Here is a 57,671-nt window from a genome sequence, read left to right as displayed (position 1 = left end):
TATCGGCTATATTTGTATTTATGCTAGTGATAGTAGTTCATGAATTTGGACATTTTATTGTTGCCAAAATGGTAGGAATTAAAGTTCATGAATTTTCAATAGGTATGGGTCCTAAACTTTTTCACAAAAAAGGCAAGGAAACAGATTATTATTTAAGAGCTTTGCCCATTGGTGGATATGTCAGAATGGAAGGCGAAGATGAAAGTTCTGATGATCCTCGCAGTTTTAATAAAAAACCTATATGGGCTAGAATTTTAGTAATAGCTGCAGGTGCAATAATGAATTTTATATTAGCTGTAATTGTATTTACAATATTTGCTTATAATACTGGTACTCCAACGACGGTCATAGACGAAGTAATCAAAGATTCACCTGCATATGAAGTTGGTATTAAGGCGGGAGACAAGATTATAATGATAAACAATGTTCAAACAAAAAATTGGAAGTCTATAGTTAAAGAAATAAGTAATAGCGATTCAAAAAAAGATATGCATATCACCGTGATTAGAAATTCGGAAAATGTAGATTTTGTGCTAAGACCAAAATATGATGAAGAAAGTAATAAGGTTATAATTGGAATAGTACCTAAATCAGAAAAGAGTTTTATTTCTTCTGTAAAAAATGGATTCGAAACTACAGGCACTGTACTGGGTTTAATGTTTAAGTTTTTGAAGATGCTCTTTAGAGGTCAGGTAAAATCTAATGATTTATCAGGTCCTATTGGTGTTATTTATACAGTAGGGGAAGCAGCAAAATATGGTTTTATAAATGTGCTGTATTTGCTTGGATTTATCAGTGTAAATTTAGGATTTTTCAATTTATTACCTATACCAGCACTAGATGGTAGTAGAATATTTTTTTTGCTAATTGAAATGTTTAGAGGAAAACCAATGAATCCCGAAAAAGAAGGTTTTATTCATTTTATTGGATTTGTATTACTTTTAGCTTTGATGGTATTTGTTACTTATTCAGATATAGTCAGATTTAAATTACTTAGAAGGTGATAAAAAAATGGATAGAAGAAAAACTATTAAGATAAAAGTTGGAAATGTGGAAATAGGTGGAGATAGTCCTATTTCTGTTCAGTCTATGACGAATACCGATACTAGAGATGTTAAAAGTACTGTTAAACAGATAAAGGAACTTGAAGAAGCACATTGTGATATCGTACGTATAGCAGTACCTGATATGGAAGCAGCTTTAGCAATAAAGGAAATAAGAAAAAATACAAATATGCCTATTATTGCTGATATTCAGTTTGATTATAGACTGGCTATAGAATCAGTAAAAAATGGTGTGGATTGTTTGAGAATAAATCCAGGCAATATTGGTTCTGAAGGAAGAGTCAAAGAAGTTGTAAAAATATGCAAAGAAAGAGATATCCCTATACGCATAGGAGTGAATTCTGGTTCTTTGAGTAAAACAGCACTAGAAAAGTATGATGGAGTAAATGAAAACTCAATGGTTTATAGTGCTTTAGAGAATATAAAAATATTAGAAGATATGAACTTTAACAATATAAAAATTTCACTAAAAGCTACAAATGTATCTTTGACTATAAAGTCATATATGAAGATGGCAGAATATGTAGATTATCCTTTTCATTTAGGTATAACTGAAGCTGGACCTTTATGGAATGGTACAATTAAGTCTTCCGTAGGAATAGGAGCACTATTAGCCATGGGATTAGGGGATACAATAAGAGTTTCTTTGACGGGGGATCCAGTTGAAGAAGTGCGAGTAGGTAGAGAAATACTTAAATCTTTGAATTTGCTAGATGATGGAATTGAAATTATTTCATGTCCAACTTGCGGGAGAACTCAAATAGAACTAATAAAATTGGTAGAAGAAGTACAGGAAAGACTTAATAAAATAAAAATTCATAGACCGTTAAAGATTGCTATTATGGGTTGTGCTGTCAATGGGCCTGGTGAAGCTAGAGAAGCTGATATTGGGATTGCTGGAGGTAAAGGCTGCGGTCTTATATTTAAAAATGGAGAAATAATAAAAAAGGTAAAAGAAGAAGAATTAATTGAAGAGTTGATTAAGGAAATTGAAAAACTCTAAAATTTATGTTGCTATTGAAATATCCCAATAAGTATAAAGGGGGTACAAATTTTAACAAATGGCGAAAGAAATGAAGTTAGTAGATCTGATTAATAAAAAAGAAATTGATTTAGATTTGGAAAATTTACAAAATTTATATATAAGAGATGTACTTTTGGATTCAAATGCAAGGAGTTTATCGTTACAATTAGTTTCAAAATCTTTAGTTAATGAAGAAGAATTAATTAAACTTCAAGAATTATTAAAAGCAGAGTTACCTAAATTTGAAGATATTGAAGTGAATATTTTTTATGATATCAATGAAAAAGATTTGAATCTTATAATGAATAAATATTGGACAAATTTAGTTTGCTTTATAGAGAAAGAGATTCCATCTAGTAGTGGATGGATAAGAAAAATAGGATGGGAAATAGAAGACAATCGTTTTATTTTAAATTGTGATAGTGAAGTTATATTTCACACTTTAAAGAAAAACAATATTGAAAGAATGATAAGTGAAAAAATAAAAAAAGAGTTTGGAATAAATGTAGTAGTTGTTATTAATTCTATAGCTCAGAATATTGATATAGAGGAGTTTTTAATAAAAAGCATAGAAGAAGAAAAAAAATTAGCTAAAAATATTTCCATAGATGAAACTAGTAGTAACATAAATAATGACAAGGAAATATTCATTAAAAAAAATAATTATGTTTATGGGAAAAATATAGAAGGTGATTTGACTAAGTTGTGTAATATAGATTCAAATACCGGTACTGTTATAGTTCAAGGAGAACTATTTGATATAGAATCAAGGGAAATAAAAGGTGGCAAAATTCTTTTTACGTTTAATGTAACGGATTATACAAATTCCATAACTGTAAAAGCATTTATAAAGAAAAAAGATAAAGAGGAGTTTGAATGTTATATCAAAGAAGGTGTTTTTGCAAAAATTGAAGGGGATGTAGTATATGATAATTATTCTAAAAGTCTTTCAATAATATTAAAGAACTTAAATACTATAGAAAAAATTGGAAGAAAAGATAATTCTATAGATAAAAGAGTAGAACTTCATTTACATACTCAAATGAGTGCTATGGATGGAATAACTAGTTTTTCACGAATGGCCAAAAGAGCTAAAGAGTGGGGACACAGTGCAATAGCTATAACGGATCATGGAGTGGTACAAAGTTTTCCTGAAGGGATGGAAGCAAGTAAGAAATATGATTTAAAAGTAATATATGGACTAGAAGGATATTTAGTAAATGATATAAGGTCTATAGTTACAAATTGTAAAGGTAAAAATTTAGATACAGAGTATGTTGTATTTGATATAGAAACTACAGGATTTTCACCTATAAATGATAAAATAACTGAAATTGGTGCTGTCAAAATAAAAAATGGAGAAATTGTAGATAGATATAATCAATTAATCAATCCAGAAGTTTCTATACCTGAAAAAATCGTAGATTTGACTGGGATAACTGATGAACTTGTTAGGGATAAACCAACAATAGACAATATATTACCTGATTTTAACAATTTTATTGGAGATTCTGTATTGGTGGCACATAATGCTTCTTTTGATGTGGGATTTATAAGACAGAACTTATCTAAATTGGGAATGGATATCGAAAATCCAATATTAGATACTTTGGAATTAACTCGTAGTCTATTTCCAGAACTAAAAAGTCACAAGTTAAATATAGTGGCAAAACATTTAAACATAAGTTTGGAAAATCATCATAGGGCCGTAGATGATGCAGAGGCTACTGCCCAAATATTTTTAAAATGTAAAAATATTTTATTGGAAAAAGGGATCAAAAAATTAGATGAAATAAATACAAAATTAGCAAATAACAAGAATGTATATAAAGAAGAAACTTATCACGTAATAATATTGGTTAAGAATTATACAGGATTGAGAAATCTTTATGAAATAGTGTCTGATGCTCATTTAAAATATTTTTATCGAAAGCCAAGAATTCCCAAATCAACTCTTCTTAAGCGCAGAGAAGGATTAATAATTGGAAGTGCTTGTGAAGCAGGTGAACTTTACAAAGCTTTATTGAAGAATAGGGATTACAATGAAATAAGAGAAATTGTCAACTTTTATGATTATTTGGAGATACAACCAATAGGTAATAATAGACATTTAATAGCAGATGGTATGGTAAAAAACGAAGAAGAATTGAGAGATATCAATAGAAAAATTCTATCTATAGGTAAAAAATATAATAAGCCTGTTGTTGCAACTGGTGATGTTCATTTTCTAGACCCAGAAGATGAAATTTATAGAAGAATACTTATGTATGGTCAAGGATTTAAAGATGCAGATAATCAACCTCCACTTTATTTCATGACTACGGATGAAATGCTAGAAGAATTCAGCTATCTAGGAGAAAAAGAGGCAAGAAAAGTAGTTATAGATAATACTAATTATATCGCTAATTTATGTGAAGAAATAATTCCTGTCCCTGATGGTACTTTTCCTCCTGTCATTGAAGGAGCGGAGGAACAATTGAGACAAATAACTAGTAATAGAGCAGTAGAAATATATGGCGATCCACTTCCGACAATTGTTAAAGAAAGGCTTGACAAAGAATTAAACTCTATTATTAAGAATGGTTATGCCGTATTATATATAATTGCTCAAAAATTAGTTTGGAAATCATTAGAAGATGGATATTTGGTAGGATCAAGAGGTTCAGTAGGTTCTTCTTTTGTTGCAACTATGAGTGGGATTACTGAAGTAAATCCATTAGTCCCTCATTATATATGTCCAAATTGTAAATATAGTGAGTTCATAGAGGATGGTTCAATAGGTTCCGGAATTGATTTACCTGATAAAAATTGTCCTGTATGTGGTACAAAATTAAGAAAAGATGGTCATGATATACCTTTTGAGGTTTTTCTTGGATTTGAAGGAGATAAAGAACCTGACATAGATTTAAACTTTGCTGGAGAATATCAACCAGTAGCACATAAATATACTGAAGAGCTCTTTGGAAAGGGATATGTATTTAGAGCAGGAACTATTGGAACTATAGCAGAAAAAACAGCTTACGGATTTATAAAAAAATATTTTGATGAAAAGAACATATTGGTGCATCCAGCAGAAATCAACAGATTAGTTAAAGGGCTTACAGGCATAAAAAGAACTTCAGGACAACATCCAGGAGGTGTAATGATAGTACCGAAGTATAAAAGTATATATGATTTTACACCTATTCAATATCCTGCAGATGATAAAAATTCTGGGGTCATAACTACTCACTTTGATTATCATTCAATTAGTGGTAGGATATTGAAACTTGACATATTAGGACATGATGTCCCATCTATCATAAGAATGCTTGAAGATATAACTGGTGTTGATCCACAGGGAATTCCATTAGATGATGCTGAAACGATGAGGTTATTTACTAGTACAGAACCATTAGGAATTACTAGTGAGGATATAAATTCAGAAGTGGGTACATTAGGCATTCCTGAATTTGGTACAAAATTTGTAAGACAAATGCTCATAGATACTAGGCCTTCAACTTTTGCAGAATTAGTAAGAATAAGTGGACTTTCTCATGGTACCGATGTTTGGTTAAATAATGCTCAGGATTTAATAAAAAATGGAATTGCAAAATTGAGCAATGTAATTTCTACAAGAGATGATATCATGCTATTTCTCATTCATGAAGATCTTGATAAAAAAAGATCATTCAAAATAATGGAGAAGGTCAGAAAGGGCAAGGGATTACCTGAAGAGGATGAAAATTATATGAGAGAAAAAGGTATCCCGGAATGGTATATAGGGTCTTGTAAAAAAATAAAATACATGTTTCCTAAAGCTCATGCTGTGGCTTATGTAATGATGTCTTATAGAATTGCTTATTTTAAAGTTCATTATCCTGAAGCTTTCTATGCAACATATTTTACAACTAAGGCAAGTGATTTTGATGCTGAACTCATACTTAAAGGTAAAGAGACTGTAAAAAATAAGATTGCAGAATTAGAGTCTGCATCTTCAGATAAAACTGCTAAAGAAAAAAATCTTTTAACAGTATTAGAAGTGGTTTTAGAAATGTATTGTAGAGGATTTAAATTTGAAAAAGTAGATTTATATAAATCAGATAGTGATAAATTTATTATTGGAGAAAATGGGATTATACCACCTTTAAAATCGTTGCAAGGTATGGGTGAAACTGCTGCTAGAAACATTGTAGAGCAAAGGGAAAAAGGAAAGTTTATTTCTGTTGAAGACCTTATGAATAGAACTAAAGTTAGTAAGCCCGTTGTTGAAGTGTTAAGAAATCATGGTTGCCTTGATGATATACCAGATACAAATCAACTTAGCCTATTTAATATTTGATTTTTTCAACAATAAATGCTATAATGATTTTGACAAGAACTGATAAGTTTTAGCACTATAGGATAAAGAGTGGGCAGACCCACTCTTTACTTTATTTCATGAGAAGGTATAAATACGAATATTTAAGAAGAAAATAGAGTTTAGAGGTGGAGGTGATTTTATGAAAAAAAGAGATATAGAAAAAAATGTTGAGGAATTAAGTATTCCTATCATAGAAGAACTAGGATTTGAGATTGTGGATATAGAATTTGTAAAGGAAGGACCCAATAATTATTTGAGGATATTCATTGATAAACCAGGTGGAATAACAATAGATGATTGCCAAAAGGCAAGTGAAATTATAAGTGCTAAATTAGATGAGATTGATCCTATAGATTCTAGCTATTATTTAGAAGTATCTTCACCGGGACTTGATAGGCCTCTAAAGACAAATAAAGATTTAGATAGAAACTTAGGAGAGGATATAGAGATAAAATTATATCAAGGCGTTAATGGCAAGAAATCATATATAGGTAAATTTTTATCTTTTAATAATGACTGTATTGTCATATTAGATGATGATAACAGTGAAGTTGAATTGTCTAGAAAGAATATAGCTAAGATTAATCTAGCGATTAGATTTTAAGGGAGGTTTTGAGAAAAATGAAGGCCGAATTTATAGAGGCTCTTGAAGAAATAGAAAAAGATAAGGGAATTTCTAAAGATATAATATTTGAGGCGTTGGAAGCAGCACTTATATCAGGTTATAAAAAAAATTTTGGTTCATCACAAAATGTAGAGGTTGAAATAGATAAGATTACAGGAGATGTAAAAGTCTATGCAGCTAAAAATGTAGTTGAACAAGTAGAAGATGAGTTGTTAGAAATCAGTTTAGAAGAAGCAAAAAAAATTGATACTAAATATGAAGTAGATGATATAGTTAAAGTAGAAGTTACTCCTAAAGATTTTGGTAGAATTGCAGCTCAAACAGCAAAGCAAGTGGTTATGCAAAAAATAAAAGAGGCAGAAAGAGAAGTAATATTTGAGGAATTTGTTAATAGAGAAAATGAAATAGTAACTGGTCAAATACAGAGGATAAGTAAGGACATTATTTATGTAGATTTAGGCAAAACTGAAGGGGTTTTGCCACCATCAGAACAAATAGAAGGTGAAAAATATCAGCAAGGAGATAGAATAAAAGTTTATATTGTCGAAGTCAAGAAAACTACTAAAGGGCCTCAAATAGTCCTTTCTAGATCTCATCCTGGATTAGTCAAAAGACTTTTTGAATTAGAAGTTCCAGAAATACAAGAGGGAATAGTAGATATTTATGCAATTTCTAGAGAAGCAGGTTCTAGGACTAAAATTGCAGTATATTCAAAAGATAAAAATGTTGATCCAGTAGGCGCATGTGTAGGTTTTAAAGGCAGCAGAGTGAAAGCTATAGTTGATGAATTAAATGGAGAAAAAATAGATATAGTTGTATGGAGTAAAAATATAGAAGAGTTTATAGCTAATAGTTTAAGCCCTTCAAAAGTTCTAAGAGTAGAGGTAAATGAAAAAGAAAAATCTGCTCTAGTAGTTGTACCAGATTATCAATTGTCTTTAGCTATAGGGAAAGAAGGCCAAAATGCAAGACTTTCAGCCAAATTAACTAATTGGAAAATAGACATAAAAAGTGAAAGTCAATATAATGAAGGAAGATAACAATGGGGGTGATTTTTATGAAAAAGAAGAAAATACCTCTAAGAAAATGTATTGCTTGTGGTGAGAACAAGCCAAAGAAAGAATTAATAAGAATAGTAAGAAAAAATGATAGTGATATAGAAGTAGATCTGACAGGTAAAGTAAATGGAAGAGGAGCATATATTTGTGCTGATCTAAATTGTTTAAATACAATAAAAAAAACTAAGAAACTTGGTAAAGCTTTAGAATGCGAGATACCAAGTGAAGTATATGATGAACTTTTTAAAATTATTTCTTGCAATAAACAAGAATAATTTATTATGAAGTCACCTGTAAATTATATTGGGGGTGTATAGTTTGACTAGAATTAGAGTATATGAGTTAGCAAAAGAATTAGGTATGACCAGTAAAGAATTAATAGAAAAAATATCTGATTTAAATTTAGAAATAAACAGTCATATGAGTACAATTGAAGATGAAGAAGCAGAACTTATTATGGAGCTCATAGAAGAAGAAAATAAGGATAAAAAAGCTATCGAAAAAAAGAGGACAAAGAAAAAAGATGATAGCTCAAAAAATGATGAAGAAAAAAGCTTAAAAACAAAAGAAATTATTAAAGATACTGAAAGCAATGAAAAGGTAATTGAAATAGGGAATACTATAATAGTTAGAGAATTAGCTGATAAAATGTCAGTAACAGCAAGCCAAATAATTACTAAGCTTATTTCTTTGGGTGTTATGGTCAATCAAAATCAGGAGATAGACTTTGATACAGCTAGTATTATTGGCGAAGAATTTGGCTTTACAGTTAAAGAGTCAGAAACCATTGAAAATGTTGATGAATTTGAGCTTGATTTTGAAGATCCTGAAGAATCCTTAAAGCCAAGACCACCAGTTGTTACAGTAATGGGACACGTAGATCATGGTAAGACTTCATTGCTAGATGCAATAAGAAAGACTCAGGTAACTAGAAGCGAAGCTGGTGGAATTACTCAGCATATAGGTGCTTCAACTGTAAATATAAAAAATAAGAAAATTGTTTTCTTAGATACGCCAGGGCACGAAGCTTTTACTGCTATGAGGGCAAGAGGAGCTCAAGTTACCGATTTAGCTATTTTAGTAGTAGCAGCTGATGATGGAGTTATGCCTCAAACTATAGAAGCTATAAACCATGCTAAAGCTGCAGGAGTACCAATAATTGTAGCTATAAATAAAATGGATAAACCTACAGCTAATCCAGATAGAATAAAACAAGAATTGGTAGAACAAGGCTTGGTTCCAGAGGATTGGGGTGGTGATACTATATGTGTTCCTGTTTCTGCTCGAAATGGAGAAGGAATTGATGAATTATTAGAAATGATATTGTTAGTTGCTGAAATGCAAGAGTTGAAAGCTAATCCAGATAGAAGAGCTGTTGGCATAATAATTGAAGCTCAGCTTGATAAAGGTAAAGGACCGCTAGCTTCTGTATTAATTCAAAAAGGAACCTTAAATGTAGGAGATAATGTGGTATCAGGAAGTGCTTATGGTAGAGTTCGTGCTATGTTAGATGATAAAGGGAAAAGAGTTAAAAAAGCTACTCCGTCAATTCCAGTTATGATATTAGGATTGTCTGAAGTTCCAGAAGCAGGAGAATATTTGTATTCTGTTGAAGATGAAAAAACTGCTAGAATTTATGCTGAAACAAGGAAACAAAAGAAAAGAGAAGAGCAGTTGAAATTAAATCAAAAAGTATCATTAGACGACTTATTTGATCAAATTCAATCAGGAGAAGTGAAAGATTTAAATGTTATTATTAAGGCGGATGTAAGAGGTTCAATTGAGGCCATAAGACAATCACTTGTTAAATTAGAAAATGAAGAAGTTAAAGTCAATGTTATTCATGGTGGTGTAGGTGGAATTACTGAAAGTGATGTAATGTTAGCTTCAGCTTCAAATGCAATCATTATCGGATTTAATGTAAGACCAACCCTCAATGCTATGGACATAGCAAAAAGGGAAAACGTAGATATTAGAACTTATAGGATAATATATGAGGCTATAGAAGATATACAATCTGCTATAAAAGGTATGCTAGAACCAACTATAGTTGAAGAAGTTATAGGAAGAGCAGAAGTAAGAGCTACGTTTAAAGTTCCAAACATAGGCATGATTGCGGGTATATATGTTTTGCAAGGTAAATTAACCAGAAATTGCAAGGTTAGATTATTGAGGAATGATATAGTTATATTTGAAGGAAATGTTTCTTCGTTAAAGAGATTTAAAGATGATGTTAAAGAAATACAATCAGGTTATGAAGGTGGATTAGGCCTTGAAAATTATAATGATGTAAAAGAAGGAGATATAATAGAGGCATATATTTTAAAAGAAGTTGAAAGGTAGAGGTGTATTGGAATATGGATAATAAGAGAATCAATAGAATTTCCGAAGAAGTTAAAAAAGTTGTATCGGATGTAATAACAAATGAGCTTAAGGACCCTAGAATTTCACCTATGACAAGTGTGACTCATGTAGAAGTGACTAGAGATTTGAGATATGCAAAGATTTATGTTAGTGTTTTAGGAGAAGAAATAGAAAAGGAAAGTACTTTAGAAGGTCTAGAAAACTCAAAAGGATTTATTAGAAAAGAAATAGGGGATAGAATAGATTTAAGATATGTACCTGAGCCAATTTTTCATATAGATGATTCGATTGAGCATAGTATATATATTTCTAAATTGATAGAAAAAGTGAATGAACAAGATGAGAAAAAAAGAAGGGGTACTGATGAATAATAGTGAAATTAAATCACTTATGGACAAAAGCATAGAAATAGTCAAGAGCAGTAAAACTATTTATTTGTGTAGTCATGTACAGCCAGATGGAGATAATATAGGGTCATTATTAGCTCTTGGGATGGCAATTAAAAAGTTAAATAAAGATGTAAATATAATAAAAGTAGATGAAATACCAAAAGATTTCTTATTCTTACCTAATATTGATATGATCAAAGAACAGAATACTTTAGGAACTATTGATTTATTTATATCTTTAGACAATGGAGATATTGAAAGATTGGGAATAGGAAAAGAACTAGCCTTAAGAGCAAAAAAAATTATTAATATAGATCATCATATTACTAATGACAATTTTGGTGATATAAATATTGTTGTTTCATCGGCTGCAGCTACAGGTGAAATAATTTATCGTTTTATAAATGAAATGGGTGTAGAAATTGATAAAGATATTGCTACTTGTATATATGTTGCTATAAGTACTGATACTGGTAGTTTTATGTATGATAGTACTACCAGTATTACTCATTTAATTGCTGCTGATTTAATAAATAAAGGTATTGATTTAAATGAAATAATAGTTAATATATATCAAAGCAGATCTCTTTCAAGAACAAAACTTCATATAACAGCTCTCAATACATTAGAGTTGTTATATGAAGGGAAAGTAGCGGTAGTTTCTGTTTCTAGAAAAATGTTAGAAGAATGCAATGCAAATATGGAAGATGCAGAAGGAATAGTGTCTTATATTAGAGATATAGAAGGAGTAGAAATAGCTTGTATATTGAAAGAAGTAGAAGATGAGGAAATAAAGATAAGTTTAAGATCTAAAAGCAAAATCAATGTAGCAGAAATATGTTCAAAATATAATGGTGGTGGACATAAAAGGGCTGCTGGTTGCACTATAAATAAAAATATTTATGATGCAAAAGAAACAATATTAAAAGAAATTTATAATTATATTAGGTGATTAAATGAATGGTATTATCAATGTATTTAAGCCCAGAGGATTAACTTCTAATGATGTTGTAAAAAGGGTAAAGAAAATTTTAAACGTCAAAAAAGTTGGACATACTGGCACACTTGATCCTAATGCAAGCGGTGTATTGCCAATTTGTATTGGAAAAGCTACAAGAGTTAGTGAATATTTATTATATTCTAATAAAAGTTATATTGCTGAAATTACTCTAGGCTTTAGTACTGATACTCAAGATGAAGAAGGAAATATATTAAATCATTCAGAAAAAGAAGTTGCAAAAAATGAAATTTTAGAGGCATTTGCTTCTTTTAAAGGTGAGATTTATCAAATTCCACCTATGTACTCTGCATTAAAATATAGCGGAAAAAGATTATATGAATTAGCTAGAGAAGGCATTGAAGTTGAAAGAGAAAAGAGAAAAGTATATATTTATGATTTAGAAATACTTAAAATAATCGATAATAGAAAAATTTTATTTAGTGTAGAATGTTCAAGAGGCACATATATTAGAACATTATGCAATGATATAGGTGAACATTTAGGTACCTATGGATATATGTCTTTTTTAATAAGAACTAGTGTGTACCCATTTAAATTAGATAATGCTGTTAGTTTAGAAACTATAAAAAACAAATTTAACAGTGGAAAGATTCAAGATATTTTATTACCTGTTGATTATGCATTATCTAATTTAAAAAGTATATTTGTGGATAGAAAGTACTTTAAACAATTGTCTAATGGTATGTTGATAGAACTCAATAGGTTGAATTTTAAAGGCAATCTAGTTATAGGTGAAAACTTAAGAATTTATTGTGGAGATATGTTTATAGGTATAGGAAAGTTTATAGATAAAGATGGTAAATTTTTTTTAAAAATGAATAAAGTTTTTCTATAAAGGTGATAAAAATGGAAATTATCAAACATGAAAAAAACAATATAATTCATGCTAAAACAGCTGTTGCCTTAGGAAATTTTGATGGTTTGCATATAGGACATCAAAAACTAATTGAAACTATGATAAAAGAAAGTAGAATAAAAAAACTGAAAAGTTCTGTTTTGCTTTTTAACAATCATACAAAGACTGTTTTAAACAATACAAAAAAACCTGAAATACTTACAACAAATGAGCAAAAAACTAAATTGCTTGAATCTTTAGGCGTAGAACTCATATATTCAATGGATTTTAATGCCAAAATCATGAAACTGAGTCCAGAAGAATTTGTAACAAAAATATTGATAGATAAATTAAATGCAAAATTAGTAGTTGTTGGATTTGATTATAAATTTGGCTATAAAGCTACAGGAAATAGTGAAGTTCTAAAACAATTGGGAAAAAATTATGGATTCGAGGTTATAATTATTGGTCCTGTATATAGCGATAACAATATAGTAAGTAGTACCTTAATAAGAAATTTACTAAAAATGGGAAAAATCAAAGAGGCAAATGAGTTATTAGGTAGACCTTTTACCATGGATGGGAAAGTAGTTGGTGGGGAAAAAAGAGGTAAAAGTATGGGATTCCCTACAGCAAATTTAAGTATTGAATATAATTATTTGATACCAAAATTTGGCGTTTATAAAACTAAAACAGTGGTGAATAACAAGGAATACTTAAGTTTGACGAATGTTGGAACAAATCCCACATTTGATGAGGGTAAAATTCATATTGAAACTCATATATTAGATTTTAATGAGAATATATATGGTGAAAAAATTAGTATTAAATATTTAGATTTTATTAGAGAAGAGGTAAAGTTTAATACTAAAGAGCAACTTATGATTCAAGTAAAAAATGATATCAAAGCTGTAAAAATGTAATGATGGTGTTTACAATTTATTATATATATGATAGAATAAATCTAGTTTCAAACTACCTTTAGCAAAGTTTAACGCATCCTCGGCGTTATACTTAGCTAAGGGCGAAAATAAAAAAAATGAGGAGGTGTGTTTATATGGCACTAAGTAAAGAGAAAAAGGAAGAAATAATAAGAGAGTATGGATTACATGAAGGTGATACAGGTTCACCAGAAGTTCAAATTGCTATGCTTACTTATAGGATTAATTCGTTGAATGAACATCTAAAGACCCATAAAAAAGATCACCATTCAAGAAGAGGTTTATTGAAAATGGTTGGTCAAAGAAGAGGACTTCTAAATTATCTACAAAAGACTGATATTGAAAGATATCGTAATCTTATTCAAAGACTAGGTATAAGAGGATAAACTAGAGCGGGATATACCCGCTCTATTGATTTATTTAGACTTAAAAATTAAAAAGTGTTATTATAATAAATAAGGTTATAATAAATAAGAGTAAAGATATAAATCAAAGAAAAAGGAGGCAAATTATGGAAAGAGTTTTTGAATATGAAATAGCTAGTAGAAAGTTAACAGTAACTACTGGCAAAGTTGCTGAACAAGCTGGTGGAGCCTGTCTAGTCAGATATGGAGACACTGTTGTATTGGTTACAGCCACTGCTTCAAAAGAACCAAGAGAAGGCATTGATTTCTTCCCATTAAGCGTTGATTTTGAAGAAAGACTTTATTCAGTTGGTAAAATACCAGGTGGTTTTATAAAAAGAGAGGGAAAACCTAGCGAAAAGGCTATACTAACTTCAAGATTAATAGATAGACCTATAAGGCCTTTATTTCCAAAGGGGTATAGAAATGATGTACAAGTTGTTGCAACAGTTTTATCTGTTGATCAAGATTGTACTCCTGATATTGTTGCTATGATAGGTTCTTCAATTGCACTGACTATATCTGATATACCATTTTTTGGGCCTACAGGCTCAGTATCAGTAGGATTAGTTGATGGGAAATTTATAATAAATCCTACTAGTGAAGAAAGAGATAAATCAAATTTGCACTTGATTGTATCTGGAACCAAAGAAGCGGTTATGATGGTAGAAGCAGGTGCAGATGAAGTACCTGAAGATACAATGTTAGAAGCAATAATGTTTGCTCATGAGCAAATCAAAGGAATTTGTGATTTTATTGAAGAAATAGGGAAAGAGATAGGTAAGGAAAAACAAGAATATCAGGTTTTTCAGCCAGATAGCCAGATAGAGGAAGAAGTAAGAGAATTTGCTACAGAAAAAATCATTAATGCAATTCAAACTAAGGATAAACAGGAAAGAGACGAAAACATGGATATAGTTCGTCAAGAAGTATATGATTACTTTTTAGAAAAGTATCCAGAAAGTGAAAAAGACATAGAAGAAGTTATATATGATATCACTAAAGAAGAAGTAAGACGACTTATATTAGAAGAAGGTATAAGGCCAGATAATAGAAAAATTGATGAAATACGTCCAATTACCTGTGAGGTAGGATTGCTTCCTAGGACTCATGGATCAGGCCTTTTTACAAGAGGTCAAACTCAAGTTTTAACTATTGCTACATTAGGTGCATCTAGCGATGTGCAAATAATTGATGGAATAGGTGATGATGAATCCAAGAGATACATGCATCATTACAATTTTCCACCATACAGTGTAGGTGAAACAAGAGTATTAAGAGGTCCTGGAAGAAGAGAAATAGGACATGGCGCATTAGCAGAAAGAGCATTAGAGCCTGTTATACCTTCGGAAGATAAATTTCCATATACTATAAGATTAGTTTCTGAAGTATTGAGTTCTAATGGTTCCACTTCACAAGCGAGTGTTTGTGGTAGTACTTTAGCACTATTGGATGCAGGAGTACCAATAAAAGCTCCTGTAGCAGGCATAGCAATGGGACTTATGAAATCTGAAGACAAAGTAGTTATTTTAACAGATATACAAGGTATGGAAGATTTTTTAGGAGATATGGATTTTAAAGTAGCTGGGACAGAAAAAGGGATAACTGCCATTCAAATGGATATAAAAATTGCAGGTATCGATAGACCAATATTAAAAGAAGCGTTGGAAAGAGCAAGAATTGGAAGATTGTTTATATTAAATAAAATGCTAGAAGTCATTTCTGAGCCTAAAAAAGAATTATCTCCTTTTGCTCCAAGGATATTTACTATGCAAGTAGATACTGAAAAAATAAGAGATATAATAGGTCCTGGTGGCAAAATGATAAATAAAATAATTGATGAAACAGGAGTTAAAATTGATATAGATGAAGATGGCAAAGTAACAATAGCGGCTGTTGATGTTGAAATGGGAAATAAAGCTATGGATATGATAAATAAAATAGTAAAAGATGTAGAAGTTGGAGAAATATATTTAGGAAAAGTAAATCGCATCGTTCCATTTGGTGCATTTGTTGAGATCTTAAATGGCAAAGAAGGATTAGTTCATATTTCAAATATAGCAAAAGAAAGAATAAATAAAGTTGAAGATGTACTATCTATAGGTGATGAAATACTTGTAAAAGTAATAGAAATTGATAATCAAGGAAGAATAAATTTATCTAGAAAAGATGCCTTACCTCAAGAAGAAAATACAGATGAAAATAAAACAAAATAAAGGCATGAACCTAAAACTGGTTCATGTTTTTTTTTAGCATATATTATCATAAAAGATCTTATCATAAATGATAAAAATAAATTAAAATATTTTGAACAGTTTTCTAATATATTAGAAGGGGAGGGATTAAAATGAAAATTTTGTATATCAAAAAAAAGAATTTGTACGTTCTTATTACTATTTTAATAACAATAATAATAGTACTGATTATGTACAATACCTATCTAAATAGGTCTAAAGAAACATTTAAAAAGGATATATTTTATCAGGGAAACACAAATGACAAAATAATTGCTTTTACATGTAATGTAGATTGGGGAAACGAATATATACTGAAAATGTTAAAAATCTTTGAGAATGAAGAAATTAAAATAACTTTTTTTGTAACTGGTAGATGGGCAGATGAAAATAAAGATTTATTAAAAGAAATATATAGTCATGGACATGAAATAGGAAATCACGGCTATCACCATAAAGAATATGGAAAATTAAACTATGAAATGAACAAAAATGAAATTAAAAAATGTCATGAGTCTATAAATAATATATTGGGGATTGGATGTAAATTTTTTGCACCCCCTTCAGGTTCTTATAATGACAATACAATTAGAGCTGCTGAGGAATTAAACTATGATATAATCATGTGGAGTATTGACACCATAGATTGGAGAGAAGATAGCACGAAGGAAAAAATAATCAATAGAGTATTAACAAAAGCGAATAATTCTGATATAGTACTTATGCATCCAACTGAAAATACTGTAAAAGCATTGCCTGTAATTATAGAATCACTAAAAAAAGAAGGTTACACTATTGGAAAAGTTAGTGATATAATAAAATAATACTTATATTTACAAGTAAGTATGTAAAAAGATATTTTTACTGAGGTGATAAATGTGAAATTAGAAATAGTAAACAAGAGTCCTTTTCCACTACCAGATTATTTAACAGAAGGTTCAGCAGGGATAGATTTATATGCTAATATAAGTGAGCCTATATCCTTAAAACCATTGGAAAGAGTTTTGATTCCTACAGGTATATATATATCAATACCTAATGGTTATGAAGCACAAATCAGAGCTAGAAGCGGTTTAGCTTTAAAACATGGCATAACTTTGGCAAATGGTGTAGGGACTATAGATAGCGACTACAGAGGTGAAATAAAAATCATACTTATAAATTTAGGTCAAGATGAGTTTATCATAAATAGTGGAGATAGGATAGCTCAAATGGTCTTTATAAAATATGAAAAAGTTACTCTAATAGAGGTAAATAAATTAAATGATACTAAGAGAGGAGGTGGAGGATTCGGACATACAGGAATATAATGTGTCATATAAGACTTTATCATAAATGATATATCATACAAATAATTTTAACCCATATAATATATAAAAAATTCTATTAAAGTATTATGGAGGAATTTATATGAAGCTAAGCGAATTGGGTGGCAAAGAAATTGTCAATCTAAACAATGGAGAAAGATTAGGAATAATTGCTGATTCAGACATTACAATTGATGAAAAAACAGGAAAAATCATTTCTCTATTAGTTCCTGATCCAAAAGTACAATTCAAATTATTTGGGGAAAAGGAAGAAATAGAAATACCTTGGAATTCAATACGAAAAATAGGAAATGATATGATAATAGTTGAATTTGAAGAACACTAATCATTAATTTAAATTTAATCACAAATATTTTTAAATACCCATATTATAAACTAAACGATAACTTTTTAGAGGTGATAAAATACGATGAAGACAATAGTTCAAAAATTTGGAGGTACATCAGTTGCCTCAAAAAACAGTAGAGAAATGGTAATAGAAAAAATACTTGACAAAAAAAATTCAGATTTTAAAGTGGTTGTAGTAGTTTCAGCTATGGGAAGAAAAGAAAGCCCTTATTCTACAGATTCATTAATTGAATTGATAAACAAATCTACTATATCGCCTAGAGAATTAGATCTTCTTTTATCTTGTGGCGAAATTATCTCTGCAGTTGTATTGTCAAATTTACTAAATGAAAAAGGTTATAAATCTATCGTATACACTGGATATCAGGCCGGCATAAAAACCAATGACAATTTTGGATGTGCAGACATAATAGATATAGATCCTACAAATATAATTAATAGCTTAGAAAAAAATTACATTGTTATAGTAGCTGGATTTCAAGGCGCTAACAAACAAGGTGATATTACTACTTTAGGAAGAGGCGGAAGTGACATCACCGCTGTTGCATTAGGAAAAGCTTTAAAAAGTCAATATGTAGAAATATATACTGATGTTGATGGAATAATGACTGCAGATCCAAGTATTGTACCGAATGCAAAATTGTTAGATAATATGTGTTACTCTGAAGTTTATCAATTAGCAGAAGATGGAGCAAAAGTCATACATCCTAAAGCTGTAGAAATTGCTCAAAAGTGTAATATACCTATAAAAATTAAAAATACCTTTAGCAAAAGTGAAGGGACTACAATAAAAAGTGCCCAAACAATATCATCTAAAGATGTAAAAGAGATAGAAAATCAAAAAATTCTAACAGCAATAACTTACAAAAAAGGAAGGGTACAAGTCATTATTGATTTTGACAGTGAAAATGATAATACAGAAACTTTAATGGAAGAAATAACAAAGAACAACATAAGTATTGATTTAATAAATTTTTTTATTGACAAAAAAATATTCACTATTGATAAGGAAGATTTAACCATTCTAAAAAATATATTAGAAAAAGGTAGTTATAAATATAAGATAATTGATAACTGTTGTAAAATAAGTGCTACAGGCTATAAAATGCATGGAATGCCAGGAGTTATGGCTAGAATTGCAAAAACTTTATCAAAAGAAGGAATACGAATTTTACAATCTGCTGACTCGCATAATACTATTTGGTGTTTAATTGATGAAAAAAATACAGATAAAGCAATAAAAGCTCTCCATGATGAATTTAAATTATATGAATAGACCAAATCTTTTCTTATGATTTGGTCTATTATATTTAGCATATTATTATATAAAAAGTAAAAACTAAAAAAGAGCATATTTAAATATCAAAATGGAGGATATATTTCATGAAAAGATATGGTTTAAATTATCGAGGAGAAAATAATGAGGATGAAAAAAAAGATGACAAAAATTTAGATGAACTAAAAAACATTGGAACTATGGATATACCGGAGTTTCTAAATGATATACAATACCTAACTATAATAGGGGAAATTGAAGGCCATATTATGGCTCCACCTCAGAAAAAAGCTACTAAATATGAACATTTAATACCTTTACTTATTGCATCTATGGAAGATCCCAAAATTAAGGGTGTGTTCATTATTTTAAATACAATTGGTGGAGATGTTGAAGCAGGCCTTGCACTTGCAGAAATGATAAGTAGCATTGATAAACCTAAAGTATCTTTAGTTCTAGGAGGGGGACACAGCGTAGGGGTTCCTCTAGCAACATCTACAGATTATTCTTTTATAGTTCCATCAGCATCTATGACAATACATCCTATTCGTACTACTGGATTGGTTATAGGAGGTCCCCAAACTTTTAGATATTTTGAAAAAATGCAACAAAGAATCATAGATTACATTATTAGAACATCTAATATAGATAGAGATACTTTAATGAGATTGATGTATGCTACAGATGAAATAGCTAATGATGTGGGAACAATACTCATTGGACAAGAAGCTGTAGATTACGGATTAATTGATGAAGTTGGCGGATTTAGCGATGCACTATATAAACTTCGAAGTTTGATTAATAATGATAAAGAATAGTATAAGCAAAAAAATTATGCTATAATATCAGGAGTACATATTTTCACTAAAGGGGGAGATTTTTTTGACTTTTTTTCAAGCTATTATTTTAGGAATTTTTCAAGGAATAACGGAATTTTTACCAATTAGTAGTTCAGGACACCTAGTAGTATTGCAACATTTCTTTGGAATAAAAGAAGGAAATTTGTTTTTTACTGAAATGCTGCATTTTGGTACTCTAATTTCAATATTTATTGTTTATTTTAGCGATATAATTAAAATAATAGTTGAGTTTTTCAAAATGCTTGGCAACGGAATAAAAAATAGAAAATTTAAAATCACTAATTCTTATCAAAAATTAGCTCTTTTAATTATTGTAGGAAGCATACCTACTGCTATAATAGGAATATTGTTTGGCGATATCTTTGAAAAACTATACTCATCTCTAATTCCAATAAGTATTGCCTTTATAATGACTGGTTTTCTATTATGGTTTGTTGACAAAAAAGCAAAAGAAAATAAGAGAATAAAAAATGTATCTTATTTAGATGCAATAATTATAGGTGTTTTTCAAGGTATTGCTATTACACCAGGGATATCTAGATCAGGTTCAACTATAGCAGGTGGATTGTTTAGAGGATTAAACAGAAAATTAGCTACTGAATTTTCATTTTTACTTGCATTGCCAGCTACCTTTGGAGCAGCAATACTAGGAATAAGAGATGCTGTAGCCTCAGGCGGAGAAACTCAATTTACAGCTCCTTTGGTTTTGGGAGTTGCAATTTCAGCTATTGTAGGAGTTTTGGCAATGAAAATTCTAATGAACTTGCTAGAAAATAGAAAACTACACTATTTTTCATATTATTTGTGGGTTTTAGGTACTATACTATTAATTTCTCAGATATTCTAAATAAAAGAGGATTTTAGTATCATCTGTAGAAATACTTCTAGAGGTGATTATTTTGAAAAGCAAAAAAAAGAAAAAATCAGTTGATAGAGAAATAGTTGGAATTATAATTATATCCTTTGGAATACTTTTACTCTTAAGTTTATTTAGCAACAAAACTGGTGTAATTGGTAGTTTTTTGAAAAATGCACTTTTATTACTTATGGGATTTGGAGGATATATATTTCCATTGATAATATTAGCAATTGGACTGCTCTTAATCTTAAATAAATTAAATATAGAAGATGATAAAAAATCGATTTTTTTAATTATTATTTTTATATGTTTTATCACTATTATTGACATAAAAAACATTAAAGCCGATTCATTTAAAAGTAAAATTAAGCTTGTATTTGAATATTCTCAATTAGGATATGGTGGAGGTATTATTGGGGGACTTTTAGGATACGTATTCTTTAAACTATTTGGTTCTTTGGGATCTTATATAATACTATCCATTATTAGCTTTATCTTTTTTCTATTGTTAACTGAAATTAGGCTAAATGAACTCACCCCAAAGTTTAATTCAGTTAAAATTGAAAATAATAATCACAAAAGAAAAAAAATGAAAAATAAGGATACGAGGGTAGATGACAAAAAAAAATCTATAAAAATACTAGATTATTCTAGCAACGATATGAAAAATGAAAATTCAAAAATTGACAACACAGATGATAAAATAAATATAAATAAAAATAATATATTTATAGACAACTATCAACTTCCACCAATAGAACTATTGAAAGATAGAAATGAAAAAAGTGACATAGATGATAAAAAAGAAATATTGGTAAATGCAAAGAAAATCGAAGAGACAATGAAAAATTTTGGTATAGCAGCAAATATAGTTCAAATAAGCAAAGGGCCTACTATTACTTGCTATGAACTTCAACCTGCACCTGGTGTTAAAGTAAGTAGAATAGTGAATTTGTCAGATGACATAGCTTTAAATTTAGCTACATCAGATGTGCGAATAGAAGCACCTATTCCCGGAAAAGCAGCGGTAGGTATTGAAGTCCCTAATAAAACCAAATTAAATGTAGGGTTAAAAGAAATATTTTTATCAGAAGAATACAGGGAAATAAATTCAAAGATACCATTAGCATTAGGAAAAAATGTTGCAGGAAAACCTGTAGTTACAACTATGGAAAAAATGCCTCATCTTTTAATTGCAGGTGCCACAGGCTCAGGCAAAAGTGTGTGCATAAATACTATCATAATGAGTATATTATATAAATCTAATCCAGATGATGTAAAGCTCATTTTAATTGACCCAAAAGTTGTAGAATTAAGTATTTACAATGATATACCTCATTTATTGATTCCAGTAGTTACAGATGCAAAAAAAGCAAAAAGTGCACTAAATTGGGCTGTAGAAGAAATGACAAGAAGATATAAATTATTTGCTCAAAATAGTGTAAGAGATATCTACAGCTATAACAACAAAATACAAGATAATGATAAGGCTGAAAGTTTGCCACAAATTGTTATAATAATTGATGAACTAGCAGATTTGATGATGGTAGCTGCTCAAGAAATAGAAGATTATATATGTAGATTGGCACAAATGGCAAGAGCTGCAGGAATGTATTTAATTGTAGCTACTCAAAGACCATCAGTAGATATAATCACTGGAACTATAAAAGCCAATATACCATCTAGAATATCTTTTGCCGTAACTTCTCAAGTCGATTCAAGAACTATATTAGATATGAGTGGAGCTGAAAAACTACTTGGAAAAGGTGATATGCTTTTTTATCCTTCAGATATGCCCAAACCTATAAGAGTTCAAGGAGCATTTATTGATGATGAAGAAGTTGAAGAAATTGTTTCTTTCTTGAAAAAGCAAAATACTCCAACCTATGATGAAGAAATTTTAGATACAATAGAAAATGAGGATTTTACAAATGATGAGCCAAGTGATGAATTGCTTCCAAATGCAATTAACTTAGTTATTAACGAAGGACAGGCTTCTATATCATTGCTACAAAGAAAATTAAAAATAGGATATGCAAGAGCTGCAAGACTCATTGATGAAATGGAGGATAGGGGAATAGTAGGAGGATATGAAGGAAGCAAACCTAGAAAAGTACTAGTAGATAAAGAAAATTTTAATTCTTAGAAGAGGAGTGTTTACAGTTGAATGAATTAAGTGTAGCCATAGTAACATTAGGATGCTCTAAAAATGAAATAGATTCTGAAATAATGTCTGGTATATTAAAAAATTATAATTTTAATATTACAATAAATTTAGATGAAGCAGATATAATCATTGTAAATACATGTGGATTCATTGACACTGCAAAAGAAGAGTCTATAAAAGTTATATGGGAAATGACAAAATATAAAAAATATGGGAAATGCAAATATCTAATACTTTCAGGCTGTTTAGCTGAAAGGTATCCAAAAGAATTGGTTGAAGAAATAGATGAAGTAGATGGAATTTTAGGCACGGGAAATATCAAAAATATAGCCAAATTAATTAAGGAATTAGAACAAAAAAATAAAATAATTAATATTGGAAATATAAACGAAGAATATACTGAAGAAATTAAAAGAACAGAGTTTACTCATACTGCCTATATAAAAATTTCTGAAGGTTGCAATAATTATTGTACTTATTGTATAATTCCTAAGCTTCGAGGACATTACAGAAGTAGAAAAATAGAGAATATTATATCTGAAGCAAAGTATTTAGTAGATAAAGGTGTAAAAGAAATAATACTTATAGCACAAAACACAACAGATTATGGAATAGATTTATACAGAGAATACAAATTGCCCTATTTACTATATGAATTAAACAAAATAGAAGGCTTAGAATGGATTAGAATATTATATATGTACCCAGATAATTTCACAGATGAACTGATTAAAGCAATAAAAGAAAATGAAAAAGTTGTAAAATATGTAGACATACCTATTCAGCATATAAATGATAAAATACTAGGAAAAATGAACAGAAAAACAAGCAAAAAAGATATAACTAAACTAATTGAAAAATTGAGAAATGAAATACCAGAAATTATTATTAGGACAACAGTAATTGTAGGATTTCCTGGAGAAAAAAATGAAGAATTTGATGAATTATATGAATATATAAAAAAAATTAAATTTGATAGACTAGGAGCTTTTATTTATTCAAGAGAAGAAGGTACTAAAGCCTATGAATACGATGAACAAGTAGATGAAGAAACTAAAATATATAGAAAAAACAGAATAATGGAATTGCAACAAAAGATATCTTTGATGAAGAACAAAGATAAAATAGGCAAAATTTATAAGGTATTGATAGAAGAAAAATATGATGATAATAATACCTATATGGGCAGAACCTATATGGATAGTCCTGAAATTGATGGAATAGTATATTTAAAGAGTACAAAAGCAATAAATATTGGTAGTTTTGTTAATGCTAAAATAGTCGATTGTTTAGAATATGATTTAATGGGGGAGATTTTGAGTGAATACAGCGAATAAATTGACAATTTTCAGAATGATTTTAGTTCCTGTTTTTATGATTTTTTTATTCTCTGACATAAATAATGCACAATATATTGCTGCAGCGATTTTTATATTGGCCTCTATAACAGATGCATTAGATGGGCATATTGCAAGAAGTAGAAATCAGATAACTAACTTTGGAAAATTTATGGATCCACTTGCAGATAAAATACTAGTATCATCCGCTTTGATTTCTATGATAGAATTAGGTAAAATCCAAGCATGGGTAGTGGTAGTTATTATAGCTAGAGAATTTGCAATAACTGGTCTTAGAGTCATTGCAGCTAGTGAAGGTATTACTATCGCTGCAAATAAATTAGGTAAAATAAAAACCGTAACACAATTAATTGCAATAATTACTTTGCTATTTAACAACTATCCCTTTAGACTAATAAACTTTCCTTTTGATCAAATCATGATATATGTTGCTGTATTTTTTACAATACTATCTGGAATTGATTATATCTATAAAAATAGGAAAGTATTGCACAGTGGAGACAGATAATCAGGAGATGATTTGATGAAAGCAGAAATTATATGTGTTGGCACGGAATTACTTTTGGGAAATATTGTTAATGCAAACGCACAGTTTTTATCACAAAGATTAGCTGATTTGGGTATAGATGTTTATTACCATTCGGTAGTAGGAGACAATGCAGAAAGGTTAAAAGAAGTTACAAAAATAGCCCTAGATAGATCTGAATTGATAATTTATACAGGTGGACTAGGTCCTACAAATGATGATTTAACTAAAGAAGTCATTTCAAATATATTGGGTTTAGAAATGAAATTAGACAATATAAGTTTAGAAAGAATAAAAAAATGTTTCAAAAAATATGATAAAATTATGACAGAAAATAATATAAAACAAGCTATTCTACCTAAAGATTGTATTGTTTTAAAAAATGATATAGGAACTGCTCCAGGTGTTTTTTTGACTTACAATGAAAAGAAAATAGTTTTATTGCCAGGACCTCCTAAAGAAATGCATGCAATGTTTAATAACTATGTTGTTCCATTAATAAAACAAAAATACATTATAAAATCCAAAACAATAAAAACTATAGATATAGGAGAATCTCAATTAGAAGATTTAATTAAAGATTTAATAGAAAATCAAACAAATCCTACAATTGCTACTTATGCAAAAGAAGGTCAAGTAGATATTAGAATAACAGGAAAAGGTCAATATGAAGAAGAAATTGATAAATCAATAAATAAAATAGTCGAAAAAATTGATAAGGTTTTAAAAGATTATATTTATAGTTATGACAATGAAACTATTGAAGAAGTTTTTTATAATCTTCTTAAAGAAAAAAACATGAAAGTAGCTTTTTGTGAATCTTGTACTGGAGGACTTGTTTCAAGTAGGTTTACAAAAATACCAGGTACATCTTTAGTGTTTGACCGCGGCATTGTTACATATAGTAATAATGCAAAAATAAATGAACTTTATGTAAAGAAAGAGACATTAAATCTATATAGTGCAGTAAGTAGTGAAACAGCTATAGAGATGGCTAATGGGTTGCTTTCAAAAAGTGGTGTAGATATAGCATTCTCAACTACTGGTATAGCCGGGCCTAGTGGAGGAACTAAAAATACTCCAATAGGTACAGTTTTCATTGGAATAGCAACAAAACATGAATCTTTTTCAATTGAATGTCATTTCGATGGAGATCGAGAATCTATTCAATATAAAGCTGCAAGCAAAGTTTTTAATGAGGGTAGAAAATATTTACTAAAAATAAATCATTGACTATATAAACAAAATATTATATTATGTATATAAGGAACTTACGTTCGAAATGAAAGGTGGTGAATCCAGTTTTTACTGGAATAATATGGTTGATATGACTGATAAAAATAAGGCTTTAGATGCTGCCATAAGTCAAATTGAAAAGCAATTTGGCAAGGGCTCAATAATGAAATTAGGGGAAAATTCCAAAATGAATATCGAAGTAATACCTACTGGTTCTTTAGACTTAGATATTGCTTTAGGGATTGGTGGCCTACCTAGAGGAAGAATAATAGAAATTTTTGGGCCTGAATCATCAGGGAAAACTACTGTAGCTCTTCATGTAATTGCAGAAGCACAAAAAAGAAATGGAATTGCTGCTTTTATTGATGCTGAACATGCATTAGATCCATCTTATGCTAAGAGATTAGGAGTAGATATTGATAATCTAATTGTTTCTCAACCAGATACAGGAGAGCAGGCTTTAGAAATTGCTGAAGCTTTAGTTAGAAGTGGTGCAATAGATGTAATTGTTATTGACTCCGTTGCTGCATTAGTACCAAAGGCTGAAATTGAAGGCGAAATGGGAGAAAGTCATGTAGGCTTACAAGCTAGACTCATGTCTCAAGCTTTAAGAAAATTAGCTGGTTCCATAAACAAATCTCAAGCAATAGTCATATTTATAAATCAATTAAGAGAAAAAGTTGGAGTCATGTTTGGTAATCCTGAAACAACTACTGGAGGAAGAGCTTTGAAATTTTATTCTTCAGTACGATTGGATGTAAGACGAGTTGATTCTATAAAACAAGGTGATGATGTTATAGGAAATCGTACAAGGGTTAAGGTGGTAAAAAACAAAGTTGCACCTCCTTTCAAACAGGCAGAATTTGATATCATGTATGGATTAGGCATTTCTAATGAAGGAAATATAATAGATGTAGGTGTGACAGCTGAAATTATAAATAAATCAGGTGCATGGTATAGCTATGGAGAATATAAATTAGGTCAAGGAAGAGAAAATGCTAAAGACTTTTTAAAAGAAAATCCAGAAATAGCTTTAGAAATTGAAACTAAAATTAGAGAAAAATATGGATTAAATGATGAACAAATAGAAAATAATAGTGAAAACGAAAAAAAAGAGTAAAATTTAAAACCTCCTTACTTATATAAGGAGGTTTTAAAATCAAAGGGAAGTGTTAAAAATTGAAAATATTATTCTTTACTGATACTCATATAAGAGGAACTACTCCTAAAAATAGAAAAGATGATTTGTTTGACACATTAGAAAAAAAGATTAATGAAATTGTTCAAATATCAAATTCAAATAATGTTGATTTTGTTTTACATGGAGGAGATTTATTTGATAGGCCTGATGTCTCAGTATCTATTGTGAGCAGATTTGTCACCATATTAAATAAATTCAAAGCTCCTATTTACATTATATCTGGAAATCATGATGTATACGGTCATAATCCTCAGACTATTTATAGGACTATGTTAGGCTTATTTAATGCTATGGGAATTATTCACTTAATAGATGAAGGAGAAGTTATATTTCTTAAAAAAGATAATATAACTGTTCAATTAACTGGTCAACCTTATACTTATAGCATAGATGAAAAAATAAATATAAATAAATACAAAGTAGAAAAAATTGACAAAAGAGTTGACTTTTCCATACATATGGTCCATGGCATGCTATTAGACAGACCCTTCATAAAAGGTATACCCTATACTCTTATTGACGACATTAAAGATACTAAAGCTGATATAACATTGGCAGGGCATTATCACTCTGGCTTTGGTATAATCAAAAGTGATGATAAATACTTTGTCAATCCTGGAAGCATAATCAGAATAACTAATAGCCTTAGAGAAATAGAACGAATACCTCAAGTAGTAATGATTACATTAGAAGACAATATAAAAATTGAATTAATTCCTTTAAAATCTGCTCTACCTGGTGAAGAAGTATTGAATAGACAAGAAATTGAAAATTTTATATTTAAAAATGAAAGATTAACCCAGTTTAAACAATCAGTAGATTCCACTGCAAATTTTGAAAAATTAGATATTAATGAAATACTTTTAAATATTTCATTGGCTGAAGAAGTGTCTGATAAAGTAAAACAAGAAGCTTTAAGAAGAATATCCTTGTCTCAAATGAAAAATATAGGAGATGAATAGCTAGTATGAAATATATAAAAAAAGTCATATTAGAAAATTTTCAGTCCCATAAATATTCGGAAATAGAGTTTAACAATAATTTAAATGTTATAGTTGGACCTTCTGATCAAGGTAAAAGTGCAATCATTCGCGGCATTAAGTGGGCATTATTTAATGAACCCTCAGGTGATTTTTTTATAAGAGAAGGTGAAAACGAATGTAGCGTCACTATTATTTTTAGCGATAATACAAAAATCAAAAGATATAGAAGTAAAAGTAAGAATTTATATTATCTCTATGATGAAAATGGAAATGAAACTATTTTTGAAGGCTTTGGCACTAGCGTACCACAGGAGATTACAGAAAAAATTAATATTAGAAAAATATATCTAGATGGAAAACAGACTAATTCTATTAATATAAGTGATCAATTAGAGGGTCCTTTTTTGCTATCAGAAAAAACGGTCACTAGAGCTAATGCTATTGGAAGACTAGTAGGGGTTCATATTGTAGATGATGCTGTTGGAGGAACTTTAAAGGATATTAGAAATTTAAGTTTATCAAAAAAAAATTTAGAAGAACAATTAAATACTCTTAATGAAAGTTTAAAAAAATATGACTATTTAGAAGACTTGAGAATAAATATAGAAAAATTAGAAAACAAAAAAAATAAAATAAAAAAATTGGAAGCAAAGGTTGAAAAGTTAAAATCCATTTCTATTAAGCTAAAGGAACTAAATAAAAATATTGCTTATTCAAACTTTATGATTACTAAATTGGAAAACTTGAATTGCTTTGAAAGTTTAATTGGTAAACTAGAACGTGAAATAAAAGCATATATTCTTATTAAAGGTAAACAAGATACATTGTTAGATGTTAATAAAAATATTTGCTATAATAAAAATATAATAGCAAAGTTGAAAAATTTAGATACAGTTAATAATTGCATTAAAAATTCAGAATTAAAAGTTAAGAAAATAGGTGAATTGGAAAATATAAAAATTAAATACATGGTAACATCTGAAAATTTAAATTATAATAAAAATATATTGATACGATTAAAAGACATAGATGATGTAGAAGCAAAAATTTATTTAATTAATGAATATATAAAAAAAGTACTAAATCTGAAGTTTTTTCAATTAAAGGTAGCCGAAATAAATAAGAGAATTGCATATGGAAATATTTATTTTTCTAAATTTGAAAAAATAAATGTAATAGAAAGCAATTTATCAGATATCGAATATAAAACCAAAAGACTGTCAAAACTAAAAGATTTAAAAAAACAACATCATCAACTCGAAACAGAACTAAATAAAATCATTAAAACTATAAAAAATGAGGATGAAGAAATTAAAATATTTCTAGACGAATATAAAAATCTTTTGTCAAAGTTTGAAGTATGTCCGCTATGCTTCAATAAAATAGACGAAGTTACCATAGATAAAATAGTAAATAATTACAAGTAAGGAGGTTTCAAATTGACTGATTATGAAAAAGAATTAAATCTTTTAAAAGATAATCTTGAAAAAGCAAAATCATTAAAATATAAAGCAGAGGCAAGATTAGAACAATTAAATAAACAGCAAGAAGAAATTATTAAGGAACTAGAAGAATTAGGAGTGTCTCCTGATGAATTAGATAGTGAAATAGAAAAATTGACCAATGAAATCAATAATTTATTTAAAGAAGCAAATGAATTATTGCCAAAAGATATATTAGAAAAGAAGTGATCAATAATGATAGATAATTTCATTGAATTAGAAAATAAAATATCTGATTTAAAAAATTATTTGGCTAGAGAATCTGGGAAAAAAGATAAAATATTAGAACAAATTGAGGATAATATAGAGACAATTTCTGAAATTGATAAAAATATTGAACTTTTAGAAAAAGTAAATATACTATTACAAAAAACTTCTGAATACGCTAGAGAACAGGCAAAAAAACAAATAGAAATAATCGTTACAAACTGTCTTCAATATGTGTTTGATGCTGATATGGAATTCAAAGTAGAGATAGAAGAACTCTATGGAAAACCAAATGCAGAATTTTATGTTGTTTCAAAAATCAATGAAGAACTGATAAAAACCAAACCGGAATTGTCAAGGGGTGGTGGAATTGTGGATATTATTTCTTTGGCACTAAGAATGTCTTTTCTTCAAATTCATAAACCCCTTATTGAAGGGCCATTGATATTGGATGAGCCTGCAAAACACGTAAGTGAAGAATATATTTTTAATGTTGCAGATTTCTTAAAAAGAACTTCAGACATGTTCAATAGACAAATAATAATGGTCACTCACAACAATCATCTTTCATCTATAAGCACAAATGCCTATAGAATTCATTTAAGTGGCTCAGAGAGTATAATAGAAAAGGTAACACCCAATTAGGCACTTGACAGATTTATCTAAAAGTAATAAAATTAAAGCGTGTGCAATCCATATAAAATAATAGTGTAGACTCTATAAGCCGAGACTACTCGGTTTATATTTTTACTATTATCCAGAAAATGTAACATGGAACTTGAAAAGTAAATAGAAAGGGAGGTGCTTTATTATTGACATTATAAAATTAATTCTAAGTGCTATAGTAGGAATCATCATAGGATATTATATAAGAAAAACTATTGGTGAAGGAAAGATTAACAATGCTGAGGAAGTGGCTGCAAGAATAATAGAAGATGCAAAAAGAGATGCTGAAACAGAAAAAAAAGAAGTTATTCTTGAGGCAAAAGAAGAAGTTCATAAGTTGAGAAGTGATCTTGAAAGGGAAAGTAGAGAAAGAAGAAATGAACTACAAAAATTAGAAAGAAGATTAGTTCATAAAGAAGAAACTATAGATAGAAAAAGTGAATCTATAGAGAAAAAAGATGAGTTATTAATCAAAAAATCGAAAGAACTTGATGAAAGAGAAGAATTGATTAATGAACTTTATGAAAAACAAGTTCAAGAACTTGAAAGACTTTCTGGCTTAACAACAGAAGAAGCAAAAGAACTATTACTAAATGATATAAGAAAAGAAATAGTTCATGAATCAGCTATAATGATTAAAGAAATGGAAAACAAGGCAAAAGAAGAGGCTGAAAAAAAAGCTAGGGAAATTGTTGCTTGTTCAATACAAAAATGTGCAGCAGATCTTGTGGCTGAAACTACTGTTACAGTTGTTCCTCTTCCAAATGATGAAATGAAAGGTAGAATTATAGGAAGAGAAGGAAGAAATATTAGAACTTTAGAAACCTTAACTGGTATTGATTTAATCATTGATGATACTCCAGAAGCAGTAGTTCTATCTGGATTCGATCCTATAAGAAGAGAAGTAGCCAGAATAGCATTAGAAAAGCTAATTGTAGATGGCAGAATTCATCCAGCAAGAATTGAAGAAATGGTCGAAAAAGCCGAAAAAGAAGTAGAAAATATAATAAGAGAAGAAGGGGAACAGGCTGCTTTCGAAACAGGCGTTCATGGGCTTCACCCTGAAATAATAAAGCTATTAGGTAGGCTTAAATATAGAACTAGTTATGGACAAAATGTTCTAAAACATTCAATTGAAGTTGCTCATTTAGCAGGTGTAATGGCTGCAGAACTTGGAGCAGACATAAAAGTTGCAAAAAGAGCAGGTTTATTACATGATATTGGTAAGGCTGTAGATCATGAAATAGAAGGACCTCACGTAACAATAGGTGTCGATTTAGCTAAAAAATATAAAGAATCAAAAGAAGTATTACATGCTATAGCTGCTCATCATGGAGATATAGAACCAGAAACCGTTGAAGCAGTATTAGTTCAAGCTGCTGATGCCATTTCTGCTGCTAGGCCTGGAGCTAGAAGAGAAACCTTAGAAGCGTATATTAAAAGGCTAGAGAAATTAGAAGAGATTGCTAACTCTTTTGATGGGATAGAAAAGTCTTATGCAATACAGGCAGGTCGTGAAATTAGAATCATGGTGAAACCTGAATTGATTAATGACGATGAAATTGTTCATACAGCAAGAGAAATTGTTAAACAAATTGAAACTGAACTTGATTATCCTGGACAAATAAAAGTAAATGTAATAAGAGAAACTAGAGCAATAGAATATGCAAAATAGCCAGAATAGCCATAACTTAAAAATAGCAAAATGTGATTTTTATAAATTTCAAATAATAATATTTTTTTGAAAATAAAAGAGGATTTTTTTATTATTTGTAGAATTAAGAATATATATAATATAATATAAAAAAATAATATAGGTAGAGGGGGCTATTTTAATGGATGTATTAAAAGTATCAGCAAAATCAAGTCCAAATTCTGTTGCAGGAGCACTTGCTGGGGTTCTAAGAGAAAAAGGTGCTGCTGAAATTCAAGCTATTGGAGCCGGTGCTCTAAATCAAGCTGTTAAAGCAGTTGCTATCGCTAGAGGATTTGTTGCTCCAAGTGGAATTGATCTTATTTGTATACCTGCATTTACTGACATCGAGATTGATGGAGAAGAAAGAACAGCGATTAAGCTAATTGTAGAACCTAGATAGAAATAAAATGGATTATAAAAAACCTGCTTAAAACAAAGCAGGTTTTTTATTTCTTCAAAAGGAGTGATTTCATGATAGCTGATTTACACATTCACACAACTTTTTCAGATGGATTACTCACACCTGAAGAAGTTGTAGACTTAGCAGTAAAAAAAGAGCTTGATGGAATAGCCATCACTGATCATGACACCACATTAGGGATAGACAGAGCTATAGAAAGAAGTAAAATATATAAAGATATTCAAGTAATTCCAGGCATAGAATTCAGTTGCATATATAATACCGAAGAAATACATATACTAGGATACTTCATCGATTATAAATCTCCTGATTTAGTTCAATTGACAGATAATTTAATATTAGAAAGAAGAAACAGAGGATATAAAATAATAGATAGGTTAAATACATTAGGAATAAATATAACTATTGATGATGTAAAAAAATTTTCTGGTGAAAATAATATTGGAAGACCTCATATAGCTAGAGCATTAATTGAAAAAGGATGGGTCCATAATATAGATGAAGCTTTTAATAAGTATTTAGAAATGGGAAAAGCTGCATATATAGAGAGGTATAAGCTTTCTATAGAAGACTCAATAGATATCATACATAAATCTAAAGGAATTGCTGTAATAGCTCATCCTGGACTAATAAAAAATAAAGACATTATTTATCATTGTATAAAAATAGGAATAGACGGAATAGAAACTGTACATTCAAAGCATTCTAAAAAAGAAATTGAATTTTATACAAAGTTAGCTAATGAGCACAATTTAATAAATACTGGAGGTTCAGACTGTCATGGAGAACTTATTGATGGAGATTACATGTTAGGTAAATACTATATTTATTTAGATGATTTTAATCAAATGAAAGGATTGAATCAAAATGGCAAATTATAAAGGTGAAAGAAATAGGCAATTTCCATCTAAAATTAGTACAACTTCTTTTGTCAAATTATATATATTACATCTTCTTAGAGAAAAAAGTTATTATGGAAATGAAATAATAGATGAAATTAAATATAAACTTGAGAACAAATGGGAACCCAGTCCCGGTATGGTCTATCCCCTTTTGAGAGAATTGGAAAAAGAAGGTTATATAGTGGGTTGGTGGGAAGAACCTGATAAACGCTCTATAAGAAGATATAAACTTACAGATAAAGGATATGAACACTATAAAGTAATTTCCCGTATGTATAAACCAGTATTTGAAGATTCACTATTTATAGTGCAAACCGTTTTAAAAGAAATATATGGAGTAAATAGTTGACAAATATTTAACATTTAAAAGAAGGAAAAACATTTTTTTTGTAGAAGATAGATATACAATACAATTACGATTGGAGGAAAAATAATGAATACAAAATTATCAGAAAAAGGACTCAAAATATCCCCATCTGTAACCTTAGAAATCACAGCCAAAGCTAAATCAATGAAAGATCAAGGTATAGATGTTGTAAGTTTTGGAGCAGGAGAACCTGATTTTAATACACCTGAAAATATTGTTGAAGAAGGAATAAAAGCTATAAAAGAAGGAAAAACAAGATATACTCCTGCATCAGGTATATTGGAATTAAAAGAAGCTGTTTGTGAAAAATTGAAAAGAGACAATAATCTCACCTATTCACCTAAAAATATAATTATATCTAGTGGTGCTAAACATTCAATTTATAATGCCTTAATGGCCATTACAAATCCTGGAGATGAAATTATAATTTCTGTACCATATTGGGTTAGTTATCCAGAATTGATAAAATTGGCTGGAGGAAAGCCCATATTTATAAAGACAAAAGAAGAAAACGATTTTAAATATACATTAGAAGATTTAAATAATGCACTAAGCGATAAAACAAAAGCAATCATACTCAATAGTCCAAACAATCCTACTGGTACTTTTTACAACAAGAATGAATTAGAAAAAATAGCAGACTGGGCAGTAAAAAATAACATATTTGTTATTTCAGATGAAATATATGAAAAATTAGTATATGATGGAGAAAATCATGTAAGTATAGCATCTTTAGACGATAAGATTAAAGATTTGACCATTCTTATAAATGGTATGTCTAAAGCTTATGCTATGACAGGATGGAGAATTGGATATGCAGCAGCTAATGAAGAAATAACTAAAGTTATGAGCAATATTCAAAGTCATACCACATCAAATCCATGTTCAATATCTCAATATGCAAGTGTTGAAGGACTCTCAGGAGACCAAAGTAGTGTTGAAAAAATGAAAAAACATTTCGAAGAAAGAAGAAATTTCATGGTGGATACAGTAAACTCGATTGAAGGTTTAAGTTGTAGAAAACCAAAAGGCGCATTTTATGTAATGGTGAATATTACAAAAATCAAAGGTAAAACAATAAGAGGAATGAAAATTGAAGATTCCCTTGATTTTGCAAAACTTTTACTAGATGAAGGAAAAGTTGCTGTAATACCAGGTATTGGCTTTGGCGATGATGACTATATAAGATTGTCTTATGCAACATCCATGGAAAACATAGAAAAAGGATTAAGTAGAATCAAGACAATAATAGAAGATAAATAATTTAAATGTTTATTTTATAAGTATCTATTTAGTTTACATAATTAATTTATGTAAACTAAATAGATTTTTTTCTTTAATTATTTAGAAAGCGAGGAATTTAAAATGGTATTTTAAGAACAAAATAAGCTAAAATACGAAACAACTATTTTAAAACGTAATATAGGTCATTTTAGCCAGTTTTTTCTTTAGCGTATTAATTCTATTAATGTTGCAATGAAAGGCCCTTGTAGGGCAAAATAAGAAGCTGTTTTAGAGGGAATTTGCTAAAAATAAATGACACTCGTATAATTTAAGTAAGTAAGCAAGAGCGAAAAAATAAATAAGAAAAAGAAGGATTTTTTATATATTTGTCGAACATAACATTAGTCACAAAATACACATTTTGTGACTAATGTTATGTTGATTATATAGAAAGCGGTGATAAAATGGAAAATATGCCTTTGTTACTAGAAGATTATTTAAACTATATGGAAACCATCAGAGGAAAATCTCAAAACACAGTTAAAGAGTATTATTTTGATTTAAGAACTTTTTTTAGATTTTTAAAAGTCAGATATAAATTAGTCGATAATACTACCCTTTTCGAAGAAATCAATATTGACGATGTAGATATAGATTTAATCAAAAAAGTCAATATACAAGATCTTCATGCTTTTATTTCTTTTGTAGACAAAAGTAGAAACAATGGGAACTATGCAAAAGCTAGAAAAGTAGCTAGCATAAGATCTTTTTTTGATTATCTAAATACAAAAGTAAATATAATAGACAACAATCCGGCAAACAATTTAGAGTTTCCTAAAACCGATAATAGACAACCAGTATACTTAACTTTAGACGAAGCTCAAAGTTTATTAGAAATAGTTAATGAAAATAAAAATGATTTCTTTCGAAAAAGAGATTATGCAATACTGACCTTATTCCTAAATTGTGGACTCAGACTGTCTGAGCTAGTCAGTATTGATATTGATAAAATAAAAGGTGATACATTAACTGTAGTTGGTAAAGGCAATAAAGAAAGAACTATATACCTAAATGAAGCTTGTTTAGAAGCATTAACTGACTACATAAAAGTTCGCCCTAAAGATACCCTTGATGAAAAAGCACTTTTTTTAAGTAAGAGAAAAAATAGAATTAGTACTAGAGCTGTACAACATATGATAGATAAATATTTGCAGATGTCTGGATTAGACACATCCATATACTCTACACACAAATTAAGACACACTGCAGCTACTTTAATGTATAAGTATGGCAATGTAGACATTAGAGCCCTTCAGGAGATTTTAGGGCACGAAAATGTTTCTACAACTCAAATATATACTCATATTGATGATGATAGATTAAGAGAAGCTGTGAAAAGTAACCCTCTCTCTAAAAACAAAAAAAAGAGGTAGTGATTGCTACTTAGCATCACTACCTCTTTCATATATAATAGGTATTTTTATTATATCTCCGGGATATATTGTTGATTTTTTCATGTTGTTTATTTCCATTATCTCGTACACCATCTTTCTCGTATCGTATTGATTTGGCTTGTTTTCTAGTGCAATATTCCAAATTGTATCACCTTTTTTGATAGTAATCTCTTTAAATTGATTGCTATACTTAGAACTATATGCCTTATTTTTTTCTGAAAAGACAAAGAAAAATATAAATACACTCAAAGCTACTGTTAATAAAAAAGTAAAAAACCTTTTTTTATTTGCTACCTTGGTCTTATTTTTTAACATATATAAACACCCCTTTAAACATTAGTTCTCAAAACGTAAGTTCGATTAACTTTATTATAAGCAAACATTCGTTCCTTGTCAATAGTTTTTTTAACGAACTATTGTTTGCAATACTTAAACTTGTATGTTATAATTAGTGTGATTAAATAGATTTTTGATTTAAATACACCCATCTTAAAAAATATTGCTATTAAATTATTCCTATGTGAGGTGTTTAAAATGTATGAAGATTTATCTCAAAAACAAATAGAAATTTTAGAATTTATCAAAAGAGAAATTCAATTGAAAGGATATCCCCCAGCTGTAAGAGAAATATGCAGTGGCGTAAACTTAAAATCAACTTCTACTGTTCATAGCCATTTAGAAAAATTAGAAAAGAAAGGATATATAAGAAAAGATCCAACTAAACCTCGAGCTATTGAAGTACTAGATAGAGACGAAGATTATCTTTTTGCTCCTAAAAAAACTGTTGATATACCCATTATAGGCAAAGTAACTGCTGGTCAACCCATATTAGCTGTAGAAAATATTGAAGATACTTTCCCAATACCATTAGATATTGCTGAAAGAGGACCTCTTTTTATGCTAAAAGTTCAAGGAGAAAGTATGATTGAAGCTGGCATATTTAACGGGGATTATGTACTAGTCAGACAAAAAAATGATGCTGAAAATGGGGATATTGTTGTAGCACTTTTAGAAGATGAAGCTACTGTTAAAAGGTTCTACAAAGAAGATAATTATATAAGATTGCAACCTGAAAACAATACTATGTCTCCTATTTTGACAAGAGATGTAAAAATACTAGGAAAAGTAATAGGATTATTTAGGAAATTATAAAAAGCTGACTACATAGTCAGCTTTTTATAATCGATTAAGTTATTTTTGTATAAATTATTTAAAGATATCAAAACTCCCAATTTGCAATGCTCATACGTAAGTCCTCCCTGATAATAGGCAAAATAAGGTTCTCTTAATGGTCCATCTGCACTCAATTCAATAGAAGACCCTTGTACAAAACCTCCTGCAGCCATAATTACTTCGTCTTCATATCCTGGCATGTCTGAAGGCTCTGGAGAAAAATATGAATCTACTGCTGATGCCTCTTGAATTCCTTTACAAAATTCAATCAATTTTTTAGGCTCATTAAATTGTATTCCTTGAATTATATCACTTCTTCTATCATCAACTTTTGGTATGATTCTAAACCCTAAATCACCATAAACTATCGCCATAAGTAGTGCACCCTTAACTGCTTCAGAGACAACATGAGGTGCTAAAAATAAGCCTTGTAGTATATTCCTTGTCATTCCAAAAGTCAACCCACAATCTTTGCCTATTCCTGGAGCTGTACTTCTATTAGCAATAAGTTCAATTAATTCCTCTTTGCCTACAATATATCCACCAGATAATGCTATTCCACCACCAGGATTTTTAATTAAAGAACCAGCCATAATGTCAGCTCCTACATCTGTTGGCTCTTCTACTTCTAAAAACTCACCATAACAATTATCTACCATTATAACAATGTCTTTCCTGAAATCTTTAATTTCAGCTATAGCTCTTTTTATTTCATCTATGCTAAGAGCTTTTCTATCACTATATCCAGTAGATCTTTGTATCAATAAAAGCTTTGTACCATCGTTTGCCCTGTTTAAAACTTGCTCCACATTAATATGACCATTTAAATCTAAGGGGACTTCATCATATAATATTCCATAATCCTTAAACGTTCCTTTTTCACTGCCTTTTACTCCAATAACCTTTTGAAGCGTATCGTAAGGACTACCAGTAATACATAGAAACTCATCTCCCGGACGCAATAATCCAGACAATGTCAAAGTAATAGCATGAGTTCCGGAGGCTATAGTTGGTCTAACTAAAGCATCTTCTGTATTGAAAACATAAGAATATATCTCTTCTACCTTTTTTCTTCCTATATCATCATATCCATAACCTGTAGTCCAATAAAAATCTGTAGAACTTAATTTAGCTTTCTGCATTGCATTTATAACCTTGTATTGATTATATTCTGCTATTTCATCAATATACTCAAATTTATTTTTAATTATCATTTCTTTTTTATTTACATATTTAATGACTTCTCCATCAATACCATATTGTTTACATAATATATTTATTGTATTCTCTATCATTCTATCCACCTTTTCTACTATATTTAAACATAAAAGCCTCTGAATAAATCAGAGACATTTATGTTTAACTCTTATTCTTCTTCATTGCTTTTATTTACATAGTTTATTGGCTTAGTAGGAACTATTGTAGATATAGCATGCTTATAAATTAATTGCTGCTTTCCATCACTTTCTAAAATTAAAGTGTAATTGTCAAATCCCTTGACATTTCCCTTTAATTGATATCCGTTGATCAGATACACAGTGATTACTATATTATCCTTTCTTGCTCTGTTTAAGAAAACATCTTGTAAGTTTAATGTTGTCTTCAATGCTTTCCCTCCTTTAGTTATTTATAATTTGTTCTTTTACATGTTTTAAAATATATTCCACCACTTCATCTTTATTGCTAAAACTATTTGTATCAATCCATTTAATTCTATTATCTCTTCTAAACCATGTCAATTGCCTTTTTGCATATTTTCTAGAATTTCTTTTAATTAGTTCTATAGCTTCATCCAATGATATCTCTCCATATAAATATGAGATAATTTCTTTATATCCAAGTGCTTGCATAGAATTTAATTGTCTATTGTACCCAATTTTCATTAATTCTTCTACTTCATTTATTAATCCTTCTTCTATCATATTGTCTACTCTTACATTTATTCTTTCATATAACATATTCCTCTCCATAGTCAATCCAATTAAGATAATATGATAATCATCATTATATTTTCTAAAGTCTTTGTTGTATTCTGACATTGGCTTTCCAGTTTCATGGTATATTTCTAAAGCTCTAATTATTCTTTTCCTATCATTTATATTTATTCTATTTGCAGAAATTGGGTCTATTTTTTTTAATTCTTCATATATTTTAGCGTTGCCGTATTCATCTGCTATTTTATTATACACTTCCCTAAATTCAGTATTTGGCGCTACTTGAGTGAAACTTAATTTATAAACTAACGAGTTTATATATAAGCCAGTTCCACCTACAACTATAGGCAATTTACTCCTGCTATTTATATCCTTAATATGCTCATTTGCCAAATCTTTATAATTTGAAACTGTAAAATCTTCATCAGGATATACTATATCAATTAAATAATGAGGAATGCCTTGCTTTTCACCTTCTTTCACTTTAGCAGTTCCAATATCCATATATTTATAAATCTGCATTGAATCAGCTGAAATTATCTCTCCATTAAGTTTTTTCGCTAATTTTATAGAAATATCCGTTTTCCCAACAGCTGTTGGACCCACTAAAACAATTAGAGGTATTTTTTTATTCATATTTTATCATCCTTTAAATAATTCTTTTGAATCTTTTTTCTAATTCTTGTCTACTTATATCAATGATAGTTGGCCTTCCATGTGGACAAGTATAAGGGTTTTCAGTCTTCACTAATTGAGCTAGCAATTCTTCTATTTCAATATTTGCTATTCTATCTCCACCTTTTATAGCATTTGTACAAGCAATTTTCATTATCTTTTCAAGTTTTACATCATAACTACTTTTTATATTCGATTTTATATTGTCTAATATATCAAAGAAAAGTTCTTTTGGCTTAGGTACTCCAAATATCAAAGGAACACCTCTTATCGCTAAAGAATTAATCCCAAATTCTTCAATTTCAAAACCTAATCGATAAAACAAATCTTTATTTTCTTTTACAAGCTCCCTTTCATCATTTGTTAAATCAATGACTTCTGGCAATATCAATTTTTGTGTTACAACTTTTTCATCTTCATATTCTTTTTTATATTGTTCATACATAATTCTTTCATGAGCAGCATGCTGATCTAATATATAAAAATTGTCATTAGAAGTATTTTCTAAAATTATATAAGTATTAAACAATACTCCAACAATTTTTACATCATTTAAAATTTGAGTCAGTTTTAAATTAGAATCACATTCATATAAATCGTTTTTGCATAAATCATTTTGAACTGCTAAATATTCCTGATTGCTTTCTTCCCTTGACATAATTTTCATTTCTTTGAATTCATCATTTACATTTGAAAATTTATCTGTATCATCTTCTAAATAATTTTTATCCAAAAAATTTATTGGCTGAACATTTGGCATCTTTAATGGTATTATTTCAACCTTAGGAATAGTTACTACTTTATCGATATTTTCTCTAACTAAAATATTGATTAATTCATTTATTCTAAATTGATCTACAAATTTAACTTCTTCTTTAGTAGGATGAATGTTTACATCTATATTACTGGGATCTATATCAATGAACAATATAAATATAGGAAATTTGTTGATTGGTATCATTGATTTATAACAATCTTCAATAGTCTTTGTTATTTCATAATTTTTTACCCATCTCTTATTTACAAATATATATTGATGTCTTCTATTTCCTCTATAAAAACTATTTTTCGAAATATATCCTTTGATTTTTAAATTGCTATCTTTATAGTTTAACTCAAGTAAATTATCAATAAATTCTTTTCCTAAAATTGAATAAATATTTGAAACTATATCATTGGTCCCAGGAGTTTTTAAAATTAATTTATCATCTTTTATATATTTAAAAGAAATATTAGGATTTCCTAGAGCTAATTTATATAAAATATCACTAACATAGTTAGCTTCAGCTGTTTCTTGTTTCAAAAACTTTCTTCTTACAGGAACATTGTAAAAAAGTTCTCTTAAAATCATTGAAGTTCCTATTGGACAACCAATTACTTGTTTATCTACTATTTTGCCATTATCAATAAAAACTCTAATTCCCTTAGTGCTATTTCTAGTCCTTGTAATAGTTTCAACCTTACTTACCATTGAAATACTTGCCAGAGCTTCACCTCTAAAGCCTAAAGAATATATATTATTTAGATCATCAATGTTTGATATTTTACTTGTAGAATGTCTAATAAAAGCTAATTCAACTTGATTTTCATCTATGCCAGTACCATCATCTGTCACTCTAATATAATCTTTCCCTCCACCTTTGATTTCTACAATTATATTTTGAGAACTTGCATCTATGGAATTTTCTACTAGCTCTTTTACAACAGAAGCTGGTCTTTCAATTATTTCTCCTGCAGCTATTTTAGTAATAGTTTCCTCATCTAAAATTTTAATTTTATCTGACATTTACATCTCTCCTTAGAGATTTTTAACACTTTCCACAATCTCATAAAGTATATTTATAGCTTCCATTGGAGTTAATTTAATTACATCTATATTTTTAATTCTATCAATAATTTTACTTGTATTGTACTCAAACATATTGAGCTGTTCTGTTTCTTTAGCTTTTATTTCTTTGTTATCTTCCAAATTGCTATTAAGACTTTGACTTTTTTCAATTTGGTTTAGAATTTCATTTGCTCTATTTATAATATTTTCATCAATTCCAGCTAATCGTGCAACTTCAATTCCATAACTTTTATTTGTACTTCCTTTTACTATTTTTCTTAAAAATATGATTTCTTGACCTTTTTCTTCTACCAATATTGTATAATTTTTAATTCCTTCAATTTTCCCTTCTAATTCTGTCAACTCATGATAATGAGTTGCAAACAATGTTTTAGCCTTTATATTTATAGCAATATATTCAATAACAGACCAAGCAATACTAAGTCCATCAAAGGTACTAGTACCTCTTCCAACTTCATCTAAGATAATTAAACTATTTTCCGTTGCATTTTGTAGAATATTAGAGACCTCGTTCATTTCCACCATAAATGTACTTTCACCTTGAGATAAATTATCTGAAGCCCCAATTCTAGTAAATATTCTATCTACAATACTAATATTTGCATATTCAGCTGGAACAAAACTACCAATCTGAGCCATCAGAGTTATAATAGCTACTTGTCTCATGTAAGTAGATTTCCCTGCCATATTGGGCCCTGTTAGAATAATAGTCCTATTATCTCTATTGTCAAGATGTGTATCGTTTGGAACAAATAATATACCTTTTAGCATTTTTTCAACTACAGGATGTCTGCCATTTTTTATTTCTATTTTTCCATCATTATTTAACTCTGGTCTTACATAGTTATTATTATAGGCTACTTCCGAAAGAGAAAGCAAAGCATCTAAATTTGCAATGATTTTACTTACACTTTGAATTCTTCTAGTTTCACCTTTAATATCTTCTCTAACTTTTATAAATACATTATACTCTAAATCAATTAGTTTTTCTTCTGCCCCTAGTATTTTAGCTTCCATTTCTTTTAATTCTGGTATTATAAATCTTTCAGAATTAGAAAGAGTTTGTTTTCTAATATAGTATTCTGGTATCATATTTAAATATGATTTTGTAACTTCTATATAATAGCCAAATAATCTATTGTATCCTACTTTTAATGTCTTGATTCCAGTTTTTTCTTTTTCTTTTTCCTCTAGTTTAGCTAACCACTCTTTGCCCTTTGTAGACATTTCTCTTAACTCTTTTATTTCTCCATTAAAATCAGTTCTAATTACTCCCCCTTCTTTAATTGAAACAGGAGGATCATTTACAATGGCATTGTTAATTAAATCATATATATCACTTAATGTATCAATATTTTTGCCTATTTCATTTAAATTTGCATCTTCTGAATCAAGCAATAATTGTTTCAATTTTGGAAGAACATATAAAGAACTTTTCAATGAAATTAAATCTCTACCATTACAATTGCCATAAACAATCTTTCCTAGTATGCGTTCCAAATCATATATTTCTTTTAGACAATCTTTCACATTATCCATAAAAATAATATCTTTAGTAAATTTTTCTATGATATCTAATCTATATTCAATTTCTCCCTTGTCAAGCAAGGGTTGTTCAATCCAATTTTTTAAAAGTCTTCCACCCATGGCAGTAGATGTTTTATCTAAAAGCCAAATTAAAGAGCCTTTCTTTTCTTTTCCTCTAATAGTTTCATTTATTTCTAAATTTATTCTCGTATTTATATCCAATACCATATATTTATTGGACAAATAAAATGAAATTTCATTTATATGTTCCATAGTTATCTTTTGAGTATCTTGCAAATAATTTAAGAGAATGCCAGTTGCAATAATAGAATATCTTTTATCTTCTAGTCTTGAATTTTTTATATAATCTCGACCAAAATGTTTTGCTATTGTTTCCTGACAATTTTCAATATTAGTTAATTCTTCATCATAAACATCTATATATGGATTAATAGCTAACTGTATGGCTTTTGACACTTTTTCATCTTCCAAAACCATAGAATTGGTTATGATTTCAGATGGTACAATTTTACCCAACTCATCTAGTAGAAAACTCATATTATCTTTCTTAACCCCATAGAATTCAGTGGTATATAGCTCTCCCGTAGAAATATCTACAAAAGCTATCCCTACTCCATGTTCATCTGCAAATATAGCAGAAAGAAAATTGTTAGATTTTTCATCTAATGCGTTCAAATCCGTTATAGTACCAGGAGTTATAACTCTGATTACATCCCTCTCCACAATTCCTTTTGCAAAAGCTGGATCTTCCAGCTGCTCACAAATGGCAACCTTATAACCTTTATCTATTAATTTAGATATATATGAATCTGCTGCATGATAAGGTATACCACACATAGGAGCTTTTTCTTCTCTTCCGCAATCTCTTTTAGTTAGAGTTATTTCAAGTTCCTTTGAAGCTAAAATAGCATCCTCAAAGAACATTTCATAAAAATCCCCTAATCTAAAAAACAAAATGCAATCCTTATATTTAGCTTTTATATTCATATATTGTTTCATCATTGGTGTCAAATCATCCAAATGCAATCCCTCCAATAAACATAAGAAAGCATTAAACTATATGTCCTTCTAGTGTAAAAGTTTTTGGTTCAGTGATTTTTACATTAACGAAATTCCCAATTAAATCACTATCTCCTTCAAAATGAACTAATTTATTTGTTCTAGTTCTTCCAGTCAATATTCTATCATCAGTCTTACTAATTTCTTCAACTAGCACTTCTACAACTTCATCTTTATATTTTAAATTTTTATCATAAAATATGGGATATAGCGTATCTAATAGTCGTTGAAATCTTTCATGCTTAATATCTTCTGGTATTTGGTTCTCCATCTTTGCAGCAATCGTACCTTCTCTTATTGAATAAAGGAAAGTAAAAGCTGAATCATATCCTACTTCTTTAACCAAATCTAATGTCCTTTCAAAATCTTCTTCTGTTTCTCCTGGAAATCCCACTATTATATCCGTAGTTATAGCTATATTTGGTATTTCTTGCTTTACTTTATTGACAATTTGCAAATATTTTTCACGAGTGTATTTTCTGTTCATCTTTTCTAATATTGAATTACTACCTGACTGAACCGGCAAATGAAGATGTTCACATACTTTATCGCAATCCCTCATTGCATAAATAAGTTCATCTGATAAATCTTTAGGATGAGAAGTCATAAATCTAATTCTTTCAATTCCATCTATTTTATTGATTTCCCTTAAAAGCTCTGCAAAGCTAAAAGGTTTTTTAAGAGTCTTTCCATAAGAGTTTACATTCTGCCCCAACAAAGTTATTTCTTTATAGCCTTCTTTTGCAAGTTTCTCTATTTCCAAAATAATATTTTCAGGTTCTCTACTAGTTTCTCTGCCTCTAGTATAAGGGACTATACAATATGTGCAAAAATTGTTGCAACCATACATTATATTTACAAAAGATTTATAATTATATTTTCTATTAAAATTTATATCTTCTACAATTTCCCTGCTATCTTCAACTATATCAATAATCATTTCATTTGTCTTAAAATGTGCATCAATTAATTGAGGAAGTTTATGAATATTGTTAGGACCAAAAATAATATCTACATGCTTAAATTTTTTAGATATATAATTTCTTATATCTTCTCTTTGGGTCATACATCCACAAATACCTATAATTAAATCTGTTTTTTTTCTCTTTAGTCCTTTTAATTCACCCAATTGTCCATACACTTTGACTTCTGCATTTTCTCTAACCAAACATGTATTATATATTATTAAATCACATTCTTCTTTATTGTCACAAGGAATATAGCCCATATTTTCTAGAATCCATGAAATTTTTTCTGAATCATGTTCATTCATTTGACATCCATGAGTCACTATCATGTACTTCTTGTTTTTAATACTATTCATGCAAATACCTCCATCTGTTATTATCTACACTATTATATCATAATTTATATTTTATTTAAAAATTTATTCATTATAAAACACATTTAACTATACTACCATTTGTTCTAGATTTATGATATCATATTCATGAATGTAAAATTATAACTTAAAGTCAGAAGGAGGAATTTTTATGAATTTTTCTCAAAGGATAACTTCCATGCAACAATCACCTATTAGAAAATTAGTACCATATGCTGAAGCGGCAAAGAAAAATGGCAAAAAAGTCTATCATTTGAATATTGGACAGCCAGACATTAAGACACCAGTAGAATTCTTTGATGCAGTTAAAAACTTTAATGAAAACGTTTTAGCTTATTCTCTTTCTCAAGGTATGCCAGAATTAATCGATAGTTTTAGAAAATATTATGAAAAATATGACATTCATTTCGATCAAGATGAGATATTAATAACCAATGGAGGCAGTGAAGCATTAATATTTTCACTTATTGCTGTATGCGATTATCAAGATGAAGTATTAATACCTGAACCATTCTATACCAACTACAATGGTTTTAGCAATATGGCAGGAGTTAAAGTAGTTCCAATAACTACAAAAGCTGAAAATGGTTTTCATCTGCCAGAAAAAACTGAACTTGAAAAACTAATTACACCTAGAACAAAAGCTATACTATTATCAAACCCAGGAAATCCTACAGGAACTATATACACAAAAGATGAAATCTACATGTTAAGAGATATAGCTAAAGAATATAATTTATTCATAATCGCTGATGAAGTATATAGAGAATTTGTATATGATGGTTTAGAATTTACAAGTTTTGCTCATTTAGATGATATAAAAGATAGAGTTATAATAACTGATAGTATATCTAAAAGATACAGTGCATGCGGTGCTAGAATAGGATGTATTGCATCTAAAAATAAAGATTTGATGAAACAAATTTTAAAACTATGTCAAGGAAGACTTTGTGTTCCAACCATTGAACAAGTAGGAGCAGCAAATTTAATAAATGTAAAAGATGAATATTTTGAAGAGACCAATAGAGAATACTCAAAAAGAAGAGATGTAGTATATGAAGCACTTAAAAATATGGAAGGCGTTGTTTGTGAAAAACCTCATGGAGCTTTCTATGTAATTGCAAAATTGCCAGTAAAAAATGCTGAAGATTTTGTTGTCTGGATGCTAACAGATTTTGATGTAAATAATGAAACTGTAATGATGGCTCCGGCAGAAGGTTTTTATGGAACCGAAGGATTAGGCAAAGACGAAGTACGAATTTCATATTGCTTAAATGTAGAAGATTTAAAAAATGCTATGAAAATCCTTGATGAAGCATTAAAAGTTTATCCAGATAGAAAATAATATACTTAGAGCAGGACATTTGTCCTGCTCTGTTAAATTAATTTTTAGATTTAAACAATTTTTTAAAAAATCCCTTATTAGCATTTTCTTTTCTTTTAAGTTCTTCTCTCAATTCTGCAGTCTCATAGGATTTTTCTTTTATTTTCATTTTTAATTTTGCATTTTCACAAATTAATACATCTCTCTCTTTACTGCTAATTTCCTTTCTCAAATTTTCAATTTCTTCTTTTAACTCTAATATTATTTGTTCATTGCTATTATATTTTGAATCTATTAAAGGTTTTAATTCCTCATTGAGGATGTTGTGCAAATTATCGCTTATTTCTTGAGATAAATGATTAATGTCTAATTTCTCCATAGGCATAATTGTTGTAATAGCAGTTTCTTCATTGTCATCAACAATAAGTTCCGGAGATTTAATTATTAGCTTTATTTGTTTATTGCTAAATCCTTTATTTTGCAAAGATTTTATATATTGAATTAGTTCTATTTCCTTATAGGTGTAGTATCTGTGGTTTGATTCATTTCTAGGAATATCAAGCTCAAACTCTTTTTCATAGTATCTTAGTACGTGGGGAGGATAATCCGTTAATTCAGATACTTCAGAAATAGTGTATTGTCTTTGCATGTCTATCATAAATTTTACCCCCTTAATAATAACTACTAATAGTAATATTCTTTATGAACTTGCATTTTCCTTTTTATATCATAAATGTTTTTAATTAATATTATTACATATATAAACATATTTAGCATAGAAAAAAATATTTATGTCAAATAAAATAAAAATTAAGGGCTGATACATATCAGCCCTTAAAAATCGATTTCTTTATTCAATATTTTTATCAACAATTCGACAGAATATAATACATCCTTTTTAGATACCATTTCTACAGTAGAATGAACATATCTTGAAGGAATAGAAATAACACCTGAAGGCACGCCTTCTTTTGTTAAATGAATTGCCCCTGAATCAGTTCCCCCAAATTCTAATACTTCCATCTGATATTTAATATTATTTTCTTCTGCTGTTTTTATCATTAATTCTCTAACTTTTGGATGAGTAAATATTGAATTGTCTTTGACCTTAATAGCTGTTCCCTTATTTAATCCTACAGCAAATCTTTTAGCTTTAGGAGTATCTCCGCTGCCTGTCACATCCAATGCAATACCCATGTCAGGATCTATGCTATAAGCAGCTGTTCTGGCACCCCTTAATCCCACTTCTTCTTGTACAGTAAATACAAAATACAAATCATTATCAGTCTCTTTTAAATTTTTAATTGTTTCAATTGCTACAAAGCAGCCTATCCTATCATCTAAACATTTAGAAAATACCACATTCTCATTTTCAAAATACTCAGCTTCATACACACATATATCTCCAATTTTAATTTTACTTTCTGCTTCTTTTTTATCGCAAACCCCAATGTCTATATACATGTTCTCAAGTTTTATTTTACCTACATCATCCATTGGTTCGCTAAAAACAATTCCAACTGTTCCGTTTTCAAAAATAACTTTTTGGCTAAATGATACTAAAGGAGATATTCCTCCAACATTAGTAAATCTCAAAAAACCATTATCATCTATATCTGTGATCATTAAACCTATTTGATCCATGTGTGCAGCTATCATGATTTTTTTGCCATTTCCTTTTTTTCTAGCAATTAAATTGCCCAAGGCATCTGTTCTTATTTCATCTACATAATCTCTTATTTCTTCACTAATAAACTCTCTTATATTTTTTTCATTTCCTGATGGTGAATATATACTAACTAAATTTTTCAACAATTCACTATTAAAATTCATTAAAATTCCTCCCTTTCCATATCATCAATAATAGATTTCAGTAACCTGAAAGTATTGTCATAATCATCCTTAGACATAACAGAAACTAGAGAATGTATATATCTACATGGAACTGAAATAGTTGAAGTAATTGATCCTTCCTTTGTTTGGTGAATTGGTCCTGAATCATTTCCTCCAAAAGTTGTCTTTCTAAATTGGTAAGGTATCTTATTTTTTTCAGCAATATCTACAATCTTATTTCTAAAATTTATATCAAAAAGTGTAGTTCTATCCATCAATGAAATTGCTGGACCATTTCCTAATTTTGTAGGAATCATATGCTTTTCCATGTCTGGAGTATCTGCACAAAGTGTACCTTCTAACACTATGCTAATATCTGGCTGAACAGTATATGCTGCAGGCCCTGCTCCTACAAGTCCTACTTCTTCCATGACTGTGAATACTCCATAAAAGCTCGTATTAGTCTTTTCTTTGAGCAAATCTATAAGTAAACTGCAACCTACTCTATTATCAAGTGCTTTAGCTTTTACTAAATTATTCCCAAATTCAATATATTCACTATCAAACATTACATAGTCTCCAATTGAAACCAATTTTAAAGCCTCTTCTTTACTATCAACACCTATATCTATATATAGATTATTTATATCTAATGCTTTAGACCACTCATCTTTTTTCTGCAAATGAATTGGTTTAGAACCTATAACACCAGGAATACGCTTTTCTCCAATTTTTACACATTTAGAAACTAAAATTCTCTTGTCTATACCACCAACAGTAGTGAATTTTAAAAGTCCTGATTTATCTATTCCAGTAATCATTAAACCAACTTCATCCATATGTGCAGTTATCATAAGTTTTGGCAAATCAATCTTACCTTTTTTATAAGCTATTATATTACCTATCTTATCAACCTTTAACTCATCCACATAATCTTTTATTTCATCAATTATGACACTTCTTACTTCCCCTTCATTTCCTGAAACCCCAAAAGCTTCTGTTAATTCTTTTAATAGCATAACAATCCCTCCAAATTTTCATTTGAAATTGCTGCAATAAAGAAAGCTAACAATTTAGCAGTATTTTTTACATCATTTAAATCTATAACTTCTACGGATGTATGCATGTATCTTAATGGAATAGAAATACATAGTGTTGGGATACCTGATCTTGTAATTTGAATAGACCTAGCATCAGTTCCTGTAGGTCCTGGACACACTTCATACTGCATAGGTATATTGTATTCATTGCCAATATCAACCAATTTTTTTCTAAGCCCTGGATGAATATTTCCTCCTATAGTTATTCCAGGGCCCTTGCCCATATCTAAAACATCCTCTTCTGGAAGTTCAGGAGTTGAACCAAAACCAACATCAATTGCTATACCAATATCAGGATTTATCTTATAAGTGCTAATTATAGCACCTCTAGTTCCAACTTCTTCTTGTACAGTAGATACAAAATACACATCTGCCTCATGTTTTAAATTAAATAATTCTTTTGCACATTCGTACATAGCTGCTACTCCAGTTTTATCATCTAATGCCTTCCCAGTTACTCTACTCCCTTGTAAATGCTTAAAAGTCCTTTTTATAGTGATCGAATCACCTATAGTCACCAATTTTTCAACTTCTTCTTTGCTATAGCCTACATCTATAGACATATCTTCCATTTTTACAGCATTATTTCTTTCTGACTCGTCTTGCAAGTGAGGCGGCTTAGCCCCTATAACACCAAATATATCTTTTTTACCATGTATTATAACTTCTTGTCCTAAAAGGGTTCTTGGATCAATTCCACCAATCTTAGAAAATCTTAAAAAACCATCATCTTCAATATTAGTAACAATCAATCCAATTTCGTCCATATGACCTGCAATCATGATCTTTAATCTTTTCTTTTCATCTTTTGGAATTCCCTTTTTAATAGCTATAATATTTCCAAGCTTGTCCAATTGTATCTCATCAGTATATGCTTTAAAAGCTTCAACAATACTGTCCTTTAAATTATATTCATATCCAGATACGCCATGGGAATTGCTTAAAATTTCAATAAATTGACTCGTCTCCATTTTCTAACCTCCTTCGTATAATAAAGTCATAATTTAAAAACTATATTTTCTTTTCTATCCCACTAATCTTGTGAGATAATATTTGTACAGATAGGGGTCGTAGTTAACCTCCTTGAAGCCTAGTCTTCCTTAAAAAGGGTTACGCCTCTTCTTTACATCTATATGCGAATGAGCTGGATAGTACAAAAGTTACTGAATATCTAACGGGGTTGTATTGTTGTAAAGCAGAGAGGTCCTAGACTTTATCTGTAAATATATTAAAAGCTGGTGATTTTATGTTTTATGTTGGTATTGATATTGCTAAACAAAACCACGAAGCTTCTATTATTGATTCTAATGGTAAGCTTCTTGATAAAAGTATATCCTTTTCAAATTCTCAAGTAGGTTGCAATAAATTAATTGCCTTGCTTGAAAGATTTGGAGCTGATACTTCCAATACCGTTATTGGTATGGAAGCTACTGGTCATTATTGGGTTAGCCTTTATTCTTATCTATTGAATCTAGGATTTACTGTTTATGTTATTAACCCTATTCAATCTGATGCATTTAGAAAGATGTATATTAGACAAACCAAGAATGACTCTAAGGATTCTTTTATCATAGCTCAAATTATGCGTTTCGGTGAATTTTCTACTACTTCTTTGGCTGATGAAGATATCATGGCTTTACGCCAATTGTCTAGATACCGTCTCGCTTTAGTGGATGAATGTTCTGATTGGAAACGCAAGTGTATTGCTCTTTTAGATCAAGTTTTTCCTGAATACTCTAAGCTTTTTTCTGATACTTTTGGAGTAACTTCAAGGGAACTACTTTCTAAATATCCTACTCCTGAAGATATGTTATCCATCGATACAGAGACTCTTTCCAAGCTTCTATCCGAAGCTAGTAGAGGACGTTTTGGTATTTCAAAAGCTTCTGAAATACAAGAGTCTGCTACTAATACTTTTGGTGTTAACTTTGCAAAAGATGCATTTGCATTTCAAATTAAACAAATTATTGCCCAGATTAATTTTATCGAAGAACAGCTGAAAGAACTTGAAACTGAAATTTCTACACTTCTTCACCAAACCAATTCAGTTATTACTACTATTACAGGTATTGGTGATGTTCTTGGTGCTATTATTATTGGGGAAATTGGTGATATTTCTCGTTTTGAATCTGCACCCCAACTTGTTGCCTATGCTGGTCTTGATGTAGCAGTAAAGCAATCTGGTGATTTTGTAGGAACACAGACTAAAATTTCTAAACGTGGTTCTCCATATCTTCGTAGAGCAATTTGGTTAGCTGCTACTGTTGCAGCTTTTAAAGATCCAGCCTTATCAGTCTATTATCAATCACTTAGGGCAAGAGGAAAACATCATTTAACTGCAATTGGAGCCGTTGCTAGAAAAATGTGCAATATTATCTTTGCAGTCCTTCGTGATAACAAACCTTACGTGCCTCACGTAAAGTAACTTACATAATTTAACTTAATTCTAGCCTAAATTTTTCTCCCTATATTTAGGTCTATTTGTTTTGCCTAATTTTACATAAGAATTTGTGGCAGGTTCTGTCAAGGGATGCTTTTACCCTTGACGGGTTCTGACAGAAATTCTATAATCACAAAGGCAAAACAAATAAAATTATCTCTTGACTTTTAATAGCTGGTCTTTTTACTTATAATAATATTATTATAACATAAACATAAGAATAATTAGACCCTCTAAACATTTTTGTTATATAATATTTTATCTTCTCTATGAATTCTTTTTATAAAAAAATGTTTTTACAGGTTTAAATTTATATCTATCAGGCAATATTATTTGTTCCGTACTCCCTACGAACAATATCCCATCATTTGATAGACTATCATAAAATTTTTTATATAATAATTCTTTGGCCTCTTCTGTAAAATATATCATTACATTTCTACAAATTATTAAATCTAAATTACTAGGAAATACATCTTTTAGCAAATCTATTTTTTTAAATTCAACACATTTTTTTATCTCATCTTTGATTTTATAAGAACTTTCTATAGGTTCAAAATACTTATTCTTAAACTCTTTAGGTAAATTATCAAGAGATTTACTATTATAAATCCCTAATTTAGCCTTATTAATAGCTTCTATATCTATATCAGAAGCTAAAATTCTAATGTCTTTTAAATCAAAAAATTTCGTTAAAAGCATAACCAAAGAATAAGGTTCTTCTCCTGTAGAACAAGCGCTACTCCATATTTTTATATTTTTATTTTTTTTCTTTATAAGATCAGGCAATATTTCTTTTTCTAAAATTTCCCATTGAGAAGGATTTCTGTAAAATTCAGAAACATTTATAGTTAAATAATTTACAAATTCGTTTAAAAGCATCTTGTCACTTTTTAAACCTTGAAAATAATCGTCAAAATCATTAAAATTGTGTCTTTTTAAAAGCGAAGTAATTCTACGTTTCATTTGTTTTTCTTTGTAATAATCAAGATCAATATGTATAAGATCGTTTATTTGTTTTTTAAAAACCTCATACTTGTCCATTTATTAACTCCTTTACATTTTATATTATAAAGTTATATCTTGAAATTTAAAATAAAATAAAAACTTTATTATAGACTATAAAAAAAGGCTGTGGCAAAAAGCCACAGAACAATGTAAAGGGGGTCTTGATATTTTGTGAGGTCAATAACTATTCTTAACAAAAAATATTTTTTTATACATAGAACCCCCAAATTATTTTTACTTATCTTTAATCATATCTCCAACAGTTACATCCATTTCTTTATTTTCAACATCAATGTTATCTTTATTGTCTACACCTTCCATGACTTCTTTCATACTTAAACTGATTTTTCTTTCGTCTTCTTTTATATCCATAATCTTTACAGTAACTTTTTCACCCAAACTCAATTTATCTGCAGGTTTATTTACGTGTTCATTAGATATCTGTGAAACATGAACCAATCCATCTACACCAAAATCTAATCTTATAAAAGCACCAAAATCTAGTATATTCACAACAGTCCCTTCAACTATGTCACCAACTTTATATTCTTTAATAAATACTTCCCAAGGCTCTGGCATCGTCTGTTTTAAACCTAAAGAAACTCTTCCTTTTTTTCTATCAAAATTTAATATCTGTACTTTTACATTTTCACCTTCATGTACTACTTCCGATGGATGTTTTATCCTATTCCAAGACATATCAGATATATGAACAAGGCCATCAATGCCACCAATATCTACAAAGGCACCAAAGTCAGTTATTCTCATGACCTTACCATCAATTATTTTGCCGATTTCAAGACTATTCCAAACTTCATTTTGTTTCTTTTCAATTTCTTCTTTTTCTAATTCCTTTCTTGAAAGTATAATTCTCTTTTTGCTTCGATCGAAATCTATTATTTTTACATAAAAACTTTTACCTTTAAATACATTTAAATCTTCAACATAATTCATTGATATAAGGGAAGCTGGAATAAATCCATTTAAACCTTTTACTATTGCTATAACGCCACCTTTTACTACATCAATAACTTTACAGCTTACTTTATCTTTTTTGTTGTAAATTTCCTCCAACTCATCCCAGCCTTTTATTGATTCCAATATTTTGGTTGATAATAAAACATTTCCTTCGCCATCATCTAAATTCACTACATAAACCTCTATTTCTTCTCCTTCTTTATATAAATCTTGTGGAGAAACATTAGGATCATTAGAAAGTTCTTCTCTTGGTATAATACCATCAGATTTATATCCTAAGTTTACCATTACTTCATCGTCATTTAATGCTATTACTTTCCCTTTAACAACATCACCACGATGCAGCCTAACTAATGAATCCTCTATAGCTTTTATCATTTCTTCGTTATTCATATTTTCCATTTTATCTATAACCTCCTTAATTATCCAATCAGGTGTAGAAGCACCTGCTGTTATTCCTATTGTTTGAAATTTAGATATATTATCAACAGGTAAATCATTTAAAGTTTCTATATGAAATACATTATTGCAATACTTCCTACTTATTTCCACTAATTTATTAGTATTTGAACTATGATATCCTCCAATTACAATCATTGCTTCGACTGTTTTAGCTAATTTTTTACAGGATTCTTGTCTTAAATAAGTAGCATTACATATTGTATTATATATCTTCACCTCATCTGCTTTTTTAGATATTATTTCAGATAAAACTTTAAACTTTTCTTGTCTATTAGTAGTTTGAGATACAATACAAATTTTATCCAAACGAGGCAACGTTTTAGCTTCTTTTTCATCATTTATAACAATTCCCTCATTATTGCACCAACCATTTATTCCAATTACTTCAGGATGGTTTTTATCACCAATTATAATAATCTTGTATCCTTTTTGGAGATATTCTTTAACTTTATCATGAATACTTTTTACATAAGGACAGGTACAATCAATTATATCTATGTTGTTTTTTGACAATTTATCATAAGTTTCATATGGTACTCCATGTGCTCGTATTATGACCTTTCCAAATTTTATCTCATCCGGATTTTCTATAACTTTCAATCCTTGTCTATTAAACTTTTCAACAACTTGTTTATTATGAACTAATGGCCCTAAGGAATAAATATTTTCATTGCTGTCCATTAAAGTTTCAGTAGCTTTATCTACAGCTCTTTTTACTCCGAAACAAAAGCCTGCATTTTCAGCTAACACAATTTTCAATTTTGTTCCTCCTAAATTTATTATTTCAAAGAATAAATAGCTTTAAGTATTTCTTGACTAATCATTTTATAATCTTCCTTGGTTAATTTTTGATTGTAATATTCTTCAAAATTTATAGGTTCTCCTATAGTTATATTTACCTTACTAAAAGGTTTATATTTAGAACTCATAAAAACTGGAAAAACAGGTGCTTTCCCTTTAATAGCTATAAGTGCAACTCCTGGCTTAGCTAGCTCTAAATTTTCTTCATATACTCTAGTTCCTTCAGGAAAAATACCTAGCATCTCTTCATTCTGTAAAATTTTCATAGAGGTTCTAATTGCTGATAAATCTGCCGCTTCTCTGTCAACAGGAAAAGCTCCTAGTGAAATAAGCAACCACTTTAAAAAAGCATTACTAAAAAGCTCTTTTTTAGCCATATAATGTACCTGTCTAGGAAGTGCCAATGCTAATATTAAAGGGTCAAAATTGCTAGTATGATTTGAACAAATCACTACTCTTCCTTCTTTAGGTATATTATTTTTCCCAGTTACTTTAAATCTAAAAATGACTCTAAAAATAATATTCCCAATAACATAGCATATTTTGTAGAAAAGCATTTTCTACCTCCCTTCAATTATTTTTAAAATCGTATCTACACTCTCTTCTATTGTTTGATTTGTAGTATCTACTTTTATAGCATCTTCAGCTTTAATTAAGGGAGCTATTTCTCGTGTACTATCAATATTATCTCTTTTTTCTAATTCTTCCTTGACTTGCTCTAATGTTATAGTCGTTTCACCCTTTTCTAGTAGATCCTTATATCTTCGCCTAGCTCGTTCTTCGATGGAAGCAACTATGAAAAATTTGTAATCTGCATTCGGCAATACTACAGTTCCTATATCTCTTCCATCCATTACAATACTTTTGTCTTGTGCAATATTCCTTTGTATTCTAACCATTCCATCTCTTATTTCTTTGATTTTAGCTATATATGAAACATTTTGATTAATTATATTATCTCTTATCTGCTTGTCTACAATTTTACCATCTAAATAAATATGATTTTCTCTAAAATCTATTAAAGTACTATCTAATTCTTTTAAAACAGCTCTTTTATCATTAAAATTAATATTTTTGCACAACAATTTATAAGTAAAAGCCCTATACATTGCTCCTGTATCTATATAATCTATCCCTAATCTACTTGCTACAATTTTTGCAATTGTACTTTTCCCTGCTCCAGCGGGTCCATCTATAGCTATAGAAATGCTTCTATTCATAGCAAATCCTCCTTATGCAAAACTACAACCACCTAATGGTGGT

At 29.3% G+C, this 57,671-nt stretch carries 52 protein-coding genes (1 of these 52 cut by a window edge); 37 read left to right on the top strand and 15 right to left on the bottom strand.

Going from position 1 to position 57,671, the window contains the following annotated elements:
• From rseP to ACFWUA_RS10515, 34 genes are all read left to right on the top strand, one after another.
• On the top strand, nt 1–1,004 hold the 3' portion of the coding sequence (gene rseP, locus ACFWUA_RS10680) for an RIP metalloprotease RseP (RefSeq protein ID WP_416198004.1). The gene continues 13 nt to the left of window position 1, outside the view; 1,004 of the gene's 1,017 nt are visible here — the last part of the coding sequence; its start codon lies beyond the left edge, outside the window; its stop codon occupies nt 1,002–1,004.
• Between the two features lie 7 nt (nt 1,005–1,011).
• Nucleotides 1,012–2,067, top strand: a complete 1,056-nt coding sequence (gene ispG / locus ACFWUA_RS10675; protein WP_416198003.1) for a flavodoxin-dependent (E)-4-hydroxy-3-methylbut-2-enyl-diphosphate synthase — start codon at nt 1,012–1,014, stop codon at nt 2,065–2,067.
• 58 nt (nt 2,068–2,125) lie between these two features.
• A complete protein-coding gene (locus tag ACFWUA_RS10670) occupies nt 2,126–6,409 on the top strand; it encodes a PolC-type DNA polymerase III (RefSeq protein ID WP_416198002.1) in 4,284 nt (1,427 codons plus the stop codon).
• 160 nt (nt 6,410–6,569) lie between these two features.
• Complete coding sequence (rimP, locus tag ACFWUA_RS10665; protein ID WP_416198001.1) at nt 6,570–7,034, top strand: ribosome maturation factor RimP; 465 nt, start codon at nt 6,570–6,572, stop codon at nt 7,032–7,034.
• Nucleotides 7,035–7,051: 17 nt separating this feature from the next.
• Nucleotides 7,052–8,095, top strand: a complete 1,044-nt coding sequence (gene nusA / locus ACFWUA_RS10660; RefSeq protein WP_416198000.1) for a transcription termination factor NusA — start codon at nt 7,052–7,054, stop codon at nt 8,093–8,095.
• A 17-nt stretch (nt 8,096–8,112) separates the two neighbouring features.
• Entirely contained in the window at nt 8,113–8,388 is a 276-nt protein-coding gene (rnpM, locus tag ACFWUA_RS10655) for an RNase P modulator RnpM (protein WP_416197999.1), read from the top strand.
• Nucleotides 8,389–8,473: 85 nt separating this feature from the next.
• Nucleotides 8,474–10,456 (top strand): translation initiation factor IF-2, encoded by a 1,983-nt coding sequence (gene infB, locus ACFWUA_RS10650; protein WP_416199203.1) that lies wholly within the window; start codon nt 8,474–8,476, stop codon nt 10,454–10,456.
• 14 nt (nt 10,457–10,470) lie between these two features.
• Nucleotides 10,471–10,848, top strand: coding sequence for a 30S ribosome-binding factor RbfA (rbfA, locus tag ACFWUA_RS10645; protein WP_416197998.1), 378 nt, complete (start codon nt 10,471–10,473; stop codon nt 10,846–10,848).
• On the top strand, nt 10,841–11,818 hold the full coding sequence (locus ACFWUA_RS10640) for a DHH family phosphoesterase (RefSeq protein ID WP_416197997.1): 978 nt from the start codon (nt 10,841–10,843) through the stop codon (nt 11,816–11,818). Before rbfA ends, ACFWUA_RS10640 begins: the two co-directional genes overlap by 8 nt.
• Before the next feature lie 4 nt (nt 11,819–11,822).
• Complete coding sequence (gene truB, locus ACFWUA_RS10635) at nt 11,823–12,722, top strand: tRNA pseudouridine(55) synthase TruB (protein WP_416197996.1); 900 nt, start codon at nt 11,823–11,825, stop codon at nt 12,720–12,722.
• Nucleotides 12,723–12,733: 11 nt separating this feature from the next.
• Nucleotides 12,734–13,645 (top strand): bifunctional riboflavin kinase/FAD synthetase, encoded by a 912-nt coding sequence (locus tag ACFWUA_RS10630; protein WP_416197995.1) that lies wholly within the window; start codon nt 12,734–12,736, stop codon nt 13,643–13,645.
• A 134-nt stretch (nt 13,646–13,779) separates the two neighbouring features.
• Nucleotides 13,780–14,049 carry a 30S ribosomal protein S15 gene (gene rpsO / locus ACFWUA_RS10625; protein ID WP_416197994.1) on the top strand — a complete coding sequence of 90 codons (270 nt, stop codon included), beginning with the start codon at nt 13,780–13,782 and terminating at the stop codon, nt 14,047–14,049.
• 125 nt (nt 14,050–14,174) lie between these two features.
• Nucleotides 14,175–16,283 (top strand): polyribonucleotide nucleotidyltransferase, encoded by a 2,109-nt coding sequence (locus ACFWUA_RS10620; RefSeq protein ID WP_416197993.1) that lies wholly within the window; start codon nt 14,175–14,177, stop codon nt 16,281–16,283.
• A gap of 131 nt (nt 16,284–16,414) precedes the next feature.
• Complete coding sequence (locus ACFWUA_RS10615) at nt 16,415–17,125, top strand: polysaccharide deacetylase family protein (protein WP_416197992.1); 711 nt, start codon at nt 16,415–16,417, stop codon at nt 17,123–17,125.
• 54 nt (nt 17,126–17,179) lie between these two features.
• Nucleotides 17,180–17,611 (top strand): dUTP diphosphatase, encoded by a 432-nt coding sequence (dut, locus tag ACFWUA_RS10610; protein ID WP_416197991.1) that lies wholly within the window; start codon nt 17,180–17,182, stop codon nt 17,609–17,611.
• 100 nt (nt 17,612–17,711) lie between these two features.
• Complete coding sequence (locus tag ACFWUA_RS10605; RefSeq protein WP_416197990.1) at nt 17,712–17,954, top strand: YlmC/YmxH family sporulation protein; 243 nt, start codon at nt 17,712–17,714, stop codon at nt 17,952–17,954.
• 84 nt (nt 17,955–18,038) lie between these two features.
• Entirely contained in the window at nt 18,039–19,253 is a 1,215-nt protein-coding gene (gene dapG, locus ACFWUA_RS10600; protein ID WP_416197989.1) for an aspartate kinase, read from the top strand.
• Nucleotides 19,254–19,360: 107 nt separating this feature from the next.
• Nucleotides 19,361–20,071 (top strand): ClpP family protease, encoded by a 711-nt coding sequence (locus ACFWUA_RS10595; RefSeq protein WP_416197988.1) that lies wholly within the window; start codon nt 19,361–19,363, stop codon nt 20,069–20,071.
• Between the two features lie 64 nt (nt 20,072–20,135).
• Entirely contained in the window at nt 20,136–20,960 is an 825-nt protein-coding gene (gene uppP / locus ACFWUA_RS10590; protein WP_416197987.1) for an undecaprenyl-diphosphatase UppP, read from the top strand.
• A gap of 52 nt (nt 20,961–21,012) precedes the next feature.
• On the top strand, nt 21,013–23,118 hold the full coding sequence (locus ACFWUA_RS10585; RefSeq protein WP_416197986.1) for a DNA translocase FtsK 4TM domain-containing protein: 2,106 nt from the start codon (nt 21,013–21,015) through the stop codon (nt 23,116–23,118).
• 17 nt (nt 23,119–23,135) lie between these two features.
• A complete protein-coding gene (rimO, locus tag ACFWUA_RS10580; protein WP_416197985.1) occupies nt 23,136–24,476 on the top strand; it encodes a 30S ribosomal protein S12 methylthiotransferase RimO in 1,341 nt (446 codons plus the stop codon).
• Nucleotides 24,460–25,005 (top strand): CDP-diacylglycerol--glycerol-3-phosphate 3-phosphatidyltransferase, encoded by a 546-nt coding sequence (pgsA, locus tag ACFWUA_RS10575; protein ID WP_416197984.1) that lies wholly within the window; start codon nt 24,460–24,462, stop codon nt 25,003–25,005. The genes rimO and pgsA overlap by 17 nt, the downstream gene beginning before the upstream one ends.
• A 15-nt stretch (nt 25,006–25,020) precedes the next feature.
• The gene (locus tag ACFWUA_RS10570; protein ID WP_416197983.1) at nt 25,021–26,256 is read left to right on the top strand and encodes a competence/damage-inducible protein A; all 1,236 of its coding nucleotides are present in this window, start codon (nt 25,021–25,023) and stop codon (nt 26,254–26,256) included.
• Nucleotides 26,257–26,350: 94 nt separating this feature from the next.
• Nucleotides 26,351–27,379, top strand: a complete 1,029-nt coding sequence (recA, locus tag ACFWUA_RS10565; RefSeq protein ID WP_416197982.1) for a recombinase RecA — start codon at nt 26,351–26,353, stop codon at nt 27,377–27,379.
• Between the two features lie 59 nt (nt 27,380–27,438).
• On the top strand, nt 27,439–28,422 hold the full coding sequence (locus ACFWUA_RS10560; RefSeq protein WP_416197981.1) for a metallophosphoesterase family protein: 984 nt from the start codon (nt 27,439–27,441) through the stop codon (nt 28,420–28,422).
• A gap of 5 nt (nt 28,423–28,427) precedes the next feature.
• On the top strand, nt 28,428–29,870 hold the full coding sequence (locus tag ACFWUA_RS10555) for an AAA family ATPase (protein ID WP_416197980.1): 1,443 nt from the start codon (nt 28,428–28,430) through the stop codon (nt 29,868–29,870).
• 12 nt (nt 29,871–29,882) lie between these two features.
• Nucleotides 29,883–30,134 (top strand): hypothetical protein, encoded by a 252-nt coding sequence (locus ACFWUA_RS10550; RefSeq protein ID WP_416197979.1) that lies wholly within the window; start codon nt 29,883–29,885, stop codon nt 30,132–30,134.
• A 6-nt stretch (nt 30,135–30,140) separates the two neighbouring features.
• Nucleotides 30,141–30,797, top strand: coding sequence for an ATPase (locus ACFWUA_RS10545; RefSeq protein WP_416197978.1), 657 nt, complete (start codon nt 30,141–30,143; stop codon nt 30,795–30,797).
• A gap of 163 nt (nt 30,798–30,960) precedes the next feature.
• On the top strand, nt 30,961–32,493 hold the full coding sequence (gene rny / locus ACFWUA_RS10540; RefSeq protein ID WP_416199202.1) for a ribonuclease Y: 1,533 nt from the start codon (nt 30,961–30,963) through the stop codon (nt 32,491–32,493).
• A 160-nt stretch (nt 32,494–32,653) separates the two neighbouring features.
• Nucleotides 32,654–32,914 (top strand): stage V sporulation protein SpoVS, encoded by a 261-nt coding sequence (spoVS, locus tag ACFWUA_RS10535; RefSeq protein WP_072744385.1) that lies wholly within the window; start codon nt 32,654–32,656, stop codon nt 32,912–32,914.
• A gap of 71 nt (nt 32,915–32,985) precedes the next feature.
• Entirely contained in the window at nt 32,986–33,816 is an 831-nt protein-coding gene (locus ACFWUA_RS10530; protein WP_416197977.1) for a PHP domain-containing protein, read from the top strand.
• Entirely contained in the window at nt 33,803–34,186 is a 384-nt protein-coding gene (locus ACFWUA_RS10525; RefSeq protein WP_416197976.1) for a PadR family transcriptional regulator, read from the top strand. Before ACFWUA_RS10530 ends, ACFWUA_RS10525 begins: the two co-directional genes overlap by 14 nt.
• 84 nt (nt 34,187–34,270) lie before the next feature.
• Nucleotides 34,271–35,467 (top strand): pyridoxal phosphate-dependent aminotransferase, encoded by a 1,197-nt coding sequence (locus tag ACFWUA_RS10520; RefSeq protein ID WP_416197975.1) that lies wholly within the window; start codon nt 34,271–34,273, stop codon nt 35,465–35,467.
• Between the two features lie 425 nt (nt 35,468–35,892).
• Nucleotides 35,893–36,861, top strand: coding sequence for a tyrosine recombinase XerC (locus ACFWUA_RS10515; RefSeq protein ID WP_416197974.1), 969 nt, complete (start codon nt 35,893–35,895; stop codon nt 36,859–36,861).
• 6 nt (nt 36,862–36,867) lie between these two features.
• On the opposite strand, the gene ACFWUA_RS10510 is transcribed toward ACFWUA_RS10515, so the two are convergent.
• Nucleotides 36,868–37,197, bottom strand: a complete 330-nt coding sequence (locus tag ACFWUA_RS10510; protein WP_416197973.1) for a LysM peptidoglycan-binding domain-containing protein — start codon at nt 37,195–37,197, stop codon at nt 36,868–36,870.
• A 219-nt stretch (nt 37,198–37,416) separates the two neighbouring features.
• Here ACFWUA_RS10510 and lexA point away from each other — a divergent pair, with 219 nt between their 5' ends.
• Complete coding sequence (gene lexA / locus ACFWUA_RS10505) at nt 37,417–38,034, top strand: transcriptional repressor LexA (RefSeq protein WP_416197972.1); 618 nt, start codon at nt 37,417–37,419, stop codon at nt 38,032–38,034.
• Nucleotides 38,035–38,042: 8 nt separating this feature from the next.
• On the opposite strand, the gene ACFWUA_RS10500 is transcribed toward lexA, so the two are convergent.
• From ACFWUA_RS10500 to miaB, 6 genes are all read right to left on the bottom strand, one after another.
• A complete protein-coding gene (locus tag ACFWUA_RS10500) occupies nt 38,043–39,350 on the bottom strand; it encodes an aminotransferase class I/II-fold pyridoxal phosphate-dependent enzyme (RefSeq protein ID WP_416197971.1) in 1,308 nt (435 codons plus the stop codon).
• A gap of 71 nt (nt 39,351–39,421) precedes the next feature.
• On the bottom strand, nt 39,422–39,661 hold the full coding sequence (hfq, locus tag ACFWUA_RS10495; RefSeq protein ID WP_416197970.1) for an RNA chaperone Hfq: 240 nt from the start codon (nt 39,659–39,661) through the stop codon (nt 39,422–39,424).
• A 13-nt stretch (nt 39,662–39,674) separates the two neighbouring features.
• Nucleotides 39,675–40,625, bottom strand: a complete 951-nt coding sequence (gene miaA / locus ACFWUA_RS10490; RefSeq protein WP_416197969.1) for a tRNA (adenosine(37)-N6)-dimethylallyltransferase MiaA — start codon at nt 40,623–40,625, stop codon at nt 39,675–39,677.
• A 13-nt stretch (nt 40,626–40,638) separates the two neighbouring features.
• Entirely contained in the window at nt 40,639–42,450 is a 1,812-nt protein-coding gene (gene mutL / locus ACFWUA_RS10485) for a DNA mismatch repair endonuclease MutL (RefSeq protein ID WP_416197968.1), read from the bottom strand.
• Between the two features lie 12 nt (nt 42,451–42,462).
• Nucleotides 42,463–45,081 (bottom strand): DNA mismatch repair protein MutS, encoded by a 2,619-nt coding sequence (gene mutS / locus ACFWUA_RS10480; protein ID WP_416197967.1) that lies wholly within the window; start codon nt 45,079–45,081, stop codon nt 42,463–42,465.
• Nucleotides 45,082–45,112: 31 nt separating this feature from the next.
• On the bottom strand, nt 45,113–46,444 hold the full coding sequence (miaB, locus tag ACFWUA_RS10475) for a tRNA (N6-isopentenyl adenosine(37)-C2)-methylthiotransferase MiaB (RefSeq protein ID WP_416197966.1): 1,332 nt from the start codon (nt 46,442–46,444) through the stop codon (nt 45,113–45,115).
• A 169-nt stretch (nt 46,445–46,613) separates the two neighbouring features.
• Here miaB and ACFWUA_RS10470 point away from each other — a divergent pair, with 169 nt between their 5' ends.
• A complete protein-coding gene (locus ACFWUA_RS10470) occupies nt 46,614–47,807 on the top strand; it encodes a pyridoxal phosphate-dependent aminotransferase (RefSeq protein WP_416197965.1) in 1,194 nt (397 codons plus the stop codon).
• Between the two features lie 37 nt (nt 47,808–47,844).
• Here the strand turns inward: ACFWUA_RS10470 and ACFWUA_RS10465 are convergent, their stop codons facing one another.
• From ACFWUA_RS10465 to ACFWUA_RS10450, 4 genes are all read right to left on the bottom strand, one after another.
• The gene (locus ACFWUA_RS10465; RefSeq protein ID WP_416197964.1) at nt 47,845–48,444 is read right to left on the bottom strand and encodes a MerR family transcriptional regulator; all 600 of its coding nucleotides are present in this window, start codon (nt 48,442–48,444) and stop codon (nt 47,845–47,847) included.
• A 176-nt stretch (nt 48,445–48,620) separates the two neighbouring features.
• Nucleotides 48,621–49,619, bottom strand: a complete 999-nt coding sequence (locus ACFWUA_RS10460; protein WP_416197963.1) for a M42 family metallopeptidase — start codon at nt 49,617–49,619, stop codon at nt 48,621–48,623.
• On the bottom strand, nt 49,619–50,638 hold the full coding sequence (locus tag ACFWUA_RS10455; RefSeq protein ID WP_416197962.1) for a M42 family metallopeptidase: 1,020 nt from the start codon (nt 50,636–50,638) through the stop codon (nt 49,619–49,621). The genes ACFWUA_RS10460 and ACFWUA_RS10455 overlap by 1 nt, the downstream gene beginning before the upstream one ends.
• Nucleotides 50,629–51,690 carry a M42 family metallopeptidase gene (locus tag ACFWUA_RS10450; protein ID WP_416197961.1) on the bottom strand — a complete coding sequence of 354 codons (1,062 nt, stop codon included), beginning with the start codon at nt 51,688–51,690 and terminating at the stop codon, nt 50,629–50,631. Before ACFWUA_RS10450 ends, ACFWUA_RS10455 begins: the two co-directional genes overlap by 10 nt.
• A 275-nt stretch (nt 51,691–51,965) precedes the next feature.
• Between ACFWUA_RS10450 and ACFWUA_RS10445 the strand changes: the two genes are divergently transcribed.
• Nucleotides 51,966–53,144 carry an IS110 family transposase gene (locus ACFWUA_RS10445; RefSeq protein ID WP_416197960.1) on the top strand — a complete coding sequence of 393 codons (1,179 nt, stop codon included), beginning with the start codon at nt 51,966–51,968 and terminating at the stop codon, nt 53,142–53,144.
• A gap of 282 nt (nt 53,145–53,426) precedes the next feature.
• Here ACFWUA_RS10445 and ACFWUA_RS10440 read toward each other — a convergent pair whose 3' ends face one another.
• From ACFWUA_RS10440 to cmk, 4 genes are all read right to left on the bottom strand, one after another.
• Nucleotides 53,427–54,203, bottom strand: coding sequence for a CheR family methyltransferase (locus ACFWUA_RS10440; protein ID WP_416197959.1), 777 nt, complete (start codon nt 54,201–54,203; stop codon nt 53,427–53,429).
• A 198-nt stretch (nt 54,204–54,401) separates the two neighbouring features.
• Nucleotides 54,402–56,357, bottom strand: a complete 1,956-nt coding sequence (locus tag ACFWUA_RS10435) for a bifunctional 4-hydroxy-3-methylbut-2-enyl diphosphate reductase/30S ribosomal protein S1 (protein WP_416199201.1) — start codon at nt 56,355–56,357, stop codon at nt 54,402–54,404.
• Nucleotides 56,358–56,386: 29 nt separating this feature from the next.
• The gene (locus ACFWUA_RS10430) at nt 56,387–56,965 is read right to left on the bottom strand and encodes a lysophospholipid acyltransferase family protein (protein ID WP_416197958.1); all 579 of its coding nucleotides are present in this window, start codon (nt 56,963–56,965) and stop codon (nt 56,387–56,389) included.
• Nucleotides 56,966–56,968: 3 nt separating this feature from the next.
• On the bottom strand, nt 56,969–57,628 hold the full coding sequence (gene cmk / locus ACFWUA_RS10425; protein WP_416197957.1) for a (d)CMP kinase: 660 nt from the start codon (nt 57,626–57,628) through the stop codon (nt 56,969–56,971).
• Nucleotides 57,629–57,671 lie beyond the last annotated feature (43 nt).

Source organism: Sporanaerobacter sp. (assembly GCF_047830725.1).
Classification (GTDB): domain Bacteria; phylum Bacillota; class Clostridia; order Tissierellales; family Sporanaerobacteraceae; genus Sporanaerobacter.
This window is presented reverse-complemented; position numbering and strand designations above follow the sequence as displayed.

Coding starts and splice junctions, on each gene's coding strand:
- ispG (WP_416198003.1), top strand. CDS start 1,012: ATGGATAGAAGAAAAACTATTAAGATAAAAGTTGGAAATGTGGAAATA.
- ACFWUA_RS10670 (WP_416198002.1), top strand. CDS start 2,126: ATGGCGAAAGAAATGAAGTTAGTAGATCTGATTAATAAAAAAGAAATT.
- rimP (WP_416198001.1), top strand. CDS start 6,570: ATGAAAAAAAGAGATATAGAAAAAAATGTTGAGGAATTAAGTATTCCT.
- nusA (WP_416198000.1), top strand. CDS start 7,052: ATGAAGGCCGAATTTATAGAGGCTCTTGAAGAAATAGAAAAAGATAAG.
- rnpM (WP_416197999.1), top strand. CDS start 8,113: ATGAAAAAGAAGAAAATACCTCTAAGAAAATGTATTGCTTGTGGTGAG.
- infB (WP_416199203.1), top strand. CDS start 8,474: ATGACCAGTAAAGAATTAATAGAAAAAATATCTGATTTAAATTTAGAA.
- rbfA (WP_416197998.1), top strand. CDS start 10,471: ATGGATAATAAGAGAATCAATAGAATTTCCGAAGAAGTTAAAAAAGTT.
- ACFWUA_RS10640 (WP_416197997.1), top strand. CDS start 10,841: ATGAATAATAGTGAAATTAAATCACTTATGGACAAAAGCATAGAAATA.
- truB (WP_416197996.1), top strand. CDS start 11,823: ATGAATGGTATTATCAATGTATTTAAGCCCAGAGGATTAACTTCTAAT.
- ACFWUA_RS10630 (WP_416197995.1), top strand. CDS start 12,734: ATGGAAATTATCAAACATGAAAAAAACAATATAATTCATGCTAAAACA.
- rpsO (WP_416197994.1), top strand. CDS start 13,780: ATGGCACTAAGTAAAGAGAAAAAGGAAGAAATAATAAGAGAGTATGGA.
- ACFWUA_RS10620 (WP_416197993.1), top strand. CDS start 14,175: ATGGAAAGAGTTTTTGAATATGAAATAGCTAGTAGAAAGTTAACAGTA.
- ACFWUA_RS10615 (WP_416197992.1), top strand. CDS start 16,415: ATGAAAATTTTGTATATCAAAAAAAAGAATTTGTACGTTCTTATTACT.
- ACFWUA_RS10605 (WP_416197990.1), top strand. CDS start 17,712: ATGAAGCTAAGCGAATTGGGTGGCAAAGAAATTGTCAATCTAAACAAT.
- dapG (WP_416197989.1), top strand. CDS start 18,039: ATGAAGACAATAGTTCAAAAATTTGGAGGTACATCAGTTGCCTCAAAA.
- ACFWUA_RS10595 (WP_416197988.1), top strand. CDS start 19,361: ATGAAAAGATATGGTTTAAATTATCGAGGAGAAAATAATGAGGATGAA.
- ACFWUA_RS10570 (WP_416197983.1), top strand. CDS start 25,021: ATGAAAGCAGAAATTATATGTGTTGGCACGGAATTACTTTTGGGAAAT.
- recA (WP_416197982.1), top strand. CDS start 26,351: ATGACTGATAAAAATAAGGCTTTAGATGCTGCCATAAGTCAAATTGAA.
- ACFWUA_RS10555 (WP_416197980.1), top strand. CDS start 28,428: ATGAAATATATAAAAAAAGTCATATTAGAAAATTTTCAGTCCCATAAA.
- ACFWUA_RS10545 (WP_416197978.1), top strand. CDS start 30,141: ATGATAGATAATTTCATTGAATTAGAAAATAAAATATCTGATTTAAAA.
- spoVS (WP_072744385.1), top strand. CDS start 32,654: ATGGATGTATTAAAAGTATCAGCAAAATCAAGTCCAAATTCTGTTGCA.
- ACFWUA_RS10530 (WP_416197977.1), top strand. CDS start 32,986: ATGATAGCTGATTTACACATTCACACAACTTTTTCAGATGGATTACTC.
- ACFWUA_RS10525 (WP_416197976.1), top strand. CDS start 33,803: ATGGCAAATTATAAAGGTGAAAGAAATAGGCAATTTCCATCTAAAATT.
- ACFWUA_RS10520 (WP_416197975.1), top strand. CDS start 34,271: ATGAATACAAAATTATCAGAAAAAGGACTCAAAATATCCCCATCTGTA.
- ACFWUA_RS10515 (WP_416197974.1), top strand. CDS start 35,893: ATGGAAAATATGCCTTTGTTACTAGAAGATTATTTAAACTATATGGAA.
- ACFWUA_RS10510 (WP_416197973.1), bottom strand. CDS start 37,197: ATGTTAAAAAATAAGACCAAGGTAGCAAATAAAAAAAGGTTTTTTACT.
- lexA (WP_416197972.1), top strand. CDS start 37,417: ATGTATGAAGATTTATCTCAAAAACAAATAGAAATTTTAGAATTTATC.
- ACFWUA_RS10500 (WP_416197971.1), bottom strand. CDS start 39,350: ATGATAGAGAATACAATAAATATATTATGTAAACAATATGGTATTGAT.
- miaA (WP_416197969.1), bottom strand. CDS start 40,625: ATGAATAAAAAAATACCTCTAATTGTTTTAGTGGGTCCAACAGCTGTT.
- mutL (WP_416197968.1), bottom strand. CDS start 42,450: ATGTCAGATAAAATTAAAATTTTAGATGAGGAAACTATTACTAAAATA.
- miaB (WP_416197966.1), bottom strand. CDS start 46,444: ATGAATAGTATTAAAAACAAGAAGTACATGATAGTGACTCATGGATGT.
- ACFWUA_RS10470 (WP_416197965.1), top strand. CDS start 46,614: ATGAATTTTTCTCAAAGGATAACTTCCATGCAACAATCACCTATTAGA.
- ACFWUA_RS10465 (WP_416197964.1), bottom strand. CDS start 48,444: ATGATAGACATGCAAAGACAATACACTATTTCTGAAGTATCTGAATTA.
- ACFWUA_RS10460 (WP_416197963.1), bottom strand. CDS start 49,619: ATGAATTTTAATAGTGAATTGTTGAAAAATTTAGTTAGTATATATTCA.
- ACFWUA_RS10455 (WP_416197962.1), bottom strand. CDS start 50,638: ATGCTATTAAAAGAATTAACAGAAGCTTTTGGGGTTTCAGGAAATGAA.
- ACFWUA_RS10450 (WP_416197961.1), bottom strand. CDS start 51,690: ATGGAGACGAGTCAATTTATTGAAATTTTAAGCAATTCCCATGGCGTA.
- ACFWUA_RS10445 (WP_416197960.1), top strand. CDS start 51,966: ATGTTTTATGTTGGTATTGATATTGCTAAACAAAACCACGAAGCTTCT.
- ACFWUA_RS10440 (WP_416197959.1), bottom strand. CDS start 54,203: ATGGACAAGTATGAGGTTTTTAAAAAACAAATAAACGATCTTATACAT.
- ACFWUA_RS10430 (WP_416197958.1), bottom strand. CDS start 56,965: ATGCTTTTCTACAAAATATGCTATGTTATTGGGAATATTATTTTTAGA.
- cmk (WP_416197957.1), bottom strand. CDS start 57,628: ATGAATAGAAGCATTTCTATAGCTATAGATGGACCCGCTGGAGCAGGG.